This is a genomic window from Pricia mediterranea, assembly GCF_032248455.1.
In the GTDB taxonomy this organism is placed as follows: Bacteria; Bacteroidota; Bacteroidia; order Flavobacteriales; family Flavobacteriaceae; genus Pricia; species Pricia mediterranea.
The window spans coordinates 1,939,213-1,996,883 of the sequence record NZ_JAVTTP010000001.1 but is presented as its reverse complement, the minus strand read 5'-3'; the positions used below and the strand labels follow the sequence as shown (position 1 = coordinate 1,996,883).

Annotated in this window: 51 protein-coding genes and 1 tRNA gene (2 of these 52 only partly in view); 31 read left to right on the top strand and 21 right to left on the bottom strand. The window is 47.6% G+C overall.

Going from position 1 to position 57,671, the window contains the following annotated elements; genetic code table 11:
• A protein-coding gene (locus RQM65_RS08300) for a sialidase family protein (protein WP_314014093.1) crosses the window boundary here: on the bottom strand, positions 1-1,529 show its 5' portion. It extends 157 nt beyond the left edge of the window; 1,529 of the gene's 1,686 nt are visible here — the first part of the coding sequence; it begins with the start codon at positions 1,527-1,529; its stop codon lies off the left edge, out of view.
• Positions 1,530-1,875: 346 nt separating this feature from the next.
• Between RQM65_RS08300 and RQM65_RS08295 the strand changes: the two genes are divergently transcribed.
• Positions 1,876-2,610 (top strand): FadR/GntR family transcriptional regulator, encoded by a 735-nt coding sequence (locus RQM65_RS08295; protein ID WP_314014091.1) that lies wholly within the window; start codon positions 1,876-1,878, stop codon positions 2,608-2,610.
• Between the two features lie 88 nt (positions 2,611-2,698).
• Here RQM65_RS08295 and RQM65_RS08290 read toward each other — a convergent pair whose 3' ends face one another.
• The 7 genes from RQM65_RS08290 to RQM65_RS08260 all read right to left on the bottom strand — a co-directional run bounded on the left by RQM65_RS08290 (position 2,699) and on the right by RQM65_RS08260 (position 13,878).
• The gene (locus RQM65_RS08290; RefSeq protein WP_314014089.1) at positions 2,699-4,423 is read right to left on the bottom strand and encodes a SusD/RagB family nutrient-binding outer membrane lipoprotein; all 1,725 of its coding nucleotides are present in this window, start codon (positions 4,421-4,423) and stop codon (positions 2,699-2,701) included.
• Positions 4,424-4,432: 9 nt separating this feature from the next.
• Positions 4,433-7,531, bottom strand: coding sequence for a SusC/RagA family TonB-linked outer membrane protein (locus tag RQM65_RS08285; protein WP_314014087.1), 3,099 nt, complete (start codon positions 7,529-7,531; stop codon positions 4,433-4,435).
• A gap of 339 nt (positions 7,532-7,870) precedes the next feature.
• Positions 7,871-8,629 carry a glucosamine-6-phosphate deaminase gene (locus RQM65_RS08280; protein ID WP_314014086.1) on the bottom strand — a complete coding sequence of 253 codons (759 nt, stop codon included), beginning with the start codon at positions 8,627-8,629 and terminating at the stop codon, positions 7,871-7,873.
• A gap of 52 nt (positions 8,630-8,681) precedes the next feature.
• Positions 8,682-9,923 (bottom strand): Nramp family divalent metal transporter, encoded by a 1,242-nt coding sequence (locus RQM65_RS08275; RefSeq protein WP_314014084.1) that lies wholly within the window; start codon positions 9,921-9,923, stop codon positions 8,682-8,684.
• Between the two features lie 165 nt (positions 9,924-10,088).
• Entirely contained in the window at positions 10,089-11,297 is a 1,209-nt protein-coding gene (gene nagA, locus RQM65_RS08270; protein ID WP_314014082.1) for an N-acetylglucosamine-6-phosphate deacetylase, read from the bottom strand.
• Positions 11,298-11,306: 9 nt separating this feature from the next.
• Positions 11,307-12,299 (bottom strand): Gfo/Idh/MocA family protein, encoded by a 993-nt coding sequence (locus RQM65_RS08265; protein ID WP_314014080.1) that lies wholly within the window; start codon positions 12,297-12,299, stop codon positions 11,307-11,309.
• A 172-nt stretch (positions 12,300-12,471) separates the two neighbouring features.
• Complete coding sequence (locus RQM65_RS08260; protein WP_314014079.1) at positions 12,472-13,878, bottom strand: Gfo/Idh/MocA family protein; 1,407 nt, start codon at positions 13,876-13,878, stop codon at positions 12,472-12,474.
• A 533-nt stretch (positions 13,879-14,411) separates the two neighbouring features.
• Here RQM65_RS08260 and RQM65_RS08255 point away from each other — a divergent pair.
• The 8 genes from RQM65_RS08255 (at position 14,412) to RQM65_RS08220 (ending at position 23,407) form a co-directional block, all read left to right on the top strand.
• Positions 14,412-16,199, top strand: coding sequence for a PQQ-dependent sugar dehydrogenase (locus RQM65_RS08255; protein ID WP_314014077.1), 1,788 nt, complete (start codon positions 14,412-14,414; stop codon positions 16,197-16,199).
• A 46-nt stretch (positions 16,200-16,245) separates the two neighbouring features.
• Complete coding sequence (locus RQM65_RS08250) at positions 16,246-17,505, top strand: aminotransferase class V-fold PLP-dependent enzyme (protein WP_314014075.1); 1,260 nt, start codon at positions 16,246-16,248, stop codon at positions 17,503-17,505.
• Between the two features lie 81 nt (positions 17,506-17,586).
• On the top strand, positions 17,587-18,840 hold the full coding sequence (locus RQM65_RS08245; protein ID WP_314014073.1) for an amidohydrolase/deacetylase family metallohydrolase: 1,254 nt from the start codon (positions 17,587-17,589) through the stop codon (positions 18,838-18,840).
• Between the two features lie 39 nt (positions 18,841-18,879).
• Positions 18,880-20,124 (top strand): amidohydrolase/deacetylase family metallohydrolase, encoded by a 1,245-nt coding sequence (locus RQM65_RS08240; protein ID WP_314014071.1) that lies wholly within the window; start codon positions 18,880-18,882, stop codon positions 20,122-20,124.
• A gap of 183 nt (positions 20,125-20,307) precedes the next feature.
• The gene (locus RQM65_RS08235; protein WP_314014070.1) at positions 20,308-20,784 is read left to right on the top strand and encodes a RidA family protein; all 477 of its coding nucleotides are present in this window, start codon (positions 20,308-20,310) and stop codon (positions 20,782-20,784) included.
• A gap of 39 nt (positions 20,785-20,823) precedes the next feature.
• Positions 20,824-21,756 (top strand): RraA family protein, encoded by a 933-nt coding sequence (locus RQM65_RS08230; RefSeq protein WP_314014068.1) that lies wholly within the window; start codon positions 20,824-20,826, stop codon positions 21,754-21,756.
• Between the two features lie 45 nt (positions 21,757-21,801).
• On the top strand, positions 21,802-22,281 hold the full coding sequence (locus RQM65_RS08225) for a nuclear transport factor 2 family protein (RefSeq protein WP_314014067.1): 480 nt from the start codon (positions 21,802-21,804) through the stop codon (positions 22,279-22,281).
• A 31-nt stretch (positions 22,282-22,312) separates the two neighbouring features.
• Complete coding sequence (locus tag RQM65_RS08220) at positions 22,313-23,407, top strand: bile acid:sodium symporter family protein (protein ID WP_314014065.1); 1,095 nt, start codon at positions 22,313-22,315, stop codon at positions 23,405-23,407.
• 15 nt (positions 23,408-23,422) lie between these two features.
• Here RQM65_RS08220 and RQM65_RS08215 read toward each other — a convergent pair whose 3' ends face one another.
• The 4 genes from RQM65_RS08215 to RQM65_RS08200 all read right to left on the bottom strand — a co-directional run bounded on the left by RQM65_RS08215 (position 23,423) and on the right by RQM65_RS08200 (position 27,346).
• A complete protein-coding gene (locus tag RQM65_RS08215; protein WP_314014064.1) occupies positions 23,423-23,992 on the bottom strand; it encodes a RidA family protein in 570 nt (189 codons plus the stop codon).
• A 26-nt stretch (positions 23,993-24,018) separates the two neighbouring features.
• Positions 24,019-25,230, bottom strand: coding sequence for an aminotransferase class V-fold PLP-dependent enzyme (locus RQM65_RS08210; protein WP_314014063.1), 1,212 nt, complete (start codon positions 25,228-25,230; stop codon positions 24,019-24,021).
• A gap of 70 nt (positions 25,231-25,300) precedes the next feature.
• Positions 25,301-25,561: a hypothetical protein gene (locus RQM65_RS08205; protein ID WP_314014061.1), complete on the bottom strand. Its 261-nt coding sequence runs from the start codon at positions 25,559-25,561 to the stop codon at positions 25,301-25,303.
• A 21-nt stretch (positions 25,562-25,582) separates the two neighbouring features.
• The gene (locus RQM65_RS08200; RefSeq protein WP_314014059.1) at positions 25,583-27,346 is read right to left on the bottom strand and encodes a PQQ-dependent sugar dehydrogenase; all 1,764 of its coding nucleotides are present in this window, start codon (positions 27,344-27,346) and stop codon (positions 25,583-25,585) included.
• A gap of 297 nt (positions 27,347-27,643) precedes the next feature.
• Between RQM65_RS08200 and RQM65_RS08195 the strand changes: the two genes are divergently transcribed.
• Positions 27,644-27,715, top strand: a tRNA-Arg gene (locus RQM65_RS08195).
• A 63-nt stretch (positions 27,716-27,778) separates the two neighbouring features.
• Positions 27,779-30,460, top strand: coding sequence for an MGH1-like glycoside hydrolase domain-containing protein (locus RQM65_RS08190; RefSeq protein WP_314014058.1), 2,682 nt, complete (start codon positions 27,779-27,781; stop codon positions 30,458-30,460).
• A 192-nt stretch (positions 30,461-30,652) separates the two neighbouring features.
• Here RQM65_RS08190 and RQM65_RS08185 read toward each other — a convergent pair whose 3' ends face one another.
• On the bottom strand, positions 30,653-31,747 hold the full coding sequence (locus tag RQM65_RS08185; protein ID WP_314014057.1) for a LytR/AlgR family response regulator transcription factor: 1,095 nt from the start codon (positions 31,745-31,747) through the stop codon (positions 30,653-30,655).
• A gap of 216 nt (positions 31,748-31,963) precedes the next feature.
• Here RQM65_RS08185 and RQM65_RS08180 point away from each other — a divergent pair, with 216 nt between their 5' ends.
• From RQM65_RS08180 to RQM65_RS08145, 8 genes are all read left to right on the top strand, one after another.
• Positions 31,964-32,323, top strand: coding sequence for a hypothetical protein (locus RQM65_RS08180; RefSeq protein WP_314014055.1), 360 nt, complete (start codon positions 31,964-31,966; stop codon positions 32,321-32,323).
• Positions 32,324-32,339: 16 nt separating this feature from the next.
• On the top strand, positions 32,340-32,918 hold the full coding sequence (locus tag RQM65_RS08175; protein ID WP_314014053.1) for a YceI family protein: 579 nt from the start codon (positions 32,340-32,342) through the stop codon (positions 32,916-32,918).
• On the top strand, positions 32,905-33,300 hold the full coding sequence (locus RQM65_RS08170; protein WP_314014051.1) for a hypothetical protein: 396 nt from the start codon (positions 32,905-32,907) through the stop codon (positions 33,298-33,300). The genes RQM65_RS08175 and RQM65_RS08170 overlap by 14 nt, the downstream gene beginning before the upstream one ends.
• Positions 33,301-33,323: 23 nt before the next feature.
• Entirely contained in the window at positions 33,324-34,172 is an 849-nt protein-coding gene (locus tag RQM65_RS08165) for a DUF5777 family beta-barrel protein (protein WP_314014050.1), read from the top strand.
• A 258-nt stretch (positions 34,173-34,430) separates the two neighbouring features.
• Positions 34,431-35,651 (top strand): hypothetical protein, encoded by a 1,221-nt coding sequence (locus tag RQM65_RS08160; protein WP_314014048.1) that lies wholly within the window; start codon positions 34,431-34,433, stop codon positions 35,649-35,651.
• A 121-nt stretch (positions 35,652-35,772) separates the two neighbouring features.
• Positions 35,773-36,210 carry an OB-fold protein gene (locus RQM65_RS08155; protein WP_314014047.1) on the top strand — a complete coding sequence of 146 codons (438 nt, stop codon included), beginning with the start codon at positions 35,773-35,775 and terminating at the stop codon, positions 36,208-36,210.
• The gene (locus tag RQM65_RS08150) at positions 36,203-36,745 is read left to right on the top strand and encodes a YceI family protein (protein ID WP_314014045.1); all 543 of its coding nucleotides are present in this window, start codon (positions 36,203-36,205) and stop codon (positions 36,743-36,745) included. The genes RQM65_RS08155 and RQM65_RS08150 overlap by 8 nt, the downstream gene beginning before the upstream one ends.
• Entirely contained in the window at positions 36,726-37,628 is a 903-nt protein-coding gene (locus RQM65_RS08145) for a DUF5777 family beta-barrel protein (RefSeq protein ID WP_314014043.1), read from the top strand. Before RQM65_RS08150 ends, RQM65_RS08145 begins: the two co-directional genes overlap by 20 nt.
• Before the next feature lie 127 nt (positions 37,629-37,755).
• Here RQM65_RS08145 and RQM65_RS08140 read toward each other — a convergent pair whose 3' ends face one another.
• Positions 37,756-38,466 (bottom strand): hypothetical protein, encoded by a 711-nt coding sequence (locus RQM65_RS08140; protein ID WP_314014041.1) that lies wholly within the window; start codon positions 38,464-38,466, stop codon positions 37,756-37,758.
• Positions 38,467-38,868: 402 nt separating this feature from the next.
• Here RQM65_RS08140 and RQM65_RS08135 point away from each other — a divergent pair, with 402 nt between their 5' ends.
• The 6 genes from RQM65_RS08135 (at position 38,869) to RQM65_RS08110 (ending at position 45,027) form a co-directional block, all read left to right on the top strand.
• Positions 38,869-40,341, top strand: a complete 1,473-nt coding sequence (locus RQM65_RS08135) for an arginine decarboxylase (RefSeq protein ID WP_314014039.1) — start codon at positions 38,869-38,871, stop codon at positions 40,339-40,341.
• A 61-nt stretch (positions 40,342-40,402) separates the two neighbouring features.
• On the top strand, positions 40,403-41,344 hold the full coding sequence (speB, locus tag RQM65_RS08130) for an agmatinase (RefSeq protein ID WP_314014038.1): 942 nt from the start codon (positions 40,403-40,405) through the stop codon (positions 41,342-41,344).
• A complete protein-coding gene (locus tag RQM65_RS08125) occupies positions 41,331-42,308 on the top strand; it encodes a deoxyhypusine synthase family protein (protein WP_314016815.1) in 978 nt (325 codons plus the stop codon). The genes speB and RQM65_RS08125 overlap by 14 nt, the downstream gene beginning before the upstream one ends.
• A gap of 199 nt (positions 42,309-42,507) precedes the next feature.
• Positions 42,508-42,834, top strand: coding sequence for a hypothetical protein (locus tag RQM65_RS08120; RefSeq protein WP_314014037.1), 327 nt, complete (start codon positions 42,508-42,510; stop codon positions 42,832-42,834).
• A gap of 124 nt (positions 42,835-42,958) precedes the next feature.
• Positions 42,959-44,485 (top strand): bifunctional GNAT family N-acetyltransferase/carbon-nitrogen hydrolase family protein, encoded by a 1,527-nt coding sequence (locus tag RQM65_RS08115; protein WP_314014035.1) that lies wholly within the window; start codon positions 42,959-42,961, stop codon positions 44,483-44,485.
• Between the two features lie 23 nt (positions 44,486-44,508).
• Positions 44,509-45,027, top strand: a complete 519-nt coding sequence (locus RQM65_RS08110) for an ATP-dependent zinc protease family protein (protein WP_314014033.1) — start codon at positions 44,509-44,511, stop codon at positions 45,025-45,027.
• Positions 45,028-45,033: 6 nt separating this feature from the next.
• On the opposite strand, the gene RQM65_RS08105 is transcribed toward RQM65_RS08110, so the two are convergent.
• A complete protein-coding gene (locus RQM65_RS08105) occupies positions 45,034-45,984 on the bottom strand; it encodes an NAD-dependent epimerase/dehydratase family protein (protein ID WP_314014031.1) in 951 nt (316 codons plus the stop codon).
• 83 nt (positions 45,985-46,067) lie between these two features.
• Between RQM65_RS08105 and RQM65_RS08100 the strand changes: the two genes are divergently transcribed.
• Together RQM65_RS08100 and RQM65_RS08095 are read left to right on the top strand one after the other, a co-directional pair.
• Positions 46,068-46,562 (top strand): hypothetical protein, encoded by a 495-nt coding sequence (locus RQM65_RS08100; RefSeq protein WP_314014030.1) that lies wholly within the window; start codon positions 46,068-46,070, stop codon positions 46,560-46,562.
• Positions 46,563-46,638: 76 nt separating this feature from the next.
• Entirely contained in the window at positions 46,639-47,790 is a 1,152-nt protein-coding gene (locus RQM65_RS08095) for a glycoside hydrolase family 130 protein (protein WP_314014028.1), read from the top strand.
• A 176-nt stretch (positions 47,791-47,966) separates the two neighbouring features.
• Here RQM65_RS08095 and RQM65_RS08090 read toward each other — a convergent pair whose 3' ends face one another.
• From RQM65_RS08090 to RQM65_RS08075, 4 genes are all read right to left on the bottom strand, one after another.
• Positions 47,967-48,746: a tetratricopeptide repeat protein gene (locus RQM65_RS08090; protein ID WP_314014027.1), complete on the bottom strand. Its 780-nt coding sequence runs from the start codon at positions 48,744-48,746 to the stop codon at positions 47,967-47,969.
• A gap of 415 nt (positions 48,747-49,161) precedes the next feature.
• A complete protein-coding gene (locus tag RQM65_RS08085; protein ID WP_314014025.1) occupies positions 49,162-49,962 on the bottom strand; it encodes an SDR family oxidoreductase in 801 nt (266 codons plus the stop codon).
• 164 nt (positions 49,963-50,126) lie between these two features.
• On the bottom strand, positions 50,127-50,633 hold the full coding sequence (locus RQM65_RS08080) for a hypothetical protein (protein WP_314014024.1): 507 nt from the start codon (positions 50,631-50,633) through the stop codon (positions 50,127-50,129).
• A 211-nt stretch (positions 50,634-50,844) separates the two neighbouring features.
• Entirely contained in the window at positions 50,845-53,127 is a 2,283-nt protein-coding gene (locus RQM65_RS08075; RefSeq protein ID WP_314014022.1) for a M28 family peptidase, read from the bottom strand.
• 130 nt (positions 53,128-53,257) lie between these two features.
• Here RQM65_RS08075 and RQM65_RS08070 point away from each other — a divergent pair, with 130 nt between their 5' ends.
• Positions 53,258-53,725, top strand: coding sequence for a CBS domain-containing protein (locus tag RQM65_RS08070; protein WP_314014021.1), 468 nt, complete (start codon positions 53,258-53,260; stop codon positions 53,723-53,725).
• 139 nt (positions 53,726-53,864) lie between these two features.
• On the opposite strand, the gene RQM65_RS08065 is transcribed toward RQM65_RS08070, so the two are convergent.
• Positions 53,865-54,215, bottom strand: coding sequence for a hypothetical protein (locus RQM65_RS08065; protein ID WP_314014020.1), 351 nt, complete (start codon positions 54,213-54,215; stop codon positions 53,865-53,867).
• Positions 54,216-54,438: 223 nt separating this feature from the next.
• Positions 54,439-55,995: a M20/M25/M40 family metallo-hydrolase gene (locus RQM65_RS08060; protein WP_314014019.1), complete on the bottom strand. Its 1,557-nt coding sequence runs from the start codon at positions 55,993-55,995 to the stop codon at positions 54,439-54,441.
• 343 nt (positions 55,996-56,338) lie between these two features.
• On the opposite strand from RQM65_RS08060, the gene RQM65_RS08055 reads away from it, so the two are divergent.
• The 3 genes from RQM65_RS08055 to recQ form a co-directional block, all read left to right on the top strand.
• Positions 56,339-56,671, top strand: a complete 333-nt coding sequence (locus RQM65_RS08055) for a single-stranded DNA-binding protein (RefSeq protein WP_314014018.1) — start codon at positions 56,339-56,341, stop codon at positions 56,669-56,671.
• A 105-nt stretch (positions 56,672-56,776) separates the two neighbouring features.
• Positions 56,777-57,241 (top strand): ORF6N domain-containing protein, encoded by a 465-nt coding sequence (locus RQM65_RS08050; RefSeq protein WP_314014017.1) that lies wholly within the window; start codon positions 56,777-56,779, stop codon positions 57,239-57,241.
• Positions 57,242-57,404: 163 nt separating this feature from the next.
• A protein-coding gene (gene recQ, locus RQM65_RS08045; RefSeq protein WP_314014016.1) for a DNA helicase RecQ crosses the window boundary here: on the top strand, positions 57,405-57,671 show its 5' end (the start). 1,512 nt of this gene lie beyond the right edge of the window; the window shows 267 of its 1,779 coding nt (coding positions 1-267); its start codon is at positions 57,405-57,407; its stop codon lies beyond the right edge, outside the window.

Sequence of the window (57,671 nt, the reverse complement as noted above, 5' to 3'; positions counted from 1 at the left end):
GGGTTCTGGTCTGTAAGGTTATATTCAAAAATTAGGGTATGCCATTTGCTTTTCCGCAGTTGCGATACCTGAAAATTGTACATTGCAAACTTGTATGCCGTCGTGTCGGATGGGTTGAACCAGCGGTCCGTAAGACTTATTCTTCCGCCTTTACTGTCCTCGGGAATATAGACCGAAGTTTCAAAACGGCCTTTTTGCAGCGCTGGAAAATTCCAGACCGCTCCCTGGTTTGCTATCTCAAGCTCCTTATTGTCCGTCCTGGCAATCTTCAATACCTGCTCGTCAGGGGCGATTGGATTCGGAACCAGTTCAGCGCCCTTTTCCCTGTTGTAGGCACAATGGCCGACGATTCCTTTTTTATACAGAAAGGTGCTCCAGTGAACGAGCCCGGATGAAAAATCATCCTCCCTTGAGGTTTCGGATAGCCAGTCTGGGTCGAAAATCAATAATTTACGATGTTCTTTATGCTGGCCAAGGGAAACCAGGACCTTTCCGTCCGGCAATTCTACCGATTGATTCTGGTGGACGCTCATGTCCAGGCTCAAGCGCTGATCAGCCTCCGCGTAATCGCTATCGTTCCGATTTGGGTTTAAGATCAACTCCCTGAAACCCTTCCAGGTTCTTCCATCGTCATTCGAAATGGCGGCATGCAAGACATCACGATTGGTAAAAACATCTTCCCACTCCCCATCGGCGTCCTCTTTTTCAGGCAAAGGGGTTGTGTTGTTCCAAATAAAAAGCAATCGTCCATCTTGCAGGCGATTGATCGTAGGCATGGTAATGGTTCCATAAAAAGGCGATGGTTTCAATTGGCTCCACGTCTCTCCCCCATCCTCGGAGAAGCTCTCGAAATGTTCATCTTGTGCGGTGCGGGCGATCATCCATATTCTACCGTCCTTCAGTTCGATCAGGGTCGGTTCTACGGCGCCATGGTTCCATCGATACCCCTTGTGAACCCCGCCCTGACGATGGTCCGGTGCCTGCACAAACTGCGAACGTTTCCAGGTTAGTCCATCATCATCGGAATAGAAGACCCCACATCCGAAGCGGGCGCTACTATGGGCACCTACGAGAACGCGTTTGCCCTCCCTGATAAAAACAGGAGGCTTCAACATGATATAGCTGCCCTCATCCTCGCTCGCCCGATACACTGTTTTCTTGCTCCAACTACCATCAATGCCCCCTTGTGACCGGGCACAAATGACTCCTTCGTCACCCGTGATCAAACGAATGTATTCTCCTGTGACCGGACTTTTTACATCTGCCCCTTCCCATCTACTGCCAACAGGTACCGTATCCCATGTAAACCCGTTATCTACGCTCCGGATATAGTAGGGATTCCCTTCTACATTCCCCTGACCGTAATTGTAATGGCGAAGCTCTCCACTGTCTAATCGCACCAATCCAACAAAGGCATTGGAAGGAGGCGACCCGACGATAACGGGACCGTATATATTGGTCAATGGGTTTTTGCACCCGATAAGCAGCGTCAAAGAAATCAAGAGTGCGAAGAGGTGATTGAAAAACATAAATTTGCTGCTAAAGGTTTACATTTACGAACCGGCTGGTAGTTGGGCTGGGCCCGTTAATTTTTTTTTGCGTCGGCTTCTGGGATTCTTCCTGAGAAGAGCCGGGCCTGCCGAGTCTGCAACCAAACGAACTTATCTGTATCACAAACCTTTCGGGTCCGATTGAGGCAGGTAAAATAGCCTCCTATCAGCAGGTTCAAGGAGCTTTCTGCCAAAAAAGGTAGTTAGCGCGTTTTTATAGTGTGCGACGTAATCCATGGAATATGAAAGTCATGCTACTAATTTAAGCTAAATCTTGCTATTTTCGTAAGTTGAAAGATAGTCAAATTTATATCCGATCAAGACCATGAAGACGAAGCTAAAAAATCTAAAACCGGTAGATACAGGTTCCCTTGTCGATAAGGTGGAAGTTCGACTACTGTCTTTTTTTAAGGACAATGGCCTGGAACCAGGTGATTCGATCCCCAAGGAGCTAGAGTTTGCCGAATCTTTAGGGGTTAGTCGGACTGTTGTGCGCGAGGCGCTCCTACGATTACGGACACTGGGACTTATCGATTCCAAAAAACATAAGGGTATGACGCTCAAGCGGCCCGATATTATTAATAATTTTGCACGTATCATGGATCCTACGCTATTGGGGGAGGAAACCTTGAGACAGTTGTTCGAGTTCCGATTGATTTTGGAGATGGGTATGGCGGATTTCCTTTTCGAATACAAAACTCAAAAAGATATCGATGAGCTGGAGGAAATCGTCGATGCCGAGGAAGCCGCCGATAGCGGTAAGATACGCTTCACGTTGGACAGAGAGTTTGCGTTTCACGGTAAGCTGTACCAAATGTCGAACAACACGACGTTGCAGAAATTTCAGGATTTATTACTGCCTGTATTTAACTATGTGCACTTAGAAGAAACCAAGCATATCGATCTTGACGAATACCATTTCACCAAAGGTGGTTTTGTAAGCCACCGCCATCTGTGGGAAAACCTGAAAATCGGCACGCCCGAAACTTTCCGAAAAGCCATGCGACGGCATTTGGAGCCCCATTTTGACTATACATTTTGTAAGAACAACACCAAATAAAAAAGGCCTTGGATGACGAGTTCAAGACCTTTTTCGCAAAAAACTAACTACTAACTCAAAAATTAAATTATCACGGCAACTTTTTACCTTATTGCTGTTTGGCCCACCATAATGTAGTGCCTTGGACATCGGGTCCCTGTTGCTGGACAGCGGCCGAGGTGTTATCTCCATTTGTGTTATAAGCTCCGTTCCCGTAGCGCATTCTTTGGGGATAGGCACCGTTCAAGGTCGTACCGACCTCAAAGATGTCAAAATCGGAAACTCCATTATACAATTCGGAAGGATAGCCCGTGTCTCGGACAACGGCCCAAGCTTGGAATCCATCGGTGTAGGAAGCCAACCAGAGTTGAACGGCTATTTTTTCCAAATTCTCCTCTGAGGTTCCGTTCAAAAGAGCGATATCTTCTGTAGCCAAAAAAGTATCGATTTCCCCATCGGGGACCTCCCACATTTTCATCGCCTGGCGGATGCCTTCTTGGTACAGGGCCTGTGCGTCGCCGGCTCCCATACCTTTAACAATTGCCTCAGCTTGCAAAAAGTTGCCTTCCGCAGCGGACATCACTATTTCTGGGAAAATAGGCTTGCCTTGGTTCTTGGGGTTGATTACAATGTCGGCCGGTCGAGAAAAAAATTCCTCCTTAACTTGATTATAAATAAACCCGTTCAGCCTTGTAGGTTGGCCGACATAATATTCGCCAGGGGCAATGGACACCCCTACGGTATCCACGGAAACCCCATCCACGGTTTTACTTCCCGAGGTGGTGGTAAATGGTACTTCTGCATCTTCAAGTTGCTGCAGTATAAATTCGGCGTGCTTGGCAAACATGTCCCTTGCCTCACCTTCGGCGGCCTGGGTCAAGACCACCTCGCCCCCGTCGATGGGTTGGGCGTATCGGGTCAATCTAGGATCGTCGTTTTCCCTTAGATAATCGATAAGCGTTCTTCCCACGGTCCAGTTCGAGCCCAGTCCGAAATTCCACCAAACATCACCATAGGCGGCATTGGCCCACTGACTTATCTCCACATCTTTCTCCATCAGTGCATTTTCATCCTCCGTGGTCAGAAGGGGAGCTGCCATAGCCTCTGCAATAGCGTTTTCGGCAAAACTGGCACCTTCGGCCCCCTCTGCGCGCAAAGCCATCCTTAACTTAAGGGTATTCGCCAGTTTTTTCCATTTTTGCATGTCTCCGTTAAAAAAAAGGTCGTTGTTGGTCAAAAGCTCTATGCCGTCTCCAGTGACGCTTGCGTCACCGATTATCGACATTGCCTCATCCAATTCTGAGATAACGCCCTCGTAGATGATAGCCAGTTCATCGTATTTCGGGGTCAGGTTTTCTGGATCGAAAGCTTCGCTATAGGGGGCCATCCCAAACGTGTCTACATACATTTGATAGTAAAGTCCCTTCATGATAAGTCCTATAGCGTAGAACTGTTCGTTTTCAAGGTCCCCCCCATCTTGGACGAAATTTATAAAGCCGCTTAGTTTACCGAGGTAGCCGGCCATGTAATCATATGCTGCGTCGGTGTAACCAGAATTGTAATCGTATCCCAAGCCATCGTTCCACCAACTGCCATTGAACCCGAAGGTAAAATGACCGGCGTAACGGTCTGCATGGATCAGCTGTGCCCGCCAGTAAGGGAATCGATTAGGTGCATATAATTGAATCTGCAATTCGGTCATAAAGAATTTGGCACTGACTTCATCTGATGTAAACCGATTGGGATTCTCGTTTATCTCATCGAAGTCGGAGCATCCGAAGAATCCGAAAAGAACAAACAGGACCGGAATTCCTTTTTTGAATATATTTTTCATGATTTTTTTTTAAAAGTTAAGAATAAAATTCATACCGACACTCCGTATCGTGGGTACATTGTTCAGCGAAATGCCCTGACCGCTTAGTCCAGTACCCAAAACGGCCTCCGGATCGATATCGGGCGCATCTTTGTGGATAAAAAATAGGTTTCTTCCGATTACCCCCAGAGAGGCGGAATTGACCCCGATGGATTCCGAGAACTTGCTGGGCAGGCTATAGGTTAACGAAAACTCCCTCAGGCGAATATTTGTCTGGTCATAGATGTAGTTCTCTGCAATCGATGAAAACTCTTGCCAATAGCGTTGACCCGATATCCTTTCGGTATTTTGTTCCCCGGTCTCGCTGTTGACCGCATCAAGTACGATGCCTTCTTCGCGATATTGTAAACTTCTCTCGGATACCCCAGCGGCATCCAATGCAGCCGATGTGGCCGAATATACCTTTCCGCCAAACCTGCCATCTACCAAGAAACGCATAGATAGATTTTTATAGTTGAAAGTATTAGTGATTCCTCCCTGCCAATCCGGCTGAGAATTTCCGATCAACACAGGTTCGGATGAGGCTATAGGGAGGCCTTCCGCGTTGACCAAAAAGTTACCTTGGTCGTCGGTGTCCCATACCGTACCGTAGATATCGCCGATACCCCCATCAATTTGAGCTCTTATCGATACATTGCCGCTATTAGTGGTGTTCAAGACGACCGTTTCCAACTCCTCGATCATTTCGTTGACCGTGTTATCGTTTTTGGAATAGTTGAGATCCACTTCCCAAGTGAAGCTATCGTTTCTGATGGGAGCGCCCCCGAGCTGAAATTCAAAACCTTTGTTCTGCACCTCGCCAAAGTTGTCCAAAAAGAAACTGTATCCTGTAGCGGGATTGACCGGGGTCCTAAAAATCATGTCTTCCGTAAGGATGTCGTAATAGGAAAAATCGGCATGTAGTCTATTCTGGAACAACCGTGCCTCGAACCCGATTTCGGAAGAGGTTACGCTTTCGGGCTTTAAGTCCGGATTAAACTTAACATCGGGAAAGCCCAATACGGTCAGTCCTAGATATCCGATGGTACTCACTGGGTACGTCTGCAAGAGCTGATAGGCACCTGTGTCGTTACCCACTTGGGCCCAACTGCCCCGAATTTTGAGCAGGTCGAGCACCTTCCTTTCGGGATCGATGAAACGATGTGTTAAAAGGGAAACGTTTACTGAAGGATAGAAAAAAGACCTGTTTTGTTCTGGCAGGGTCGACGACCAGTCGTTTCTTCCCGTTAAGTCCAAATAAAGAAAATCGTCATAAGCAAAATTAAGGGTGGCATAGAGCGAATTTACTTTTTTAATGGCATTAGGTTCGTGTCTTGTGGTCTGTTCCTGAGTATTGGCCAGAATGTGTCTGTTCGGTATTTTGAACCTAGACCCGGTGATTTCCATTTCCCTCTTAACCGTCTTCAAAAGATTTCCGCCCAAGTTGGCCGCCACATTCAGTTTTTCGGTTATATCGCGGTTGGCACTGAAAAGAAAATCGGAGTTCAGTTCGGTAATTTTCGTCTCGGAGAAACCGAGTCCGCCGAACCTCGAGAAATGATTTCCTTCGGCTGTTATCCGCGATGTACCGATGTTGGTAACATCGCCACTCATCCGAACGAATACAGATAACCAATCGTTGAACTTATAGTCGAGTTTCGCCAACCCAAGAAAACGGTCCCTGTTTTCTTTATTGCTATCTTCCCCTAATATCCAGTAGGGGTTGCCCGTGCTCTTGCCTTGTCCGGTATAACTGATGACGTCGTAATCACTAATGTTGTTATCGGGGTCGTATAGGGTAGGGTTTTCCACCTGATACCTTTTAAGATCTGACGTTCTAACATTTCGAGGCATGGCGTATACATAGGCCAATACACCTTCAGAGCCGAGGGAGACCCTGTTATTCAAGTTTTGAGTAAAATAGGTCACTTTTGCATCAAAACTGAGCTTGTCCGAAAGATCGGTCATTGCCCTAAGATTAAAATTATGGCTTTCGAGACCGGAATTGGGCAAAATTGTAGAGGTATTGTTATTGGTATAGGAAAGCCGGGCATTATAGGTTTCTCCACCCCCGGTCAGGGCAATGGAATTGATATTTTGAACCCCTGTCTCAAAAAAGTTGGAAACGTTGTTACCTTGCGCAGTATATGGCTTTTGCGAACCATCAAAGTATAGTTGTGACGCTCCGTTCAGTACTGAACCCCAAGACGAACCACCCAAACCTTCTAGATCGGGATAGACCGTACCGTTGGTACCTTGACCGTAAGTGTTCTGATAGTCGGGCAGAAACATGGGCCGCTCGGTGGTAATGTTCGAATTTAGTGAAACTCCAAGTCCTGTAGATCGCGCACCGCTTTTAGTGGTGATGACGATGGCACCTGCGGCAGCTCGTGATCCATACAATGCAGCTGCATTCGGACCCTTGAGTACCGAAACACTTTCAATATCCTCTGGGTTGATGTCTGTAATACCGCCTCCGGAAACAGAGCTATTGTAGACGCTACCGCCGGATTCGTTTCCCGAATCGTTGATAGGAATGCCATCGACCACAATTAATGCCTGATTTCTGCCGGTAATGGAATTGTTGCCCCTGATCACAATACGTGAACCAGAACCTGCCCCACCGGATTGACTAACCGTTAGTCCGGCCACTTTACCTACTAGGGAATTTGCGACGTTGGCATCCTTGATAGTGTTTATGTCATCAGATTGGAGTTCGGTAATAGCATATCCCAAGGATTTCTTTTCCCTTGTAATCCCCAAGGCCGTGACCACGACCTCGTCCAATTGCTGTGAATCTTCGGAAAGAGTAACGTTAATGGTCTCTTGACCCGCTACCGCTACTTCCTGCGAGCCGAAGCCCATAGAAGAAAAGACCAGGGTGGCCCCTTCGCCGACATCGATGGTGTAATTTCCGTCGAAATCGGTGGAGGTGCCGTTCGTAGTTCCTTTTTCAACCACGTTTACGGCGGGTATCGGTATTCCCTCTGCGTCGGAAACAACCCCTGTGACCGTGGTTTCTTGAGCTGTTGCCACTTGCATGAACAGCAAGGTCACAAACGTCAAGGCATACTGAATTTTTTGAGTCATGTTAGTCTAATTAAGTTAGTGTATTTATAGGTATTCGCAACTCGGCCCGTTAACGAGCTTTTAACATATATCGGTAAATCTTCCCAAAGATATCAAAAGTTTTTCATTATGTCCGACATAATATTTGCCAAATCTACGTCGTAAAGGCTGAGCGTACTTGTCAGCACAACGGGGGGCTTCCATTTCTGGAAACGGCATCCCACGTAGCGCTGAGATGCCAAAAAAAATCAGGGGGTGGTGATTATTCTACATTGAAATTCCCGTGGTCTCTGAAAGAGCGGAGGACTGGGTATGATGGAACTTTCGTTCAGGTATGTCGGCAGACTGGTGCCGGAAAATCTATAAATTCGTCGCCGAGGCCGTATCCAAAAACATTCGGGTCTGTTCGTGCCGCCTTAGGATAGTGGCCGGAACATCTGTATTGATTTCGTTGTTGAGGGTATTGTACACGGCTTCCGCCTTGCGCTCATCGGGCACTACGCAACTGATGGCTTTGCAAGCCATTATAGCGGGTATAGTTAAGGTAAGGGCGCGCTCGGGCACTTCGTCAAGGCTGGGGAACCAACCCTCGCCCAATTGCTGTTTTCTACAAGCCTCGTCCAAGATGACCGACTTGACCAATTTTTGGTCTTTGAAATCCGCTACTGGTGGGTCGTTGAATGCGATATGTGCGTTTTCGCCGATCCCGATACAGGCTATATCTATCGGATGTTTTTGCAATATCTCGGCATACCGGTCCATCTCGGTCTCTAAATCATCGGCATCCCCGTTAAGGAAGTGGACTTCCTTCGGCTGAACCGCATCGAGGATCCTATCCTTTAAATACTTACGGAAGCTGGCGGGATGCGTATCGGAAATCCCCTGATATTCATCCAAATGGAAAACCGTGATCTTGTGCCAATCGATAACCCTTTCCTTTAGGGCCTTGAGGAACTTGAACTGTGAGGCGCCCGTGGCCAAGATTATGTTGGCACTGCCTTTTTCTTCGATGGCCGCGGATAATTTTTCTTGTACAAAGTCCGCCGCGGCCATGCCCATGGCATCAGAGGTTTCATAGACTTCTACTTTCAGGTTATCTATTTGTAAGGACTCTTTCATCAATAATAAAATTAATTGTTAAGGCTTTCTGGCATTTTCTTCTCACTGCTGGTTACAAGAACTCCGCGATCGCGAAGTAGGAAGTGAGCAGGGAGAAGAGGATGACGGCAATAATTCCGATGTTCCATCTGGTCTTGGCGGTGTGCTCCCGCATTAATTTTTTCTTGTTGATCAGTATGAATATCGGGATGGCCACCGCTGGAAGGATACAGGCCTGAAAAGCCTGTGAAAATACCATGAGGGCCGGCGGGCGTTCTTCCAGAAAAACACTGCCAAAGGTAAATAGTAGCGCTATGAAAATAAGAACACGCGATAAGGTCGAGTGGATGTTCCGCGGTGTGCCACGATAATCGGATACCAGCCATGGTGCGATCAGAACGATTGGGAATACAGTTGACAATCCCGCGCCTGCAATCCCGATGATCAGGATAAAGGCGGCCACCTTTCCACCAATAGGCTCAAAAAGATATATCATTTCGACTGTATCTTCAAGGGTCTGGCCCGAAACGTACAAGGTGCCCGCGGCAACGGCCATGATGGCGCCGCTCAGTAAGAGCATCATGGATGCCGATACCCCCGCATCTTTCTTCTCCTGTTTCAAATTTTTGATTCCCCATCCCTTTTCGGCCACCACGGTACTACGCATGATGAATACGGCAGCGGAGCAGGTGGTGCCCGTTATGGCGGCAATAAGGCCCAAGGCTCCCGGCGTATCGGGGATACTGGGCACCATCCCCTCGGCTATTACGGACATACTCGGCTTTACCATAAAGAAAACGACTACAAACGATAATCCCATTAAAATCACGAGTATGGTAAGTGCCTTTTCAAAGGTCTGATAGCGTCCGTACCAAAGAAAGAAGGCAAGGACGGTTACAAAGGCCAGAATGATGTAAAATGTATTGACGATGAGACCGTCGAAGGCAAGCCGAATACCTTCCTGCACCAAATCGGCGACGATGCCCATCACCCCAATAAGGGCCAGTAGCTCGCCGATGATCAGGGCGATTATAATGTAAAGGGACAAAACCCAACCGTATTTGAATTCCGATTTGAAATTGAACAGGGCGGTCTTACCTGAAACCAAGGTCACTTTTCCGTAGGCTACCATCAAAATATAGGTGAAAATACAGGAGAGAATAAGGGCCCAAAACAGTCCCATGCCATGTTCCGCCCCGGTTTTGGCCATGGTGGTCACGCTGCCCGTACCAATGTTATAGCCGATTAGGAACAGACCTGGTCCTACAGCACTTAAGGCTAGGAGAATTTTTTTTGATACTGTTTTATTTTTCATAAGCTGGCCGGTACGTGGCTTTGCCATGTGTTTGACTTACGACGGTAAGACGTAAGACCTTTAACGTTTGATAATAGTAGGTCGCCTATTTTTATCGTAGTTCCTATGTCATTTTGTTTACTGTCATTTCATCGGTACCGATGAAACATGAACTTAATCGCAAAATCATTCTCGGGCAAAGACCAATTCTCCTTTAACATAAGTCTGCTCAATGGTCATTTCGTTGTCTTTCATAGTGAACAGGATTAAGTCGGCGCGTTTGCCCGTTTCGATAGTTCCGCGTTCGTTCAGGTCGAAGAATTCCGCAGGGTTGGTGCTGGCCATTTGAATGGCATCCTTCAAAGAGCAACCGGTATATTCCATGACCTGGCCCACACATTTACTAATGGGGGATGCAGCTCCCGCCAATACGTTTTCCTTGGGGAGTTTGACTACGTCCGGGGTCAATAAGAGGGTGCGCTCCCCGCGGGTATATTCCCCTGGGGGGAGTCCTGCCAGATCAAGGGCATCGGAGACCAAAATGGTCTTATCGACTCCTTTCGTTTTGTAAAAAGTACGGACTTCCTCCCGGGTCAGGTGATGGCCATCGGCAATAATACTTATGGTCAGCTCGTCGCTCGACAATTGCGGCCATAGTGGATTGTGGTGCCGGTTGATTTCGTTGGCACAACCGTTACCCAGATGGGTCGATAATCTGGCGCCAGCCTCCACGGCAAGCGCTACATCTTTGGCCGAACCGTTGTGATGGCCCAGGGATACGGTAACGCCGCTCTGGACAAGTTTGCGGATAAACGGGATGGCACCATCCAGCTCGGGGGCCAGGGTAATCAGTTCGATACCGCCGTCGGCCGCCTTTTGCAGTTCCTGAAATTCGTCCCAATCAGGCTTCTTGATGTATTTTTCCAAGTGGGCGCCCCGGAAGCCCGCAATCGGGGAAATATAAGGTCCCTCTAAATGGAAGCCGGGGATGGAGGATCCGATTTCCGGATCCTTACGTGCCTCGGCCAAGATGGCGAAATTGGACTTTATCCGCTCGATGTCACTAGTGATGACGGTAGGATAATAGCTTGTTACACCTGCCTTCCACAAGGCTTTGGTCGCTTTTTTAACGCCCTCGACCGTTAAATCAGGACCGGAAAAATCCACTCCAACATATCCGTTGATCTGTATATCGATCAATCCAGGGGCGATATAGATTTTGGAAGCTGCGGCATCATTTTTCAAGGGAGACACTATCGTTATTTTCCCGTTATCCGAAGTAATTGAAACCGGTTTGCCGTCGCTGTACAATATTCCTTCTATTTTTTGAGCTTGAATTGGCATCGGGAAGATTAAGATGAGAACAAAAAGAATATGGATGTTCGGTAATTTCACAATGAAATTTTAAAGTTCGCCGTATTTCTTTACTTCTTCCCATTGTTCGTTGGCTACCGATTTTTCAAGGGCTTCGAGCACGGCAACGCAATGGATGATACTTTCTTTGCTTCGCGAAGTCTCGCCGGTTTTGAACATGTGTACCATGTCGACGTAATTTTTACCGGGGTTCGGCTTTTCCTCCAATCGGGAATTCAGTTCCGTTATGCCCTCGCTGTTTTCTACGTAGGTGCGCCAACCGCGCGTTGTGGTAAAGACCATGGTGGCCATCATACCATCTTCGAATACGAGACTTGCCGTGCTGTTTTTTCCGTTATTTTGGATGCGGACGCGCTCCACGGTGTCGCCAAAAAGATAGAGTAGGGGCTGTAGGGTGTGCACCCCGTAAAAGAAAATTCCGCCGTATTCCGAATCCAGTTCGACTGGACCGTAGCGTACTACCTGATTGATTTCCCCCATGGTTTTAAGCTGTTCTTTGATGTCAAAGGTGTCGTAGCTATTGGCGATAGAACTGAACGAGGTCACCGGAGTGCCAAGTTTTTCGGCAAGCTCCAGAAAGGCCTTGCCTTCCTTGGCGCGATAACAGAAAGGCTTATCGATAAAAGTTGGTATGCCGGCCTCGATAAAGGGAACGGCCGGATCTAGATGGTACTTAGCGTGCCGGTGGTCCACGATGAGTCCGTCGATCTTTCCGAGCATATCGTTCGGATTATCGACGCGATTGGGAATTTGACCTTGTTCCATCGCCTTCTCCGCAAAGGCCTTGGTCTCCCCCCAAACATATTTAACCTCCATTCCGGGGTAAGCTTTTTCGATATTGAAAAGCTTACCGAAACCGGCGGTATGGGAGTTCTCGGCTCCGATAATCCCGATTCTAAACACTTTTTTTGCTTTGTTCCGGGAGAGCCACTGCGCGTTGGCCCCGAAAGGTGTATTCAATGCCAAGGAGGAGAAAGCGGCGCCCTTGCCCAATCTTTCTATAAATGTTCTTCTGGAATTCATAGGATGTAATCAATTAATTCATCTTTTGTGGTCTCTATTTGATAGTTTGTCCGTTCGAGCGCAGTCGAGAACTTAAAGCTCCTGGCGGCCGATGAGGTCTCGACTGCGCCTGTCTTGAACGGAGTCGAAAAGCTCGGTCTGACTGTCTTGACCGCACAAAATCGATAAATTTTCACAACTTCATTTCCCATCCCTTTTCATACTCCCTACTCCACAATTTTTGCGCATCCTTATCTTTTATAATGTGTCCGTCTTTAGGGTCGATATCCAAAGAACGGCCCACCCGTTGGGAAATATTGCCCAACTGCACCAAAAGCGTGCTTTTGTGTCCGGAATCGACATCGGAATGCAAAGTCCCGCCATTTTTTATGGCATCGAACATATTTTGGATATGCAGGGCATCCAGTTTTTCCGCCGGGTTGCTTCTGTTCAGGGCATCTATAACTTCGGTGTTCTTGACTTCCTTGACCACCTCGCCCTTAAGGTCGAACTGGGTATAGCTGTTTCCTGATGGAATTAGGAGGCTTCCGTTCTCCCCGTAAAAAACGACTCCCACGGAAGTTCCTTCGATTGGTTTGCCATTGCAGCTACGGCCTTCCCAAGACATGGTTTTTTCACCGTCAAAATCGAGGTTGATAATCTGGGTGTCGGGCGTCTCCCAATCATCGTCATAACGGTACCGGCCCCCGTTGGAGCTTACTTTGGTCGGATAATCGGCCTCCATGCCCCAGCGCAAGAGGTCAACCATATGGGTGCCGTTATTCAGGGCCTCTCCAGTGCCCCAGTGCCAACGCCAGTGCCAGTCGTAGTGTACAATATTATCTTTATACTCTTTTCTCGGGGCCGGCCCTTGCCATAGGTCCCAATCGAGCCATTCCGGAACGGCTACCTCCTTGCCGACACCTATCGGGCCGCGGTTATTGGTGTACCATCCCTTTCCGTAATAGACCCTGCCGATCACCCCGTCTTTTAATGCCTGTATCGCTTCGATCACGTTCGGCCACGATCGGCGCTGATTGCCCATTTGCACGACCTTCCCGTATTTTTTGGCCGCTTCGACCAAGATTTCGCCCTCGTGCGGGTTGTGGCTAACGGGTTTTTCAACGTACACATGTTTGCCGGTCTCTAACGCGATCAGCGATGCGGGGGCGTGCCAATGGTCCGGAGCCGCAATGACAAGGGCATCCACATCTTTGCTTTCCAATGATTTTCGGAAATCGGTAAAGGATTCCACTTTCCCGTTCTGGCGCTCTTTTAACGCGGCGATACACTTTGTAATCGCGCGACTATCAACATCACAAACGTGGATTACCTTCGAATTCTTTTGGGACGCGAAATTCTGCGCCAAGGCGTTGCCCCGGCTATTGACACCCATCACAGAAACATTGATAGTCTCGTTAGCGCCTATGATGTTCGCGTAGCTTTTAGCGCTAAAAGCAGGTAGGATGCCGCCGGCCATGAAAGCCATAGCGCCCTTTTTTACAAAGTTTCTCCTGGAGTCCGACTTCGGACCATGTGGATTCTTCTCGTCATCGCCTACATCGGATCGGTGGGTAATCGGTTTTTTTTCCTGACTCATGATTCTGGGATTTTAACATTGACAAGATAGGAATTTAAGATCTTTTGGGTTGGTATGAATATTCTTTTCTCTGTACGATTACTTCTCGGTGAATTTATTGATTTGGATTCTAATATTAATATCGCCTATATTTATGATTTATTTAATTTTATTCTTAATTAGTTCATAGAAGGGATGCTCAAAAGGATTTTTTTATGGGAGGCCCGATGATTTTGCCTCCTGGTCCGAGCTGCACTCAGAGACTATTTTGGCCTGTGATTCCCCAAAGCGGATATTGACGAATGCAGAAATGAATCTGCTATTGGCGGAGGCGGTCATGTGGTGAATATCCCGGGGACCTTACCGGCCGAAAAATCGGTACCCGTTTTGTACTGCCCGATTCAGTAGGTGCCATCAACGCGGTCAACTTTTTTAAGGAAGCCGAGGACAGACAGGAGAAGGGAATTCATTCACCCGTAAAGTCTGGTGGGATAAATTAACCGAAACCACAGCGCCAGACGTCCAGAATATTAAATAATACAGGTCTATCGCAAATGAAATTTAATTCGAGTGCTTTTTATATCAAAATAATATCGGGTGAAAGTTGGAGCATATTTACTTTTTCCTTTCTTATCTGTATTATCTTTTCTCAATGTACCGCAAATTTGCCCATCGGCGACGAGGACAATGGGGGACTTTTTTTACCGGAGGGCTTTGAAGCACTGGTAGTGGTCGATAGTCTTGAAGGCCGTGCCAGACATCTAGCCGTAAAGGACAACGGCGACATCTACGTAAAATTGAGGTTTCCCGATTCCGTAGGGGGTAACGCCGCCCTTCGCGATACCGACAACGATGGTAAGGCCGATATTATTGAGACTTTCGGCGATTATCTCGATAAAAGCAGTTATGGAACGGCGATGCGCATTCATAACAACTATCTCTATTTTAGTTCCGTCACCCGCATATTCCGTCAGAAATTGACCGATAAATTGGTGCCGGACTCCGAAATGGAACTGATCGTTAGAGACACCCAGCCTCCCCGGCAACACGATACCAAACCGATAGCTTTCGATAAAAAGGGAAATTTATATACGCCCTTCGGGGCACCCTCCGATGCCTGTCAAGTGGATGATAGAGTTTTTATGTCCCCTGGAATGGATCCCTGTCCCATTCTCGAACACAGGGGGGGCATATGGAAGTTCGATGCCAATAAAAAAGGGCAGCTCCAAAAAGATGGGGAAAAATTTGCAACCGGCCTAAGAAGTGTCGTGGCCTTGGAATGGAACGACCAAGCCGATAACCTGTTTACCGTTGTTCATGGCAGGGACCATATGCACAATACATGGCCGGAACAATTTACGGTATGGGAGGGTGCCATGCTGCCTTCCGAAGTTTTTCTAAAGCTCGAGGAGGGTTCCGATGCGGGTTGGCCATACTATTATTACGATCAAATGAAGGAAGACTATTTTCTCAGTCCCGAGTATGGAGGGGACGGAAAAAAGCAGGGTGAAAAGGTCAATACGCTGGAGAGACCCTTGGTGGGTTTCCCGGGACATTTTGCCCCTAACGATCTTTTGTTCTATACGGGAGATCAATTCCCCGAGCGTTATAAAAATGGAGCTTTTATGGCCTTTCACGGCTCTACAAGCAGAGCCCCCTATCCGCAAGCGGGCTATTTTGTCGCCTTTGTGCCCATGGAAAACGGAACGCCTTCGGGATCATGGGAAGTATTTGCCGATGGTTTTGCCGGGGTCGATACCATACTCAATACCAGTGACGCCAAACATCGCCCAATGGGTCTTGCGATGGGCCCGGATGGTTCGATATACATATCCGATTCGGTAAAAGGAAAGATATGGCGCGTTATGTACAAAGGCGATAAAGAAGGTTTTGGCAAGGCACAATTGGCAAAAATGGATGAACGAAAAAAACAGGCCCCGAATATAAAAACTCCTGATGAGGTAAAAGACATCGTGGCAACGGAAGCGGATGGTTTTTTCCCAAAGGAGGGAAACATGGCGGAAGGTGCTAGACTATACAATTCCCATTGCGCGCTATGCCACCAAAAGAACGGGCGGGGCAACGACCGCTTTCCACCTTTGAACTATTCCGATTGGGTCATAGGTGACAAGGAAAAGTTGATCGACGTCATCCTGAACGGTCTTGAGGGAGAAATTATGGTACGTGGAAAATCGTATAACAATGTGATGCCCAAACTTGACCACCTAAAGAATGAAGAAATTGCCCTTATTTTAACGTACATCAGACAGAATTTTGGTAATCGTTCGAGTGGAATAAACCCGGATGAAGTGGCCAAAGTCAGAAAAGCGACCGCCAAATAAATAGATGGTTTTGATGTTAAGGAACCGAGCAAAGAAACGACAACAGATGAAAACCGAAAGAAGATCGGCAATTAAAAAAATAGTGGCCTCTACCACCGCCTTGGTCGGGCTTGGGCCTATGGCCATGGCAAGAAGCGAGAAATCGAAAGAAAATCCGCTAGGTTTACCCCCAAAACATGATTATTTTAGGGAACTGGGAGTCACCCGTGTGATCAATGCAGGTGCGACCATGACCTTTTTGTCCGGATCGTTAATGATGCCCGAGACCCTGGCGGCCATCAATGCCACAGCGCATGACTTCGCCGATATGTACGAACTACAGGACAAGGTCGGGGCCAAGATTGCCGAAATGCTTCATTGCGAGGCGGCCATGGTTACCTCCGGGGCCGCTGCCGCATTGGTGTTGGGTACGGCGGGTATCATTACCGGCACCGATGCCGATAAAAGAAAACAGCTGCCCAATCTTGCTGGAGACCGCCCCGAGGTCATCATGCAGAAAAGCCATCGTTATGTATTCGATCAGGCAATAACCACAACCGGAGCAAAAATTATAGAGGTAGAGGGGCCGGATGAAATGGAAAAGGCCATTAACAAGAATACGATAATGGCCCTGTTCTTTAACGGTGCCATATCATGGTACGGCATTAAGGATTCTATAGATCATGAAGAATTTGTAGCCGTTTGCAAACGACACAAAATTCCGTCATTTATAGATGCGGCGGCCGATGTCCCCCCGGTGGAAAACCTTTTCAAATATCAAAAAATGGGCTTTGACCTCGTCACCTTCTCGGGGGGCAAGATGATCCGAGGTCCCCAGAGTGCGGGATTGCTTTTCGGGAGAAAAGACCTTATTGAGGCTGCCAAACTGAACAATAGTCCGCATGAAGCTCCTATCGGCCGTCCGATGAAAGTGAACAAGGAGGAGATGTTCGGCATGTATGCCGCGCTCAAATCCTACCTGGAACGCGATCATAAGAAAGAATGGCAAGATTGGCTGTCCCGTGCCGAGAGCATTCGGTCGGAAATTGCAACCATACCAAGTGTAAAGGGAGAGACCCACGTGCCTGACGGCCCGGCCAATGTCGTCCCCAGCCTTCATGTCACTTGGGACCAAAAACGAGTTAAGACCACTCCCAAAGAAGTATATGATGCATTGAAAGGAGGAACGCCCAGTATCGTTTGTGGCGGTGTAGGGCAAAAGGATGGAAAAGAGTTATTGAGCGTGGGAGTTGTGCTGCTGAGACCGGAGCAGGTATCCATTGTAGCCAAACGACTCAAGGAGGTTTTGCGGCAGGCGGTCCGATGAAAGGCGGCGTCCCCACTCTTTTTAAGGGCGGGCGGGAGTTTATATAACGAAGAATCATTTTAAGGCCAAAATAATTAAACCATGAAAAGTCTCTACCTAATACTTGTTCTGATCATGTCATTCTTTGGAAACCGCGTTGCCGCCCAGGAATATGACATTGTAATCAAAGGCGGCCATGTCATTGATGCCAAAAACAACATCGATGCCCTACTGGATGTGGCCATCAAGGAAGGTAAAATCGCCAAAGTGACAAAAAATATTGATGCAGAAAAAGCCGTTCAGGTTGTCGATGGCGAAGGTTTTTATGTAACTCCCGGCCTTATCGATATCCATACGCACGTCTTTGCGGGAACCCTTCCCGACCACTATCTCGCCAATAGCTTTAGTGCCCTTCCTCCCGATGGTTTTACATTTCGGGTAGGCGTAACCACAGTGGTAGATTGTGGTGATCCCGGATGGAAAACGTTTCCTGTTTTTAAGGAAAATATCATCGATAGGTCCAAGACCCGGGTGCTTGCCTTCCTGAACATCGTAGGCGAGGGGATGAGGGGCGGCGCCTACGAACAGGACACCAGTGATATGGACCCCAAACTAAGTGCCAACGTGGCCAAGCGTTTTAAGGACGATATCGTGGGGTTCAAGGTGGCCCATTTTGAGGACCCAAGCTGGATTCCCGTCGACCGAGCGGTAAAAGCCGGGGAACTGGCTGGGGGGATTCCGGTCATCGTTGATTTCGGGGGCGATGATAGACATCCCCCGTTGTCCATAGAAGAATTATTTTTTGACCATCTCCGTCCCGGGGACATCTACACTCATACCTACACCGAACTCGACAGAAGAGATCCGATAGTCGATACAAAATCCCGACAATTGAAGCCTTTTGTTACCAAAGCTAGGGAGAGGGGCATCATTTTCGACGTTGGATATGGCGGCGCCAGTTTTGATTACGGGCAGGCCATACCTGCGACGGAAGCGGGACTTTTCCCTACTACGATCAGTACCGATCTCCATACCGGAAGCATGAACAGCGCGATGAAGGATATGCTCAATGTGATGGGTACGTTTTTGGCCTTGGGCATGCCTCTTCCCGAAGTAATCAAGGCCAGTACCTGGGCGCCCGCACAGGCCATAAAGCGTGAAGAACTGGGTAATCTTTCGGAAGGTTCCCCAGCCGATGTGGCCGTTTTCAATTTGAGGCAAGGCGACTTTGGTTTTTGGGACAGAAAAGGCAAAAAGTTGATGGGTAAACAAAAGTTCGAATGCGAAATGACCATAAGGGACGGAAAAATCGTTTACGATCTTAACGGGATTGCAGAGCCCATAGTCGTTCGCTAATCTTATTTTTATCAACTGGACTCATTTAATTCTAAGACCATGAAAAGTTACTGTTTATTGCTCGCGATGATTTTATCCTCCATCGGTAATTCCGCTATCGCCCAAGAATATGACATCCTTATCAAGGGAGGCCATGTCATTGATGCCAAGAACGAAATCGATGCCGTAATGGACGTGGCCATCAATGACGGGAAGATTGCCGAGGTGGCAAAAAACATCGGTGCGGAACAGGCCGTGCAGGTAGTCGATGCCAAAGGATTGATTGTGACCCCCGGACTTATCGATATTCACGGGCATGTTTTTGCGGGTACCGAGCCGCGACATGCCTACAGCAACGGTTTTAACGCACTGCCCCCGGACGGTTTTACCTTTCGGGTAGGCGTAACGACGATAGTGGACTGTGGCGGTCCCGGTTGGAAAACGTTCCCCACCTTCAAGGCGAATATCGTCGATAGGTCCAAGACCAGGGTGCTTGCCTTTTTGAACATCGTGGGCGAAGGGATGCGGGGCGGCGTCTATGAACAGGATACCCATGATATGGATCCAAAAATGAGTGCCATGGTCGCCAGACAATATCCCCAGGATATCGTTGGGTTCAAGGTCGCCCATTACAACGGACCCGAGTGGACACCTGTAGACCGTGCGGTAGAAGCGGGCAATATGGCCGATATCCCTGTCGTCATCGATTTTGGAGGAAGTAACCCCCCGTTATCCATCGAAGAACTGTATATGGAACACCTTCGGCCCGGAGATATCTTTACGCATGCTTTCGGGCAGTTGGCCAGCAGGGAAGCGATTGTAGATGTGCAAACCAAAAAGGTAAAGCCCTTCGTTTATAAGGCCCAGGAAAGGGGTATTATCTTCGACGTGGGCTATGGAGGCATCAGCTTTGCCTATTCCCAGGCCATTCCCGCAGTGAAAGAAGGTTTTTATCCCAATACCATCAGCACAGATCTGCATACGGGCAGTATGAACAACGCCATGAAGGATATGCTGAACGTCATGTCAAAGTTTATGTTGATGGGCATGAATCTCAAGGAGGTAATCGCGGCGAGCACCTGGAATCCCGCGAAAGCCATCAAACGCGAAGATTTGGGGAACTTATCCGTTGGTGCGCCTGCGGATGTCACCTTGTTAGGGATGAGGGAAGGTCATTTCGGTTTTTTTGATTATACGGGCCATAAAATGGAGGGGGATAAAAAATTGGAATGTGAAGTCACCATACGTGACGGAAAAATCGTGTACGATCTTAATGGAATCGCAGACCCCATTGTTATACGGTGAAAAGCTGTAAATTGAGCTGTTAAAAAACGATGGTGAAATCCCTGCCCCCATTTCCAAGTACAGGTTCCGACTCAAGAGACGCAACGGCCGTTTACAGCGGGAAGGTCGGGAATGGTACGATCTGAAACATCCAATATAAATTTTAAGACCAAGAATAGAATTCCTAATCTAAAATCAGTAAAAATGAAGGACAAGACAAGTAGAAGAGCATCATTTAAAAAAATGGGAATGGGCCTGGCGGCGATTTTCGGCGTGGGAACCGTCAATGCCATGGGCAAGAGACCGGTCAGGGCACAGAAAGAGGTCGTTGGTGAGATTACCTACGATCAGGATATACCATTATTCTCGGGAGGCGTAAAACACGGGAACACGCTATATATCGCCGGCAAGGGCGCCCATGTAGAACCTTATGAAATTAAGGCCCATACGGAAATCGTTTTGCAAGAACTTCAAAAAGAGTTGGAAAAGCACGGCTCCTCAATGGAAAAAGTATTGAAGGTCAATGTATATCTGGCCGATCTGGCGGATTACAAGGGAATGAACGAGGTGTTTAGGGGACGTTTTGGCAAGAATCCTCCCGTTAGGACTACTGTTGCCACCTACGGGGGGGTACCGGGAGATTCCTTGGTGGAAATGGATTGTATAGCTTCCTTGGACTAACCCAGTATAATTCTTTAACCGGTTCAACTCTTGATCATAATGAGGTATAGATTCAATTTTTTGGCATTTTTTATATTCATCTTTTTTCTGCTTCAAAACCTATCGGCACAAACAATCCCAAAGGAAGAACTGATATTTCTTACCTCGGAATGGAAGGGGGAGCGCTTCGATGACGGTAGGCCCAAACTGCCGGACGATCTGTTGGAACGTGCCAAAAAGATCGGTATCGACGACGCATGGACCGTATTGAAGAACCAGGGGTACACCAACCAGTTCGAGGGCAATTGGAAAATGGTGCACGACGATGTGCCCGTGGTCGGTCGGGCCCTTACCGCCCTTTTCATGCCCAGCCGCCCCGATGTCGAGAAAAATATCAAGGAGAGAGGTATAAATTCCCAGGGGAGAAAGGGCAACACCAACTCCTGGCCCATAGAAGAGCTCACCACCGGCGATGTGTACGTGGCCGACAGCTTTGGCAAGATCAAGGCGGGCACGCTGATGGGCGCCACCCTGGCGACGTCGATTTTCAGCAAATCCGGGAACGGGGTGGTCTTCAACGGGAGTGCAAGAGACCTTGAGGCCATCGCCGAGATCGAGGGCTTCAATGCCTTTGTACGGGACTTCCACCCCTCCTTTCTTGAGGAAGAAGTGCTTATGGGCCTCAATACACCGATCCGCATCGGGGAGGCCATGGTATTGCCCGGCGACCTGGTACTGGCCAAAAGGGAAGGCGTCCTGTTCATTCCCGCCCATCTGGCCGAGCAGGTGGTCGGTACGGCGGAGTTCGTATCCCTAAAGGATGTCTTTGGTTTTGAAATGATCAGATCCAACCAATATACTACCGGCGAGATAGACAGCAAGTGGACGGACAAGATCAAGGACGATTTTATCCAGTGGCTCGAAAAGAACCCCGAACTCGGGAAGATGACCAGGGAACAGGTCGATAGAATATTGAGCGAACGAACGTGGTAGATGTCCGCAGAACAGTAACAGGTCCTATTTAAAAACAACAGATCCATGAAAAATTTAAGTCTCTTGTTCTTTGCGCTCGTTCTCTTCTCTTTCCTGGCCTGCAAAGATGGGAACAGACCTGCCGGACCGGCTTCGACCGAGACCAATGTTGAAAACCCCGCACTGGAAAGGGGCGAAGTCGAAGATGCCGTTGCGGCCCTGAACGCCGCGTTGGTGGATCCCGAAAGGACCGTTTTAAAAGGTATGGCCGCGGATGACCTGTCCTACGGGCATTCGAGCGGAAACATCCAGGATGGGGAAACGTTTATCGACGACCTGATGAACGGCCCCTTCGATTTTCTGTCCATCGACACTTCCGACGAAAGCATCCATATTTCAGGGAGTACCGCCATAGCAAGGCACGTACTTTCTGCTAAGGGAACGAACGAGGGCGAACCCGCAGAGGTACACATCGGGATCATGCTCGTCTTTCAGAAGAAGAATGGCAAACTCCGGCTTCTGGCAAGACAGGCGTACAAATTATAACCGACCGCACAACCACCAACTACTACATATAATGAAGAAGATCAACCTATATTCCATAAGCCTGGGCATCGCCCTGCTATTGTTACTTGTCGTGCTCGGCATGGTCCTTACCGGGAATATTGGGAGTGCCGGACCCTATATGCTGTTATTCTTTACGACCCTGGCGCTGGGGTTCAGCGGTTATAAATCCCTGAACGGCATGGTGTTCACCACGATGATCTTTGCGGGGGTATCGGCGGCACTGTACTATCCGGGACTATTTACCGAAATAGGGAATGTCAAGCTGACGATCTTGATCATCCCGCTGATCCAGATCATCATGTTCGGCATGGGCACCCAGATGGGCCTGAAGGATTTCGCGGCGGTATTCAAGACCCCTAGGGGGGTTCTGATAGGCGTTGCCGCACAGTTGATGATCATGCCGTTTGTGGGCTACGGGCTGGCCAAGGTCAGTAATTTTCCGCCCGAGATCGCGGCCGGCATCGTATTGATCGGATGCTCCCCCAGCGGGGTCGCCTCGAACGTGATGGCCTATCTAGCCAATGCGAACCTGGCACTCTCGATCACCATAACCTCTATAGCTACCTTGTTGGCACCCTTCCTGACCCCCCTGTTGATGAAGCTTTTGGCGGGGGAGTTCGTACAGATCGACGTTCTCGATATGATGTGGAGCATTACCAAGATGATCATTATCCCCATCGGTGCGGGACTGTTGTTCAACCGGCTCTTCAAGACCAAATGGCTCGATAGGGCGATGCCCGTGGTATCGATGTTGGCCATCGGCATTATAATAATGATCATTACCGCCGCCGGAAGGGACAGCCTTCTCGATATCGGAGGCATCCTAATGCTGCTCGTACTGGTGCATAACCTGTTCGGGTATGGTCTGGGCTATGGCTTTGCCAAGGTCTTCAACATGCCGGAACAGGACGCACGCACCATTGCCCTCGAAGTAGGGATGCAGAACGGCGGACTTGCCTCGGGCATCGCGAATTCCCTGGGAAAGATAGCTACCATGGGTCTTGCGCCGGCCGTTTTCGGGCCGTTGATGAACATCACGGGATCCATTCTGGCCTCCTACTGGCACAAAAAACCTCCTAAGTCTCAAAATCCGGAAACATCCTAAAATGATTCACCCTTCTTAGTCTTCGACCTCCACGATCATTTCGACCTCTACCGCGATGTTTCCTGGCAAAGAACCCATGCCTACCGCGGCACGGGCATGCTTTCCGCGCTCTCCGAACACCTCGACCATCAGATCGGAATATCCGTTTACGACCTTGGGCTGATCAGGGAAATCAGGGGTGCAGTTGACCATGCCCAACACTTTAACGACACGTATAACTTTATTGAGGTTGCCGAGTTCGTGCTTCAATACCGATAGCTGATTGATTCCGGTGATACGTGCCGCTTCGTAGCCCTGTTCGATGCTCAGGTCGTCACCCAATTTTCCGGTAATATTTTCGCCATTCGCTTTTTTTGGGCCTTTGCCCGATAAGAAAATCAGGTTTCCGGTACGTACCGCATTAACAAAGTTCGCTATCGGCGGGGATGCGGGGCTGAGCTCGATGCCCAATTCGGCCAATTTGGCTTCGGGATCATAGTTCGGATCCGCCGTTTGTACGGGCTCTTCGCTCTGTTGCTCGTTTTCCTGTGCTGTATTGCACGAAATTAGACCTAAAAAGGCAATAGTAACTAATAAGGTTTTCATCATTTAATTTTTTTGGAGTTGTGAAACTAAGCATTTTCGAGTACTTCTTTAACTCGTTTTGCCACGATACGTTCTTGCCCTGGTTCCATCATCCAGGTAGTGATACCGACTTCGTCATTGTTGCCCACCGTTTCAATGGATGGATGCCCATCGCGCAGCTGCTCTCGCATCGCATCTTTGGTAATTTTGACCACATTTTCGTCCCATCGGATTTTTAGGCTGGGAACATGGTTGGCATGGGGAGGTACGTGGATTTCGGTTTCCACTCCTTTTATGGATTTCGCGCTGTCGCTAATCATTTGGATCTGGTTTTCCCAAAGTTCCCATTCCTTTTCATGATCTCGGGCCAAATAGAGCTCCAAAGCGACCAACATGCCCAATACCTCTTCTTTGTTGACTTTCATGCCTCTGGCAATGGTCGTTCCGCGCGGTGGGGTGTGCATACGAGCCGCTTTGATCAGATCTTTTCTACCTAAAAGCAAGCCGGCGCTTTGTGGCCCTCGAAGTCCTTTACCCCCGGAAAAAGCAACCAGATCAAATCCCATTTTGGTAAATTTGAACAGATTGTCGACAGGCGGCACGTCAGCCGCAGCATCGATAAAAGTCGGGACGTTGTGCTTTTTTCCCAAGGCTACAAATTCCTCCCTGGTTATCGCGCCCTGATCGGTATTGGCATTTAAAAACCATAATAGGGCCGTATTTTTGTTAATGGCCTTTTCGAGTTCCTTGGCGTTCGCTACCCGTATCAATTTTGCCCCTGTATTGGTCAGGGCGTGCGTGTACCCGATATTGTGGGCTTCTTGAAGGATCACCTCATTTCTGACTCCGCTCGTATCGGGCAGTTGTTTTACCTTTTCCTCGTCCGCACCGCACATTACTCCCGCCAACCCTATCGTCATGGCTCCGAAAGCACCGGAGGATACTGTGGCATACTCACATTTCAATAACTGGGCGATACGCTCCCCGACCTTGTCATTTAGTTCGTCAAGATTTACGTATTCGGTGGTTCCGAAATTGATGGCATCGGTCACAGGCTTTGACATCAACGATCCCGTCATGGAGGTATAAGTGCCTGCGGCGTTAATAAATGTTCGGACTCCCAGCTCCTTAAAAAAATTTCGGGCTTCGGGGATGGCCACCGCTTCTACGGTTTTCGCGGATAGGACACTTGGTCCCAACATTCCGCCTATAACGGGTAAGGTAGATAAGGCTTTCAGTGCTTTTCTTCTGCTTAACATGACGCTTTATTTAAATTATGACTATATGAACTCATTTAAACTTTTTCTTATTACCTACGAATCTCGAATTTTAATCGACCCATTCCGCTGCTGCGAGCCCGTTTAGGTGATAGGCCAAGCCGTCCCAACCGGCGCCACCTGCATCGATCACTGCAGTTTCGCCATATTCAAAGACGAACCCATCGGACGGCAAGGCCGAAAATCCTCTCAGATGCGAATCGGGCTGTGTGCCGTAAGAGTTGCGGTCGATCGGTCTAAGAGTCGCTACCGCTAAAAATAGAAAGAAAACGATACTAAATCGGAACGACCTGATGACCGATGTTTTTTTCATTTGGATGATTTTTAGTTTGCTTTACATTTCGGCCTCTGCTTTGATCGGAACGATTTTCCCACCGCTTTCCTGCTGGGTCAACTTTACTTTCTGTACCTCGCTCATTTTCACTTCACTTGCCTCATTCCCAAAACTCGACCGGATGTACGTCAACACCTCGGCAATTTCTCTATCGCTCAAAAAGCTGTGTTGGGGCATTACCCCGTTGTAAACCTCTCCATCGATAACTAAACTGCCCTCCATACCGTTGAGTACGATTTTTATCAGTCTTTCCTTATCCCCGGCCACCCAATCGGTATTTGTTAGAGGGGGGAATCTGCCCGATGCGCCCCTACCGTTCATTTGATGGCAGGCACTGCAATACTTTTGATATAACTGCGCTCCGCCCACTAAATTTTTGGGCATGAGATTGTCCTTTTCCTTATCCGGAGTGCGAATGTGGGACATTTGCTTCCGTTTTTCCATGACCAAGAGCTCTTCTTTCCCGAAATTTTCCGTATCCCCGTTGTAGGTTATTTTCCAAATCTTTCCCTTTACGGAATCCGAAATATAAAGCGATCCATCGGGGCCGACCGCTATGCCCATAGGCCTATGATGGGCATCCTTGGTATTTACGATAGGATCCACCTCCGCAAACCCATCCGCAAATACTTCCCACTCGCCTTTGGCTTCGCCGTCTTCAAATGGCACAAAACCCACAAAATATCCCGATTGCGGATAGGGTGCACGATTCGTGGAACCGTGAAAGGCGACAAACGCCCCATTTTTATAACGATTAGGAAACTGGTCGCCGGTATAGAAGACCAGGTCGTTGGGTGCCCAGTGGCCCGGAAAGCCCATGAAGGGGTTCTCAAAATCAGCGCATCTGCCAATTACTTCACCATCCCCTCCATATTCGGGTGCCAGTACTTTTTCCTCCCTTATTTGATCGTAATAACAATACGGCCATCCGAAGTCCGAACCCTCGGTTACTCTCATAAATTCCTCCGATGGCAAAAGGGCACTTTCCCAAGGCGAATACTTATCGGGCCATAGTCGTAACAAGTCATCGCGACCGTGCATAACCACATACAATTCCCCATCCACCGAGTTCCAATCCATCGCTACGACACTTCTGATGCCCGTGGCATATTTGAACCCATCTTTTTGGGTCTGATTTAATTTGTTGGCATCGAACCGCCAGATGCCGCCATGGTCTTCCAATTGCGGACAGGGGTCAAGACCTGGAGCGCCGGGCGTACGTTTCGGCTCTTGACACGCACTGGAGGGGGCACCGAACGGGACATACATATATCCCTTATCATCAAATGCTAGCGGCTTGCCAATATGTTCGTGAGATCCGTGGGGGTGATCATCGGTCAGTACCGTTTCCATTTTACCTTCTGGCACCAGGGTATCAGGGTTCAATTTATAACGGTAGACTACGAGCTCGGTGCTAAAATAGAGATACCCGTTATAGATTCGGGCCGCCGTGGAATAGCCCCATTTCTTTTGGTCTTCGGACGAAATCCCGAATTTCCTCATCCTATCTGCCCTACCATCGTTATCTTTGTCGCGCAAAGCGGCCAAGGACCCTTCGGGACCGGCAGATTTGAAATTCACGTAGATATCGCCGTTGGTATTTACGGCCAAATGCCTTGCCGTTTCGGAAATGCTATCCACCACCACCGAAGATTCAAATCCCACTGGAAGTTGGAGGCCGCCATCGGCAACGGACCGATCGCAGCTAGTTATTAAGGCGGAACAAAGTCCGACAAGCATATATAGCTTGAATCGGTTTAACATTGGTTTGGCCAGGTTTGGTGGCTACGCATCCCTCAATAGTGTTGGATGCTGGATAGGAGGTCCTAAGATACAACTTATGTTAAATATGGAGGGCGAAATAATTTCTGACAGCAAAGTGGATTATGTTTTTGGTTATCAACTTTCTAATTCCATCAGCACGTACATGGTGGATCTATTTTTAACCCTCTCAGTACGAAAGACAAATAGTTTATGAGGATTTTACGACTTACGAAAAAACCTTTATTTTTGCCGTCCCGATAAAACCGCCGTTAGCGATGATCTGGAATCGGCATTCTCGGCCCCGTAGTTCAATGGATAGAATAGAAGTTTCCTAAACTTTAGATGCAAGTTCGATTCTTGCCGGGGCTACATTATCGTTAAATTTTTGTTGCCCGTTCCCAACCAAACTTGCTAAAACGAACCAGTACAAAGATGACCAATAAAAATACCGAGGCCGAACGTCTGGCCGCTCCCGACCATTTTCAAAACTGGAAAAAATGGGGGCCTTACCTGGCCGAAAGACAATGGGGCACCGTTCGCGAAGATTATAGTGCCCATGGACAGGCCTGGAATTTTATCGACCACGAAAAAGCGCGTAGCAATGCCTATCGCTGGGGAGAAGAAGGTATCGGCGGATTTTGTGATTCGCGCGAGATACTCTGTCTGGCACCGGCCTTTTGGAACGGGAAGGACAGGATTTTAAAAGAACGTCTGTTCGGACTCACCAATGAGCAGGGCAACCACGGGGAAGACGTCAAGGAGCTCTATTTTCACCAAGTCTCCACGCCCACACATTCCTACTGCAAGTATCTCTATAAGTATCCGCATAAAAAATTTCCGTACGCCAAATTGGTCAAGAAAAACAGACGGAGCCGGGAAGAACCGGAATTCGAGCTCTTGGACACCGATGCGTTCAGGAATAACGCTTATTTTGATTGTTTTATCGAATACGCCAAGGCCGGGGTAGAAGACATCCTGATGAAGGTGACCGTGGTGAACAGGGGGGCTCGAAAGGCAAAGCTACACGTGCTGCCCCAGCTGTGGTTCCGTAATTTTTGGAAGCACAACGAAAAATACGAACGGCCCCACATGAAATCCATGGCCGACGATTGTGTGCGTTCACGAAGTGTCCGCAACGGCAGGTATTACTTCTACCACGAGAACGGCGAACAGCTTTTTTGTGAGAACGAGACCAACAACCAACGTATCTATGGCGCGCTGAACGAGGTCGATTACGTAAAGGACGGCATCAACGACCATGTGGTAAACGGAAAAGCCACCGTAAATCCGGATAAGAAAGGATCGAAGCTGGCCATTTGGCACAGCCTGAGCCTAAGGGCCGGGGAAGAAAAAACGATACGGGTACGCCTTCGAAAAAAGAAGATGAAGCATCCCTTTGCCGATTTTGACGCCATTTTCGACAGGCGGATACGGGAATGTGACGCATTCTACGGCAATATTATCCAAAAAGATCTGCCCCCGGCACATCAGGAAATTGCTAAAAAAGCCTTCTCGGGGCTGCTATGGACCAAGCAGTTCTATTATTATGATGTCTTCAAATGGCTGTTCGGTGGGCCCGGGGAAGCGCAACCCTACCGGGTAAATCCTCGAAATGCGGGCTGGCAGCACCTCACCAACCGGCATGTCATTTCGATGCCCGACAAGTGGGAATACCCGTGGTATGCCGCTTGGGATTTGGCTTTTCACATGGTCTCTTTCGTAGATATCGACCCGTGCTTTGCCAAAGAGCAGCTGTTGTTGGTGCTTCGCGAGAGCTATATGCACCCCAACGGACAGATTCCCGCCTATGAGTGGAATTTTAGTGACGTGAACCCGCCTGTGCATTCCTGGGCGGTATGGACGGTCTTTGAAAAGGACAAGGCACGTACTGGAACGGGCGATACCGATTTTTTGGAAAAGACCTTTCAAAAACTGATGATCAACTTTACCTGGTGGGTCAACCAAAAGGATAAGCACGGCACCCACCTGTTCGATGGCGGCTTTTTGGGTCTCGATAACATTGGGGTGTTCGACCGCAACCACATGCCCCCGGGCATCACTAGGATGCAGCAGGCCGATGCGACCAGTTGGATGGCCATGTTCACCCTGAATATGCTACGGATGGCACTGGAGTTGGCGAAGACGAACAAAAACTATGAAGATATTGCGGCCAAATTCTTCAGACATTTTTTGAATATTGCCTGGGCCATGCACCACATCGGTAAAGAGCATATATCGCTTTGGGACCATACTGATAATTTCTATTACGACGTGGTCGAGATGTCCAACGGGATGACCGATAGACTGAGAGTGCGGTCACTAGTGGGGATCATACCGCTGTTCGCGGTGGAGATAATTCCTAAAAACCTGTATGCGGAGTTAAAGGACTTTAAGGTGCGGGCAGCGGAAATTATAAAGAGCAGACCGTCGCTGGCCTCCTTGATTTCCCGGATCGAAGAAACCAATAGCAAGGGGGACCATCTTTTTTCGGTAATGCGTGCCTTTCGCCTGGAACATGTGCTCAAAAGACTTTTGGATGAAGAGGAGTTTCTATCCGATTACGGCATTCGCTCCCTCTCCAAATACCACGAAAAACATCCTTTTGTGTTCCGGCACCATGGGCACCATCAAATACAATACGAACCTGGCGAAAGCCATTCGAACATGTTCGGCGGCAATTCGAACTGGCGCGGCCCTATCTGGATGCCCCTGAACTATATGATCGTTCAGTCCCTACGCAAGTATTACACCTACTACGGACCGGAATATGTCTATGAATTCCCCACTGGATCTGGCATCAAGATGAACCTTCGCGAAATTGCCAATGCGTTGACAAAGCGTTTGATGGGGCTTTTTGAAAGGGATAAAAAAGGGAAGTTCCATTACCATGCCGATACCAAGGGCAAAAATTTCTCAGAGGATGCAGATTTCAAAAACGAGCATCTCTTCTATGAGTTCTTTGACGGGGACACTGGCAAAGGACTGGGAGCCTCGCACCAGACCGGATGGACGGCCCTGATCGCAAACCTGATCATGGATATGGAAGGGGATAAAAACCACGGGGCCGAGGATGGTGCCTTGATCGAGAGTATCTTGGACAGCAAGGAACAATAATGTGCTACGCTATCGTTGAACCTCAAGAAAGTTGTCGTCCCAATACTGCGACTTAGCCCTAGCACCATGCCCAAAACGTACCGTACGGATGTTCGACATCAGAATTACCGAAATCACGTAAACGTCTTTCAAAATCCTTCCGGAGCTTTTGGTTAGATTTCTAATGGGCTACTTTTTGATTTTAATTGAAATTCAGAGATTCAACCAATTTTTGAATTCAGCAGCTCGATTTTTACTTATCAAAATGGAGGTTTTGGTTTCTGGGAAAGTCAAGAGTTTAAGCTGGTTGTTTCCGTACTTCACAATTTTTTCAATACTAGATATTGCGATGATGTATTGACGGTTGGCCCTAAAAAAATAATTTTCATCCAACTGGGAATACAATTCATCAAGACTTGCATTGGTCGTTGACCGTGAACTATCGAAGCAAACCACATAGGTAACGGTGTTTTCAGTATAAATATGGGCAATATCTTCTGTAGGAATGGATAACAACTCGTTATGGCGGTGGGTCAGAATTCTCTTTTTCGCTTCCGAGACCGCGGCATCTTCGTTCACCTTTTGCTGGTATTCGTCCAAGGCGCGGTTCAGTTTTGAAAAATTGAGTACTTCATCTTCCAGCTTTTGTTTTTGTAGTTCAAGTCGATTCTCATATTTACTGCCAATAAACCGAACGGTAATCACAAAGGCGGGAATGATGATAAGCCCTAAAACAGCAAATATGACATAGAAACGATCTCGTAGCCTATTTAACTGCGAAATCAGGCGCTTTAAGTTCGCATTTGAGGCCACTATCCAATCCGAACCCTGAACCGGAAACATAAAAAAGACATCGGAACTTACAGCGGCCTGCCCACCGGTATTTTCGGGCCGGTTGTTCTTTCGCTGCATCAGTAGATTATAGAATTCATCGGCACTTAGGTCATCGGCCACCGATGATACGAAAGACTCGTTTGAGCCTATCTTTTGCCCGACCTGTTTCACGTCGGGATGGCAGACGATCCGTCCTGACCAATCGAGGATACTGATAAAAATGGATTCCTGATCCGTATGGTCGATGCTGGCCTGAAAGTGGCTGATGACGGAATCCTTTACAACACCTCCACTCAACTCGTGCCCTACGAGGATAGCCATGGAGCGGGCTTCTTTTTTTCCGATTTCAAGCTGCGTAGTGACTAACTCCAGACTGCTTGATCGTAAGGCGAACCGGATGGCGATCAACGCGACAACAACGTAAATGATCGTCACGGAAATAAAGGTGAGAAAATAAAGCTTATCCTTACGCATAATGGGCAGGGCAATTTTTTCGAATATACTAATTTGAACGCTGCTACGAAACTTAAAGGTATTGGCTTCCTTTCCAATGCCCTGCTATCGAACCCCCTTCTTTTAATCCGCTATATTCCCTTTTGAGGCGTAAAATTCCCTCTTACTTAACTTTTGTTGTCATTGATAAACCCAGTTTGTTGTTTTGGGAAATAAGATCCAAAACACTACTGAATTATGAAAAAAGCGATTCCGTTGGTCATTCTCATTGGCGTCTTGTTTGTTTCCTGTAGCAATGACAGTGAATCCGACCTCATGGATCCCGATCCCGATGGACCCATTTCCTACGAAGCCAATATCAAACAAATTATCGGCAATAACTGCTTGGGCTGCCATAGTGCACCACCCGTAAACGGAGCCCCCTTTGCCTTGACCACCTATGATCAGGTAAGAAATAGCACGGAAAATGGAAATTTATTGGCTGCCATTAAACGACAGACCGGGGAGTCGGCCGCGATGCCGCCTGCGGGCAGATTGCCCCAGTCCACCATCGATTTGATAGAACAATGGGCCGACGAGGGATTTTTAGAACGATAGAAGAGGGGCAGATCTCATGAAAAACATATACCACCACTGCTATGTTATTTTGCTGCTAGCTTTCTTTATGCTGTACGGCCAGCTACTGAATGGCCAAAAGCGTTACCTCGATAAAAAGGGGACAATCGTTTTTGAAGCATCGGAGGAATTTTTTGAGGAGGTCAAGGCGAAAAGCGAATCGGTAACCGCCATTTTGGATCCTGCCAAAAACGAGATCGCTTCCTTGGCGCTCATTCGCGGGTTTCGGTTTAAGAATTCCTTGATGCAGGAGCACTTCAACGAAAACTATATCGAATCTGATCTCTATCCTAAGGCGATTTTCAGGGGAGAAATCCTTGATTTCGACATAAATGAACTCGGAAGTACCGGTAAGGAATACACCATCAAAGGAGTGCTTGAAATCAGGGAACGCAAAAAAACGATCGAGCCTATCGTACAGATACAAAAGATCGACAATGTGATTTCGTTACAGGGCAGATTTGAGGTGCGGCCTAAGGATTTTGACATTCAGATTCCAAAAATAGTGGAGAACAAGATCGCCAAGGTGGTTAACGTACGCTTCGACTTTAAGCTGGCAGCAAATGAAAACGAATAGAAAATACCTGTATCCCGGCCTTCTAGGACTACTGATTCTATTAATACTCGGTGGATACCTCTATTTAAATCGATCACATAGGAATATTGCCGAGGAAGAAGCCCGTTTTACGGTTACTACGGCTGAACTGGTAGATAGTTTTGGAAGGTCCGGAGCGACGTCGAAAATAGCCGACCAGGTCATCGAGACCAAAGGAAAGATTACGGCACTGGACGAAAAATCGGTTACTCTCGACAAAAAGGTCGAGGTAAGCTTTGCGCAAAAGTTGCCCCCTAGTATTGATATCGGCATGGAAGTCACGGTAAAGGGTCGCTGTGTGGGTTATGACGATCTGCTGCAGCGGGTGAAGGTAGATCAGGCGATGTTGATAGAACCCCTTTGAATCGAAAGTAAATCGTATCGAATATGAATAAAATAATTGGTATTCTGCTGTTATGGCCCCTGTTGACCTGGAGTCAAGACGACCTTCTTGCCGAAATAGATACTGATGCTGTTTCCGAGAGCTATGAAATTGCAGCGTTCAAGGGGTTGAAACTCATAAATATAGAAACGACCAAAATGGTGCCGCAAAAGCAGTTCTTTTTTGTGGTTTCCCACCGTTTTGGCTCGGTCAAGACCGGTATTGAAGATTTTTTCGGCCTAGACCAGGCAGTCACTCGGTTAAATTTTATCTACGGTATATCCGACCGTATAAACATTGGGGTGTCAAGAAGTTCATTTCAAAAAACCTATGAAGCGTCCCTGAAACTTCGATTGGTACGCCAGGCCACTACGGGGTCTCCGGTGACCCTGGTGTGGTTCAACAGTGTACAGTTCAACGGACTGCTGGACGATGAAGAGCTGCCGGGCCTTGAATTCAAGCACCGCTTGGGGTATGCCAGTCAACTGCTGGTTTCGCGAAAAATATCCAGAAATATATCCCTTGAACTGGCACCCACCTATTTTCACGATAACCTGGTGCCGTTGGCAGGACAGGATAATTCACAATTGGCGCTCGGGCTAGGAGGGCGATTTAAATTTTCAAAACGCTGCGCGATCAACCTGGATTATGGACTGCATCTGAACCGCGCCGAAAATTCCCCCTTTGTAAACCCGTTTTCGGTCGGATTGGATATAGAGACCGGAGGCCACGTATTTCAATTGCATTTTACCAATGCGCAGCCCATGAACATCAATAACTTTTTGGGGGAAGCTACCGGTGATTGGGGAAGCGGGGATATTTATTTCGGCTTCAATATTATAAGGGTTTTCTAAGGGTCACTTTTCTTAAGTCCCGAATTTCCCTTTCAACGGACGATATTCCTTTTGAGGAAAATTAATTTTAACATGAACTGTATTTGAACTTCATTTGATGTTGACGACCTAAAAATTAAGAATATGAAATGAGCATAAACTTTTTTGAGCATACCTTACCGATACGATTAAAATAAGTTTATGCGAAAACGAAGTGGTTACATCTGTTTATAATTTTGTGATTACTTCTTTTTTAACCGATTATAAAATGTTAAACAGATGAAAAAGCCATTGATTGTATTGTTTTCTACCTTGTTTTTGTTGAACTGTTCGACCGATGACGGGATTGCGCCCACCCCTCCTGATACGGATCCCGATACCGAAGAACCTGAACCTGAACCTGAGCCGGAACCGGAAGCCAATGCGGTGCGTTTGCGCGACGACGGTACGTTTGGCAACATGCTGACGGATTCCGAAGGGATGTCGCTTTATTATTTCTCCCCCGACGCCAAAGGAAATTCGAACTGTACCGATGGTTGTCTCGATAATTGGCCCGTTTTTTACCAAGCCGACCTCACTTTGGATGAAGGTCTCGATGCCGATAACTTTGGGTCGATAACCCGAAACGACGGCGATATGCAGACTACCTATAAGGGGTGGCCGCTGTACTATTATGCCAACGACAGTGCCGAAGGCGATGTTACCGGAGACGGGGTAGGCTCGGTCTGGTTCGTCGCCAAACCGGATTATTCGGTGATGATGGCACGGGCGCAACTGGTAGGCCGAGACCCCGATGGTGTGGAGACCAACCTTACCGAAGAGTATGAGCCCGGGGATGGCGATACGTTCTATATGACCGATGCGTTCGGCAATACCTTATACGCTTTTATCAATGATACCAATGGGGTCAACAACTATACGGATGAAGATTTTTCCAACAATGCCCTATGGCCCATTTTCGAGGAGGAGCTGGAAGCCGTTCCGAGCGTATTGGATGCTGCCGATTTTGGCAGTATCGATGTGTTCGGCAGACAGCAATTGACCTTCAAGGGATGGCCCCTGTACCACTTCGGCCAGGATGAGTCGCGAGGTGATAACTATGGCGTCGGCTTTCCGGCACCGGGAATTTGGCCGATCGTGAATCCAAATACCGAAACGGCACCCGAGCCTGAATCTGAGAACGTGGTCTATAGCATAACCAATGATGGGGCGGTATCCTATATTTTTAATGGAAATGGACTGACGGATGCCGTGAATCCGGACTTCACCCTTACCCGGGGGCAAACGTACGAGTTCGATGTGAATGCGCCCGGGCACCCCTTCCTTATTAAGTCCGTGCAAAGTACCGGTACTGACGAAACCTATGAAGATGGAGTCGACGATAACGGTGCAACTGACGGGAAGGTGACCTTTACTGTGCCCATGGATGCGCCGGATACCTTATACTACGCATGCGAGTTTCATAGTCCTATGACGGGAACGCTCAACATCGTAGATTGAAATTGAAAAAGAGGATTGTACTTAAATTGCTACTTTTAAGATCAGGGTACCCAATGGGCATCCTGGTTTTTTTTATTGATCGTCAACTAAACGACGATTCGATGAACTGGCAGACCGATTCGTGAAAAAGATAACAACAAGATACGGAATTGGGGTACTCTTGGCCGGCGTGGCGGGGCTATTCGTTTGGTGGTATGTCGACAGGCCCGATGATTATGGATATAGCAATGACCGCCCTTTTCTATCAATCAGCATCGATAGTATTGGAAACTATTTCAAACCAAATACCGAAATCGGTCCCCTAGAACCCGAACATCTGGTCGAAATAGAGGGGCGCATCAAGGAAATCAATGCCCATAACCATAGAAATACCATTCTGCTCAAAGGCAGTGAAGACGCTTCGCCCTATGCTATTTGCGATATGCAAACAGGGCAGGAAAAAGAATTGGAACAGCTCAGGGAAAACGACACCGTAAAGGTTAAAGGTGTTTTCAAGGGATATTTAAAAGATGCCGTTTTCTTACATTGCAAGATAACCCACTATAACCTCCATGAATAGGTTCATTGTTTTAACGTGCTTTATTCTAGCGACAGGTGGGCATCTCGCGGCGCAAAATGTGATTGCCCGGCAGGGACGCGTCGCCTTTTTTTCCTATACCCCTGTCGAGAACATCAAGGCCGAGAACAACCAGGTGCTGAGCATTGTCGATCTTTCCGACGGGCGTATCGCAGTGAGCATGCTCATGAATGCCTTCGTCTTTGAAAAAGCCTTGATGCGCGAACATTTTAACGAAAGTTATGTAGAATCCGATATCTATCCTGAAGCAACATTCGAAGGGACGATTGTGGATTTTGACCCTCTAGAGGGGGAGCGGACCCGGATAATCGAAGGAGACTTCACCATGCGCGGGGTTACGAAAGCTCTCGAAATAAAGGCCAAAATCAACAAAATTGATGGCAATTATGTGCTGAGCGGCAGTTTTGAGGCCATGGTCGAAGATTACGAAATTAAGATTCCACCGCTTTTGGCAGGAAATATCGCTAAAGTTATATCAGTAGATTTTAGATTTGAATATGAGCCCTATAAAGAATAATATTGTACTGGTCTTTTTGCTGCTGTGTGCAGGTGTATCGGGCAGTGCCCAAGATCTACTTCAGTTATTGAACGAGGAGCGTCCCGAGCGGCAAAGCTATGTTGAAGCCACGTTCAAGACCACGCGTATCGCCTATGGGCATTCGATAGAGACCCGAAAAAAGGGTATTCTCGAAATCTTTACCGCCAACCGATTTTGGGACAGTCCCGCTCCACGGTCACAGAGTTTTGTGGCCGATCGGTTGAGTACCCGATTCGCCCTGGAATACGCCATTTCCGATCGGATTTCTACAGGAGTCGGGGGCACCACTTGGGATGGTCTATTCGACGCTTACCTGAAATATCGCCTAATCCGGCAAACAGCGGGCAAACAAGGCTCGCCGGTCAGTGTTACCCTCTTACAAAATGCCAGCTATTACAGTGGGGGAAATGTTTATTCCACCGTTGCCGATACCTTTGACGACCGGCTCTCCTTCACGACCCAAGCCCTGATCGCATCAAAGGTGAGCCGTAATTTTTCGATACAACTGGCCCCTACCTATGTACACAAGGGTTTGTCGTACTACGGTTCGCCCAACCAGGATCATTTTGCAGTGGGCGTCGGGGGACGCTATAAGCTGGGCAATCATGTTTCCGTCGTATCGGAGTATTACTGGTTGCTCAATCCCCCTGAATCGCCTAAGACCTATGGTCCTTTCGCCGTGGGGGTCAACTGGGAGCTGGGCGATGTGATGCTGCAGTTTATGCTGACCAATGCGGTCAATATGGTAGAAGAAGCGTTTATCACCGGGACCCGTAACAATTTCAATTTCCGTAGCCCCAACCTGAATTTTGGATTTAACTTTACTTATGTGATTCATTTCAAACGGAACCCTGTGAAATGATATTCTACTTTTGGATAATAGTTTAAAAATAGATATAGGGAACTTGCAGCCAGGTGTTCACTACTGAATACGGATTGCCGACTACAGGGCACTGCCAACTGTCACTGCCACTGCCTACAGTCACCGCCTACTTCCTCGGCGCCCAAATCTCGTACAACGGCTCGCCCTTGCTGTTCTTGCCCGAATGGTGCCAATCGCCGTTTTTCAGTTCATAATCAAAATCCAAGGTCGCTCCGACGCGGGAGTCGTCCCTGGAGAAATAGTCGATATTCTCGACGTACTTTCCGTTGTCCGAAGTATAGGAGCCCCCTCCCGTTCCAAAGAACTCCCTGGTATCGGTATTGTAGGCAATCCATTGAAAACGGCCGTCCTGTAGCCATTTCAACGTCTTTCTGGGGTTCTCGTCGCCCCGGCGTTCCTGGCCTTTGTCCGGACCACGGGTGGCAAACAGCCAAGCCCCGTCAAGGGCCTGGTTTACGGGCTCCTGCTTTACGAACTCCAGTTCCCCGTCCATTGGCAAGACCAACTTCTTGTTCTTGACCAAGATAGGGATTGCCAACTCGGTAAGACCGTTCTCGTCATGGTTCGAGTTGAATTCCAAATCTACTTTTAGGAGGTCGTCGCCCAGGGTGTGGAATCCACCTACGGTCTTGATGAACTTTGGGGGCGAGGTACCATAAGCCGAGTGTATGAAATAGTCCTTCCCGATCTTGAGTTCGTGGCGTACACCGTCCTCATTCGAAATATAGACTCCGGGCTCTATTTGGGCAGTTAGGGCAGTGCTGCTTCCTAAAAGCAAACCGGCTACTGCATGGGCAAAAAATTTCCTGAAATTCATGGGCTGTTATTTTATCCTTCAAAAGATATCCTAAAGATAGGAAATTAATAAACTCAAGACGAGTTCAATAGCCTATTCGTGAAAGCCTATGCCACCCTTTTAATTAATCCATCCAAAAAAAACCATCCAATAAAAGAATTAGTCCCAATAGAAGTATTCCGTCCCCGGAAAAACCGCGGGCCACACTTTTCCGAAACTTCCAAAAATATATTCAATTCCTTGTCGTTTGCAATTTTTTGTTTTCATTTGTCACGTTGTAAGAGGGCAGCATGGCATTTCGTCGAAAACTTCGCCCAATTAAATCTTTATGTATCGGGACAGTTATTTTAGCAATCGAATTACCTATTGTTAAATGGATGCCCCTATTTTATACTTTTTAAAAATCGTCGCTATAAACACCCCATGAATACAAAATACCTTGACCTGATCGATCAGACCTATTATTTTCCGCAGGAGGAATTCAGCCTTGATGGCGAACACCTTCGATTTCACGACATCCCGTTAAATGAACTGGTCGAGAAATATGGCAGTCCCCTGAAATTCAACTATCTACCCAAGATATCCGAGAATATCGGCCGCGCTAAAAGCTGGTTCGCCAGAGCTATGGAAAAACACGGATACAAAGGCAGGTATCACTATTGTTACTGTACCAAAAGCTCCCATTTTCAACATGTGCTGCAAGAGGCGTTGAAGAACGACATCCATATTGAGACTTCGTCCGCCATTGATATCAATATCGTAGAAAACCTAAAAGAGCAAGGGAAAATAAAAAACGACACCTATGTGATCTGTAACGGGTTTAAACGGGAAAAATATGTCGAGAATATCGCAAATTTAATTAACGGTGGGCATCAGAATTGCGTCCCCATCATCGACAATTATGAGGAAATCGACCTGTTGTCCGAGGCTATTGACGGCGATTTTCAGGTGGGGATACGTATTGCGTCCGAAGAGGAGCCAAAATTCGAGTTCTATACTTCGCGTTTAGGCATCGGTTATAAAAATATTGTGCCGTTCTATGAAAACCAGATCAAGGATAACGATAAAGTGGAGCTTAAAATGCTGCATTTTTTCATCAACACGGGTATTCGCGACAATGCCTATTATTGGAACGAACTCGTTAAGTGCCTAAAGGTGTACGTACGCCTGAAAAAGATATGTCCGACGTTGGATAGTCTGAACATCGGTGGGGGATTTCCCATTAAAAATTCACTGCATTTTGAATACGACTACCAGTACATGGTCGACGAGATCATCAACCAGATCAATAGCACCTGCGGGGAAGCCGAGGTTCCGGTACCCCATATCTTTACCGAATTCGGAAGCTTTACGGTCGGGGAAAGCGGCGGTGCCATTTATGAGATTTTATATCAAAAGCAACAGAACGACCGGGAAAAATGGAATATGATCGATTCGTCTTTCATCACTACCTTGCCCGACACTTGGGCCATTAACAAGCGTTTTATCATGCTGCCGATAAACCGTTGGCACGATGAATATGAGCGGGTATTGCTGGGCGGACTTACTTGTGACAGCGACGATTATTACAACAGCGAGCAACATATGAATGCCATTTACTTGCCGAAATATAAACGGGACAAACCTTTGTATATCGGGTTTTTTAATACGGGCGCCTATCAAGAGACCATCGGGGGTTACGGTGGGTTGCAGCACTGCCTGATTCCACAGCCCAAGCATGTTCTAATCGGTAAGGATGAAAATGGGAACTTTATTTATGAACTATTCAGTCCACAACAGAACGCCGAGGATTTTTTAGGGATTTTAGGATATAGCGATAGGAGGGATAAAAAGTCCGAAGAGGATGTAAATGAAACCCGCAAGGCGGACACGCATTTGAAGGACACAACGGCATGAATGCGCACACGGCAGATCAGTATTTACTTATGGAATATCAACAGATACTAATTACGTACATATGAGCACATCAAGGAATTATGCGGGTATCCCCGACGAATTCGCACATCCGGAAACGGCAAAGATAGTCTTGGTTCCCGTGCCCTACGACGGCACCAGCACTTGGGGCAAAGGGGCCGATAAAGGGCCGCAGGCATTTTTGGAGGCTTCCGAAAACATGGAACTTTACGATATCGAGACCGACACCGAGGTCTACGAACAGGGCATTTATTTGACCGAGACCATTACGGGGAACACGTCGCCCGAAGCCGTGGTCAATGCCGTGCATAAGACCGTGAAGGAGCACATCAAGCGCAAAAAATTCGTCACTGTTTTCGGGGGCGAGCATTCCATATCCATCGGTACTATTCGCGCCTTTAATGAATGTTTTGACAATCTGACCGTATTGCAGATCGATGCCCATGCCGATCTGCGGGAATCGTATGAAGGCACGAAATACAATCACGCTTGCGCTGTACACGAGGCCAGTCAGACCACGAACCTCATACAGGTTGGCATTCGTTCCATGGATGCCATAGAAAAAACGTTCATGGACGCGGATAAAACTTTCTTCGCCCACGAGACCGTCAACGACGAGTTTTGGATGGATAAGGTAATCGAGGCCATGACCGACAATGTCTTGATTACCTTCGACCTCGATGCGTTGGACCCCTCGATCATGCCGTCGACGGGAACGCCCGAGCCGGGCGGACTTTTCTGGTACGAAACCTTAGAGTTCTTAAAACGGGTTTTCGAGGAGAAGAATGTGGTCGGTTTCGATATTGTAGAGCTTTGTCCCAATCCGAACGACAGGTCCTCCGATTTTTTGGCGGCAAAATTGTATTACAAGATGTTAAGCTATAAATTTATGGACGAGGCCGTGGACGAGGAATACGATAGTACATATGACGTGGACTATCGTTCGGGCAATAACCTTTCAAAATTCGATGATGACGAAGACTAAGGGAGACATTTCAAAATTTATTGAAAAATATTATTTGCATTTCAATGCCGCCTCGTTGGTGGATGCCGCAAAAGGCTATGAAGCGCAGCTCGATAACGGGGGCAAGATGCTGGTATCGCTCGCGGGCGCCATGTCAACCGCCGAACTGGGCAAGATTTTTGCGGAAATCATCCGGCAAGATAAGGTGCATATCATTTCCTGTACCGGTGCCAATCTAGAGGAGGATATTATGAACCTAGTGGCGCACTCCCATTACAAACGCGTCCCGAATTATCGCGACCTGACCCCCCAAGATGAGTGGGAGCTGTTGGAAAAAGGACTCAACAGGGTCACGGATACCTGCATTCCCGAAGAGGAAGCTTTCCGTAGAATCCAAGAGCACATCGTCAAGATTTGGAAGGATGCCGAAGAAAACGGTGAACGTTATCTGCCGCATGAGTACATGTATAAATTGCTTTTGTCCGGTGTCCTGGAAGAACACTATGAGATCGACCTCAAAGATTCCTGGATGTACGCCGCGGCCGAAAAAAACCTTCCTATTATTTGTCCCGGTTGGGAAGATAGTACCATGGGCAATATTTTTGCCTCCTATGTGGTAAAGGGAGAGCTGAAGGCCAGCACCATGAAATCCGGAATCGAATACATGACCTTTTTGGCCAACTGGTACACAAACAATTCTGGGAACGGGATAGGATTTTTTCAGATCGGGGGCGGTATCGCCGGGGATTTTCCCATCTGTGTCGTTCCTATGCTCTACCAAGATCTGGAGCGTACCGATACACCCTTTTGGAACTATTTTTGCCAGATCAGTGATTCCACCACCAGTTATGGCTCTTATTCGGGGGCAGTGCCCAACGAAAAAATTACTTGGGGTAAACTGGATATCAATACCCCTAAATTTATAATAGAAAGTGATGCCACCATTGTTGCACCCTTAATTTTTGCCTATCTTTTGGGACTGTGATCGATTTCCGTTCAAAAAAAATGGCATCCGAAAAAATGGCATCCGAAAACCTAGGGGTCTTATAAGAACAGAATACGGAGAAGAGCGATTGATGAGTTAAGTGCATTGAGTATTTTGTGAGTTGTTTCCGAGTGGTGCCTCTCCTCTTTCTACTCCCTCAATCCGAAAAACAATAACTGAAGCATATAAACTTAGCAGAGTGAACAAAAAGAATAATCCAAATCTAAAACGCGTAATCGTCGATTTCAAAAAACTGACGCCCGAAGTGCTTAAACTTTTGGTGGAAAGCTATCCCGATGGTTACGATGACCGAAATATTATCACCTTTAAAAATGCCCAGGGAGAACGGGTCGAGGCCGTTGAGGTCCTTACCGAGGATACCAAGTACTTGATAAAAATCAGTGCCAAACTCGAGTACACCATGGAGAACTACGATGAAGACGACTACGAAGAGTTTGAAGACGACGATCCCGATGCCGTCATGGAACCCGATCCCGAGGCCATGGAGGACGATGATATGGATTGAAATTTTTCGTAAAAAAAACTGTAATAAACAAAAGTAAAAAAGCTAGTAGGTCCATAGGTGTACACGTTGAAAAGCTCGGATGGTTCTGGGTCTTAAACGACCAGTCCACTAACCCAGAAAAACAATGATCGTAAAGGATATAGAAAATGTAGAATTGAAGTTTTTGGACCTGAAAGATTATCAGGAGCTGAAATCGACGATGAAGGAGGTCTACAAGAATATTCCCGATAACTATTGGGAAGAACGGCAGATCAAGTCATTGATCAAAAAATTTCCTGAAGGTCAGGTAGTCATTAAGGTCAACGGACATCTGGCCGGCTGTTCGCTCTCTATCATCGTAGATTACGATCGGTTTGAGGACAACCATACCTTTCAAGAAATCACGGGAAGGGAAACTTTCAACACCCATACCGAAGACGGCGACGTGCTCTACGGCATCGATATTTTTATCAAGCCGGAATATCGGGGGTTGCGGCTGGGGCGTCGCCTCTATGACTATCGCAAGGAACTTTGCGAGAAACTGAACCTGAAGAGTATTGCCTTTGGCGGCCGTATTCCCAATTACCACAACTACGCTGATACGCTTACCCCCAAAAAGTATATCGAAAAGGTCAAACGCAAGGAGATTCACGATCCGGTGCTGAGTTTTCAGATCAACAACGATTTCCATCCCGCCAAAATTCTTAAAGGCTACCTCGATGGAGACAAAGCCTCCAAGGAATTTGCGGTGCTGATGGAATGGGATAATATTTACTACGAGAAACCATCAAAAAAAGCGGCGGCCAAGAAAAAGGTGGTACGGTTAGGGTTGATCCAATGGCAGATGCGGCCCTACAAAAATCTCGACGAGCTATTGCACCAAGCGGAGTTCTTTATCGATTCCGTCTCCGGGTACCGGTCCGATTTCGCGCTGTTTCCCGAATTCTTCAACGCCCCGCTGATGGCGGAGAACAACCATCTACCCGAAGCCGAAGCCATTCGGGAACTGGCCAAGCACACGGATGCCATTGTGCAGAAATTCTCCGAATTTTCGGTTTCCTACAATATCAATATCATCACAGGAAGCATGCCCGAGATGAAGGGCGATCGGCTTTACAACGTAGGGCATATCTGCAAGAGGGATGGTTCTGTAGAACGTTTTGAAAAGCTACATGTTACCCCTGACGAGGCCAAGATTTGGGGGATGCAGGGCGGTAGCGGGTTGCGGACCTTCGATACGGATTGCGGAAAGATCGGCATGCTCATCTGCTACGATGTGGAGTTTCCGGAACTGAGTCGACTTTTGGCGGACGAGGGAATGGATATTCTTTTCGTGCCCTTTTTGACCGATACCCAAAACGGATTTTCCAGGGTGCGTCACTGTGCGCAGGCCCGTGCAATCGAAAATGAATGTTATGTAGCCATCGCCGGCAGCGTTGGCAACCTGCCCAAGGTGCATAATATGGACATACAATTTGCACAGTCAATGGTTTTTACGCCCTGCGATTTTTCGTTTCCGACAAACGGGGTCAAGGCCGAGGCCACCCCCAATGCCGAAATGATCCTGATCGCCGACCTCGACCTCGACCTGCTGCGCGAACTGAACCAATTCGGGTCCGTTCGGAACCTGAAGGATAGACGCAAGGATATCTTTGAATTGCGACGGAAGTAGAATGGAAAGAAAAAAAACTAAATTTGAAGATACAGGTGGACGGGAATACTTCTAAGACCACAAAGCGATTGAACGATTTAAAGATCATTGGCGCCGATGAATGGTGCGCCTTTAAGAGGTTGGGCATTCCCGCCATCAGGGCGCGGGTCGATTCCGGGGCAAAGACCTCTTCCATCCATGCCACCAATATCGAGATTTTTGACAAAAATGGCGTGGAATGGGTCCGTTTCGAAGTGGATCCCATTCAAGACAACCCCGATATTATCGTTAAATGCGAGGCCAAGCTGTTGCGAAGTAAAAAGGTGAAAAGCAGTATGGGCACTTCGGAAGAACGATTGATGATACGCACGCCGCTGACTCTGGGGAAAAATACTTTCAGCGTCAAATTGACCCTCGCCAGCAGGGACACCATGAACTACAGGATGCTCTTGGGACGAGAGGCCTTAAACGGACGCTATCTAATAGATCCTTCGCAGCATTGTCTTCTTGGCGAGTTTTCCGAGGAAACGATCTTGGAAAAATATACCAAGGAAAAGAGGTAAGGCGACTCAGATTTTTTCACCACCTAAATTTTCCAGCATCGTTTCGGTAGTCCGTTTTAAATCGAATCGTGCCTTCCATCCCCAGTCGGACCGGGCACGGGAGTCGTCGATGCTGCTCGGCCAAGAGGCGGCGATTTCCTGTCGAAAGTCCGGATCGTAAGAAATCTTAAAATCACTGATGTACTGTTTGATGCTTTCGGTCATTTCGGCCGGGGTAAAACTCATGGCGGAAAGGTTATAGGAGGATCGGATCTGGATTTTGTCGCCGTCGGCATCCATAAGCTGCAGGGTCGCGCGGATGGCATCGTCCATAAACATCATGGGCAGGGCGGTATCGGCCTTTAAAAAGCAAGTATATTTCTTTTCGGACAAGGCCTTATGGTAAATTTCCACGGCGTAGTCCGTAGTGCCACCACCGGGCATGGTTTTCCAGCTAATAAGTCCCGGATAGCGGATGCTCCGTACATCGACCCCGAATTTATGGTGATAGTAATCGCACCAGCGTTCGCCTGACTGCTTGCTGATGCCGTAGACGGTGCCCGGTTCCATGATGGTGCTTTGGGGGGTATCCGATTTCGGGGTGTTCGTCCCGAATACCGCAATGCTCGAAGGCCAGAATATCTTTTCTATTTTCTTCTCCTTGCCCAAGGTCAGCACATTGAAAAGGGAGTTCATGTTGAGGTTCCAGGCCCGCATGGGGAATTTTTCCGCGGTGGCGCTCAACATAGCGGCCATTAGATAGACCTCGTGAATCTCATAGTAGGCAATTACCTCTTCCAGCGCATCGTAATCGGTGGCATCCAGGATTTCAAAGGGGCCGGAGGCCATCAGCTCTTCGCTGCCTTCGCGGATGTCGCTGGCGATGACGTTTTCGTTGCCGTGTTTTGAGCGTAGCGCGTAGGTCAGCTCGGTGCCTATCTGTCCGCAGGCACCCAGGATTAAAATAGATTTTTGCATAATTTCGCGTTAAATGAACACAGGACCCGAGATAAGTCCAAAAGTGCAAAGATACCGTTTCCTGAAATTCATATCTTTGATTTATGGTAAGAATCATCCTATTGGTTTTTCTATGTGTAGGGATGGCGTCCTGTAAGGAAAAAGAGCCCGAGCTGCTTTCGAGCGAAACGTCCACCTATTACATATCCACCGAAAATTGGCCTAAAAAAACAACTGTAAATACCAAGGCCCAGGAAATCTTAGCGGATTGGAGCGAATATCAAGAATTCGATACGAATTTCGATGCCCTCTATAACGTGGCGAACCGTGACGATCTGAGCCTGACCGTCGAAGACCTCATTGAAAAGCAAATTGCCCTGGAAGCTTCCGAATATCCCGAGACTTTCAATAAACCACAGGTGAAGAGCAGGCAACGCGTGTTCAAGACCTATATGTTGAAAGTCAAAGGCGACCTGTTCTACCGTACCGACCCCCGAGAATCGGTTGTAGAGATGATCGAAGCTTATAATGCTTTTCGTAACCAGTTCAATGTCATCACGAACAATCCGCTGGATACCGATTTAATATTGGAGGAGTAACGGGATGTCGGCACCGATTTTTGGTGTCGGTATTACCGACCCGGAACTCAAACATTTTAATACAGACCCGTAAACTATGAAGCGATGTAAGGTGATAGTGACGGGTTTGTGTTTTCTGCTCCTTTCCATCGCCTGCCGTGAAGTCCCCCAAGGGCCCGCCGCAATCGGGAAGTCGGAGAATCTTATCGAAAAACCATGGATGCTGGGCCCGTTCGAGCGCCCCAAAAGTTCGAAGCCGATTATCCAAAGTGATTCGATTGCCGTCTTTGACGACCCGATGAGCGGTAGGGAAGTGGCCTGGCGGTCCAAGGCCACCTTTAACCCGGCGGCCTTGGTCAGAGACGGTGAGATACATGTTTTTTACAGGGCCGAGCAAGACCTTCACACCGATTCGATCGGGGGGCATACTTCCAGAATCGGTCTGGCCGTTTCCGAAGACGGGGTGCATTACCAACTTGAAAAAAAACCTGTTTTCTATCCCGACGACGATGATCAAAAGCAATACGAGTGGATTGGCGGTACCGAAGATCCACGTATCGTAGAGGATGAACAGGGAAGATACATCCTTACCTATACCCAATGGAACGGTGATGTGCCGCGATTGGCGCTTGCGACATCCGAAGATCTTCGAAATTGGACAAAACATGGCCCTATATTCGAGGAATATGAAGGGGGGAAGTACCATCATAGGGAAACCAAGTCGGGAGCCATCGTTACCGAATTAAAAAATGGGAAGCTGGTCGCGGCAAAAATCAATGGTACATACTATATGTATTTCGGGGTGCCGCACATTTGGTTGGCAACCTCTACAGATTTGATCGACTGGACTCCCGTCGAGGATTATCAAGGCAAGCTCGCGCCGGTGCTAAACCCGCGACCCGGATATTTCGATTCTTGGCTGGTGGAGGCCGGTCCGCCCCCGGTGCTGACGGACGATGGCATCGTAGTACTTTACAATGCGGGCAACTCGGCGAACATCGGAGTCAAAGATTTGGGCAACCGCGTCTATACCAGCGGGCAGGCCTTGTTTTCTGCCGAAGAACCCTGGAAATTGCTCGACCGAAGCGATACCCCTTACCTGAAACCCGAACTGCCCTTTGAAAAATCGGGTCAATACAAAGACGGGACCACCTTTGTGGAAGGCTTGGTCTATTTTGATAATAAATGGTATTTATACTATGGTACGGCCGATAGTATGGTCGGGGTAGCGGTGGCCGATGCCCGTTAAAGCACTTGCCCAAAAGCCATCGTTGAATTCTTAAAGTAAAACTGGCTAGGTTCGACCCGTGTGAAAATGTAAATCTAGATTTTCACTCCGAAAGGTTTGATGCCTACGCTTTCCTTGGCGGATTTTTAAGCGCCTTCCAGTCTCACTTGTCCTCGGGAATTTTTAGGTGGCTTTCCTCAATCCTTGTTCTTCTTCTTGCCTTTTTTCTTGGTCTTTTCTTCCGGCATGATGGCCTCTTCGGTCTTTGTTTCGACGGAATCCGGTGCAGGGGTAGCGGCCGGCGGATTTTTACGGGATTCCAAGGCCTGCTTGCTGAGACTGGCAAGGTTGAAGTTGGGATCGATGGCGAGCGCCTCATCGATCAGGGCGATGGCCGCATCGACATTGTCTTTGTCCCTGTTGTACTGTGTTAACGCCTTCAAATGTAGAAAAGCGGCTTTCAAGGGCACCTCGTAAGGTTGCTGCCGTTCGTAGAAGGCATATTTCATATCGTCTTTAGCGTTGCCGATACCGTATTCAATATTGGTTACGGCCCCGGTGTTATCGCCTGTCTGTATTTTCAGGTCGGCAAGTTCATAGGCCAGGTAAGGGTTGGGATTTCTCTTAAAAAGTTCTTCGAACTGTTCGAGGGCACGTTTGGGCTGGTTCAGGGCTTTCAGGGAAATTGCCTTGACTTGGACCGCCATATCGGAATCGGCCGCGTCTTTTTCTATACCGATAGTGTTCAGTGCCTGTAAGTGCTGGTTGTTGTTGGCATAGACATAGGCCAAGGTGTCCTTCCGTTCCTTTGACGGCGATAGCACGTTTAAATGGGTAAGGGCGTTGATGACCCCATCGACATCGCCCTGCTGGCGCATCTCTTGATAAAATGCCTCGTAGTGCTCCTGAAGATTGTTGGTTTGTGCAGTAGCGGCTAGGCCAATACACAAAAGAAGTGCGGTGGTCAATTGTTTCATTTGCTCTCGTTTAGGATAATCTTTTCGTTGGAGAGCGAAAATATCAAAATATTAAATAGGAACCTGTTAATGAAGTCTATAAAAAGTGGGTTCTGTCACTACGAAAACACTTGCCGGAACACCAAAAAGTGCTGGCCAATGTCTAAAAACTCTCTTTTACGTTCAGACACTCCCGTTCCATTTCCCTTTCGTCTTTTAATCAATCTCAACGTTACCCCTAATTTTAGGGTAAAGCCGGAAGCAGAAACTTAAAAAGGCATGCCATAAAAAAAAGGACGCCCGAAGGTGTCCTTTTCCAAGGTTGGTTTGGTTGTTACGCTATCAAAGTTAGGGTTAAATCGGTAAAAAACGGGCGCGGACAACAATTATTATCGGGTTTTGTTGTGAAACCGCGAATATGTGTGGGGAACGATAGTTAAATCGCGGTAGTAAACTCAAAACCCCTTGTTTTGAGATGGTAGGAAGATACAGTTTTTCCTTTTTTTGAGGCTGTGGTATCAAAATGTGGAACTTGTAATCCTTTTTCGATTGCTTTTGAGGTGTAGTATTCCCGCTTTGTAGGATGGTTTGGATAAACTCCATTGAAGGTTTCGTTCCACCAGTTTTTAATTAGGATTTTCCTGATGATCTCGATACAATCATTTTTGTGGATAAGGTTGACGGGGGCGTTTCCCTTTGCAATATCCGTTCTTCCGGAAAGCATTCGTACTGGGTGACGGTCGGGGCCGATCAATCCCCCGAAGCGGATAATTGTTGCCTTGAGATTGTTATTGTTGCGAAAAATATCCTCTGAGACGACGAGCTGTTTGCCCGATTCCGTGACCGGTTCGGGAACGGTCTTTTCGGTCACTTCCCCGCCCATATCGCCGTACACCGAAGTACTGCTTACAAAGATGATTTTTTTAACTGTGGATGTCTCGATGGAATCATGCAGCAGCTGCATCTTTTTGACGTAGTTTTCCCGGTTTCCACCGCGCAGTTTCGGGGGAACATTGATAATTAGGGCATCCACATCGGTGAGGAAGGGCTGCACTTCTCCTTCGATCCCCTCCTCGGACAACCGTATCAAAAAAGGTTGGATTCCCGCCGTTTCCAGCTTTTTAAGCTTTTCTTCCGATGTCGTACTGCCGTTGATGTTACATCCATCTGCTATCAAGGTCCGCGCCAACGGAAATCCCAACCAACCGCAGCCGAGGATTGCTATTTTGTTTTTCATAGTGCTTGTTAAGGGTACAAGGTAATTAGTACTGATTATTGAGTTCAGGCTGTTGGCTCTGGGTTACCCTCGATTTCCCGCTTAGCCGCAAATTCCGGATCAGTCAACGAATTATGTAGCGTTGGCCTAGCGGTCGTCATATACTTAGTTATTGTGCAAAGCTTTTATCCCTTTATTTTACTTTTAAAAAAGCTTTTCACTTCTGGCATGTCTTTATAATCTTCAGCCATTATTTTTATCATTTCATCTCTTATTTCAGCGATTTTAGAATAGTTTTTTACACCAAACTTGGAAATATTATATGTTTCTGAATTTTCCTCAGATAGATCAAAGTCATATAAAAGTCGATTTAAGTCAATTATTTTTTTGTACAATCTTGAGGAAATCCAGTTTCTTTTCCAGCTAACTGTTGCAATCTCAGTTTGAGCACTATTAAATGTGTCCAAATTTAGGAAAGCTAAATGGCAAGGATGTTTGTCGACAAAGTGAGTCGATTGAAAATAGGTCAATACTTTTTCTATCATATCATATGTTTCCAACCTTTTACCAATTGTTATTTTCCAATATTCTTGACTATACTTTCTTTTCTCTATATAGTATGTAATTAATCCTGAAGTTATTGCAGAAACTATAGCACTCGATAGAATTATGGTAATCCAGTTTTCAATCATTAGATAGTTTGATTTTTACTGCTGTTTCTCAAATCTTGACTAACTTCAATTTAATGATAGTCAGTCGATTTTGAAAACCGAAGTCTTCGGGCTTAAGGTCAAATTTATTGATTTGTTTTTTGATTCTTTGGCCAGTCTCACTTTTCTTTTCTGTTCAAGGAAGAGATAGGGCCTTGACGCGACTGTAGGATGGAGAGTAGGTAAGAACCTCCTAAAATCCTATTGTCCGAACCGTAACGATTGCATCGTTCAGCACAAACGGCATCGGAATACTGTTCTCCGGCCGCTTGGGAACCTGAAAAAGCGGGCTTTCCAAAAGGTCGTTGGATGCCTCGTAAAACGTAAGCTTCAATCGTTCGTTTTTTGGGAGGGTCAGTTGCAGCTTCGTCGAATCGTTGTCGCTGATGTAGTGGGTGACCAGTCTATCGGTTGTCCGCTCGGCCAGGAAATAGGGGGAGAGGGGTATGCCGTTCACCGTGGCGGACACGATATCTGCCGCGTTGGTAAATATTTCGAGCCGATTGACATGGCGTTGTGGGACAATCTCTATTTCAAGCAGCCGCTTGTTTCCGATTATGGTGTCGCTGGTCTTTTTTATGGATGGGCCTTTTATTTCCCTGATCGGCGCCCCGGCCACATAGCTGAAGCCCAATCCATACTTGCTGTTCAGGATAGGATAGTTTCCTGCTTCGACAGCCAGTTTCTCCGAGGCCAAAAAAGTTTCGTTCCAATCGATCAGTACATGGTCGTAAGTCGCCCATTGGGCGGAGTTTTTATCCTCATCCAGCACATAGACCAAACTGCTGGGTTTGGCATTATCGGCATCGAAACCCGAGTCGAAGTGGGCGGAAACCATACATCCGAAGAAAAGAACCAAAGCCAGATAAGCGAGGGACTTCTTGTTTCCGTAAAAGCCAAAAACCGGAAGCAGAAGAAAAAAAGTAAGCGTGGTCAATAGGGTAGAGGCCACCAGCATTTTTAGTCCCAATCCCACTACAAATCCCTCGGTTAACGGACTGAACAGCCAAATGGCCGGAAGTGCTAAAAACACCATCAAGTACGGGTTCGGTCGCTCCTGGTTCAAGGCAACGTACCAAGCAGCCAGCAAAGCGAATACGGGTACGATAACGAAACTCGCCCCCTGAAGGTAGGCCGCCAACACACCGCACAATAATAGCCAAAGGGCTAGGGGGGCGAACAGCAGGTCGGCCACTGCGACTTTTCGAAATTTATAGTATATGCCGAAACAGACCGCCACGGCAAACAGTACAAAAGCGATAATGTAGGTGTGCCCGTTATAGGGAAAGCCGTGCAGCATGTCTTGATACCCGGGATAGAGCCACTTCAACCCGGGCCAGGCGTAGAAACCGACCAGTCCGTTGATGGCAAGGCTGAGCGGCAAGGGAAGAAAACCGACCGCAATCCCGCGAAATCGTAAGCGCTTTCGACGGAAGCCATAGATGGTCAGCGCTATAAAGAGAACGACGGCAATGACGGTCATCGGCCAGATCCACTCGAAGGGATAAGAGACCATTCCAAAAAAAGGGATGTTGAAATACACGAAATCGTTCAGACTTTTAAGATGGTCCAGGCCGGCATCGCTAAAATGGTGGAGCAGCGGCATTAGGTAGCTGCCCTGATGCGCCAAGGTATTTCGGTCTAGCCGTTCATAGGTGTCCTGGGCCGTATGGTAATCGAAGTGGTCATCGATAAAGGCAAAGTTGAAGCCGTCGATATCCCGATCCTTTCTAAAAACGGTCAGGTCGGTATCGTTCGGCAACATCTTGTAGATACTGTAATACAGTGAATTGGCCATCGGGTACTCGGGATTCGCCGCTATAAACTCCCTCAACAAATTTTGGTTGCCCCGGTTCGTTTCAATGAAAGCGTAACTGGGCCCGCCGCTTCCCCGGGCCTCAAAATTCAGTACGAGTCCGACTTCCTCTGCCCATTGGTGTTCATCGACGAAGAGCTGCGCACCGTTGAGTCCCAATTCCTCCGCATCGGAAATAAGGATGATAATATCGTTCTTCGATTTTTTGCCCGTTGAAAGAAACGCCCGAACACTTTCCAAGATAGTAGCGACCCCGCTGCCGGCATCACTGGCGCCCAAGGATGAATGTGGATTGCTGTCGTAATGCGAAAGTAAAAGTAGGGCCTTGCCATCGCCGCTTCCCTCGATTCTGGCCAAAATATTCTCCACCTTGCTCAAATTGGCCCAGTCGCCGGCCGTATATCCCTTTTGTACGCGGATTTTCAGTCCCATTTTCTCTAATTCGGAAACAATGTAGTCCCGCACCTGTTCGTGGGCCGGAAAGCCCACCGCATGGGGCTTTTGGGATATCATTTTCACATGTGTCAAGGCCCTGTCCGTAGAAAATAGGGTATCGGCAACGTCCGCGTCGCTGTTGTAAACGGGCATGGCGGAATGAAAACTCCAGAAAACGGCCGATACAATAAGGAGAAGCGATACAACGGAAGCGAATTTTTTCATCGGAGATGATACGTCTTGGTTGGTTACAATAGAAAGGTAGGTTAACAAATTTACAATAGGGAAATGGTTTTTTACCAAACCTGTCGAAATTTTACCTATCTTTAGTGATTAACGCAAAAACCAAATCGATATGGGAATCAAGAGCTTTATGGGGCCGAGGGCCAAGACAACCACGAAGAAAGAGTACAAGGCCCCGATTTTGGTAACCGATTACATGACCCGAAACCTGGTAACCTTTAGACCGGATCAGTGTATTCTGGAGGTCATGGAACTCTTTTTGAAACATAACATTTCCGGAGGTCCGGTATTGGACGATAGCGGATTCTTGGTGGGTATCATCTCGGAAGCCGATTGTATGAAGACCATTTCCGAAAGCCGGTATTTCAATCAGCCTATTTTGGATTCGGAAGTAAAAAAATTTATGACCAAGGAAGTGGAGACCATCCCGCATGATATGAGCATATTCGATGCGGCCAATGTATTTGACGCACACAATCGAAGAAGACTTCCCGTTATGCAAGACGGACTCATAATTGGCCAAATCAGTAGAAAAGATGTCGTGATTGCAGCACTCAAGCTAAGCGGACAAAATTGGTAATTGACTTGCTTTCAAATTGTGAATTGCGTCATAAACCATAAAAAAATGCTTTCCGCACGGAAAGCATTTTTTTATGGGTGAAGGGGATTTTATTTTCTGGACGAATATGATTCTTTTTTGTGGCGGTTGTGGCGAGGCATTACTCCCGTTTTACAATCATATAATAATCGTTGTCCAACGGCAGATAGCCCAAATCATAGACGAAATAATAGATTGTTCCTTTCTTTGTGGTGTAAAGGTTGGTGACGAACTCGAAGTCGAAGCCTTTGTCCCAGAGTTTTTTACGCGTGGTCCGGGTCTTGCCGTCCCTTAGCGAAAAACCGTCCAAGATACGATAGTTCTTGCGAAGCTTGTTGTTAACGTTACGGATTAAATTCTTGCTGTTTTTGTTGACCTTGTTGTGGTAGGCGTTACGGCAATGATCGGAGCAGAACTTCTTGTCCGCCCGGCCCCGGATTTCAATACCGCATTCCTCGCACTTTTTTTTCACGGGTATACTATTTGGTAGGTTTTGCACTGATGGTCGCCGTCGCCTTGGGCCTCTCTAGAACGACCCGCTCGTTTTGGTCACATCCCGACAGACCGGCAGCGGGGTAAAGCCTTTGGTCATGACATTTTTCTCCCAGGTTTCCCCCAAAGTACTGCCTAAACGTTTATAAACGGAATTTTACTCGATAAGGGGTCGGTTTTGACCGTTTAGCATCCACCTTGAACTAGTCTTCCAGCATCCCTGCCCGTTCGGGCGACCTTACTTCGGGCCAAGTTTGTTGCTCGCCTGTTCTGGAATCCACGCCTAGAACGGCTTTTTCCCGCGATGTCCTTTCGGGGTCTTCGCTCGCCTGATAGGCCAAAATAGCGGTTAAGATGGCGTTGTTGCGCACATCGTCAAAAACAATCTTGTCGTAGGTGTCCAAATTCGTGTGCCAAGTATAGTTCCAATAATCCCAGCTTAACGAACTCAGGGAGAACGCCGGTGCGCCGGCTGCTACAAAGGAGGCGTAATCCGAACCTCCACGGGCGGGAGACCCCGGGAACGAGCTTTCGATATGCTGGGTGATGTCTTCGGGAACGGTTTGAAGCCAACGTCCGATATAGTCGTAAGCGTTCAAAAAGCCTTGACCGGTGATACTGACGACCCTTCCGGTACCGTTGTCCTGATTAAAAAGCGCTTGCAGATTGTCCACCACTTCGGGATGGTCTTCGACATAGGCCCGGGAGCCGTTGAGCCCCTGTTCCTCACTGCCCCAGAGTCCCACTATGATGGTCCGCTTCGGATTGGGATATACCTTTTTCAGGATGCGTGCCGCTTCGAGCATGGTGATTGCTCCGGTGCCGTTATCGGTCGCCCCGGTGGCCCCGTCCCAGGAGTCGAAATGCGCCGAAAGGATGATGTACTCATCGGGAAGCTCCGTTCCGGGGATGGTGGCGATGGTGTTGAAGGTCGGCACCTCGCCCAGTTCCTCTGATTCTGCGACCACTTTTAGTTTAGGGTCCGTCCCGTGTTCCACCATTCGATAAAGCATCCCGTAATCTTCGAGGGACAGGTCAATAACGGGAATCTTTTTGGTATTGGCGCCAAATATCTTGTTCGCCCCGAAGCCTTCGGACCAGCGGGATTGGATTATCCCGACCGCGCCGGCCTCTTCTAAAGCCTTGTTGATGTTTCTGGGAGTATAGCCCATGTTCCTATAATTCTGCCGCCATGCATCCACCTTTTCTTGACGCTGCTCCTTCATTTTTTCAAAGGATTCCTCTGTGGCGTATTCTTTCCAGTTTTCGTCGGGTCTTCCCGTTGGCTGTTCCATTGAGACCATCACAAATTTTCCTTTTACGGAGGGCATCCACTTAACGAATTCCAACGAATCGGACACCGAGGGCAGGGTCACCAGGTTTGCCGTAACCCCTTTTTTACCGGTACTGGGGCTCCACGCCAATTGCATGCCGTCTAGTGTGACCAGCCGGGGTTCGAGCATATCGATGTGGCTAATGCCTCTTTTCCAGCCGCGCCATTTGCCCCACTCCTCATTTTCGGCTTCAATGCCCCATTTCTGGAACGTTTCTACGGCCCATTCATGGGCATGGTCCATTTGCGGGGTGCCCACCAATCGCGGTCCGATAACATCCATCAACTCATGGGCGAGCCGTTCCAATTGGGAATTTTCGGTGGCTTCTTTTTGGATGGCCGCCACTACCTCGTCGGAGGTTTGGGCGGATAGAAAAGAGGTGCAGATAAAAAGCGTTAAGAGGCAGTGGAAAAGATGTTTTTTCATGATAGTATATTCATTGGAAAATTAAAAATGAAGATGGATGGTCGCTTGTTTGAACCCTATTTTGCGTCATCAAAGAATTGTGAACTAAGATAGGAATAAATAAATTTTCGACAGATTGGTTTTCTTTTATTTCATCCCGACCAATACTGTATTATGATAGATAATTGATAATTAGATATATAAACGTTTTCAAACACATACAAACATTTACAAACGAAAGTAATTATTTCTCGACCGAATAAAAGTTGGAGGGGGTTCTATGTTTGTCCTGTCGAACGAAAGACGTTTGATAGCTTGAATGTCTAACCCGTCTGCTGCATGGCAGATATAAAAGCAGTTTATTATGAACGCAATTAAGAACAGAGTACAGTTGATCGGCAACCTGGGCCAGGACCCGGAAATCATGGACCTGGAAAATGGCAGCAAGCTGGCCAAGTTTTCCATCGCTACAAGTGACTACTACAAAAACGCGAAAGGCGAAAAAGTAGAGGATACCCAATGGCACAACATTGTCGCTTGGGGCAAGACCGCCGAAATCGTCGAAAGCTATCTCACCAAGGGCAAGCAGGTGGCGATCGAGGGAAAATTGATGCATCGCACCTACGAGACCAAGGAAGGTGAAAAGAGATACTTCACAGAAATCAAATGCAACGAACTTTTGATGTTGGGGAAGTAGGATGAATGTAGTTTTGCGGCCACCTCCAATTTCGAGGTGGCCCGCAATCTATGTATTCAATACTGTAAGAACTGGTGCCGCTGCTACATAGCTATTCTCTATAAAATGAAAGAGGACCTTGAAATTCCTGTGAAAGTCATTTTGGGTAAAATTTATTGGATTCGAGGACAAAAAATTATGCTGGACAAAGACCTTGCTGAACTATACGGCGTAGAAATCAAACAATTAAAGCGACAGGTTCGTAGAAACCTAGAAAGGTTTTATCTAGACTTTATGTATGAAATGGAGAGTAATGAACATGAAATCTTGAGGAGCCAAATTGGCACCTCAAGATGGGGAGGAACACGACATGCACCTATGGCTTTTATGGAACAAGGCGTTGCCATGCTTTCGAGCGTACTTAATAGTCCAAAGGCTATCAAGGTGAATATCCAAATAATTGGAGTATTTACCAAAAATACGACAGATTTCAGAGGATACGCGAACAATAAAACTCGAAATCGAGGAAATCAAAAAGAGTCTCTCGGGTCAAGGCAAGGACATTGGACTAGTTTATCACTATCTGGATGAACTTCTCAAAAAGAACGAAAACCAAGTGCCAAGAAAACGAATGGGCTATAAATCGGAATGAAGCCATTTCCATTACCAAACGTAGTTGGGATAGGACTACGGAGGCGAAAAACTCCATGGACATCCGCATAGAAATTTTAGAGCAATCCTTATTTTTACGACTATGACAACTACCACGGCACAAGAAGAACTCCTTCCTTTATTAAAAGCCCATTTCGGTTACCATGCCTTTCGACCCAACCAGTTGGACGTAATGACGGATATCCTCTCCAAAAAAGATGTCATGGCCATTATGCCGACAGGCGGTGGAAAATCGCTCTGTTTTCAATTGCCCGCCCTGGCGACCGAAGGTACGGCGGTGGTGATTTCTCCCTTGATCGCCCTGATGAAAGATCAGGTCGATGCGCTCCGTGCTAACGGGGTGGCCGCG

Excerpts from the sequence above, each read along its gene's own strand:
- RQM65_RS08295 (WP_314014091.1), top strand. The coding sequence starts at position 1,876 with ATGAAGACGAAGCTAAAAAATCTAAAACCGGTAGATACAGGTTCCCTT.
- RQM65_RS08290 (WP_314014089.1), bottom strand. The coding sequence starts at position 4,423 with ATGAAAAATATATTCAAAAAAGGAATTCCGGTCCTGTTTGTTCTTTTC.
- RQM65_RS08285 (WP_314014087.1), bottom strand. The coding sequence starts at position 7,531 with ATGACTCAAAAAATTCAGTATGCCTTGACGTTTGTGACCTTGCTGTTC.
- RQM65_RS08280 (WP_314014086.1), bottom strand. The coding sequence starts at position 8,629 with ATGAAAGAGTCCTTACAAATAGATAACCTGAAAGTAGAAGTCTATGAA.
- RQM65_RS08275 (WP_314014084.1), bottom strand. The coding sequence starts at position 9,923 with ATGAAAAATAAAACAGTATCAAAAAAAATTCTCCTAGCCTTAAGTGCT.
- RQM65_RS08265 (WP_314014080.1), bottom strand. The coding sequence starts at position 12,299 with ATGAATTCCAGAAGAACATTTATAGAAAGATTGGGCAAGGGCGCCGCT.
- RQM65_RS08260 (WP_314014079.1), bottom strand. The coding sequence starts at position 13,878 with ATGAGTCAGGAAAAAAAACCGATTACCCACCGATCCGATGTAGGCGAT.
- RQM65_RS08255 (WP_314014077.1), top strand. The coding sequence starts at position 14,412 with ATGAAATTTAATTCGAGTGCTTTTTATATCAAAATAATATCGGGTGAA.
- RQM65_RS08250 (WP_314014075.1), top strand. The coding sequence starts at position 16,246 with ATGAAAACCGAAAGAAGATCGGCAATTAAAAAAATAGTGGCCTCTACC.
- RQM65_RS08245 (WP_314014073.1), top strand. The coding sequence starts at position 17,587 with ATGAAAAGTCTCTACCTAATACTTGTTCTGATCATGTCATTCTTTGGA.
- RQM65_RS08240 (WP_314014071.1), top strand. The coding sequence starts at position 18,880 with ATGAAAAGTTACTGTTTATTGCTCGCGATGATTTTATCCTCCATCGGT.
- RQM65_RS08235 (WP_314014070.1), top strand. The coding sequence starts at position 20,308 with ATGAAGGACAAGACAAGTAGAAGAGCATCATTTAAAAAAATGGGAATG.
- RQM65_RS08230 (WP_314014068.1), top strand. The coding sequence starts at position 20,824 with ATGAGGTATAGATTCAATTTTTTGGCATTTTTTATATTCATCTTTTTT.
- RQM65_RS08225 (WP_314014067.1), top strand. The coding sequence starts at position 21,802 with ATGAAAAATTTAAGTCTCTTGTTCTTTGCGCTCGTTCTCTTCTCTTTC.
- RQM65_RS08220 (WP_314014065.1), top strand. The coding sequence starts at position 22,313 with ATGAAGAAGATCAACCTATATTCCATAAGCCTGGGCATCGCCCTGCTA.
- RQM65_RS08215 (WP_314014064.1), bottom strand. The coding sequence starts at position 23,992 with ATGAAAACCTTATTAGTTACTATTGCCTTTTTAGGTCTAATTTCGTGC.
- RQM65_RS08210 (WP_314014063.1), bottom strand. The coding sequence starts at position 25,230 with ATGTTAAGCAGAAGAAAAGCACTGAAAGCCTTATCTACCTTACCCGTT.
- RQM65_RS08205 (WP_314014061.1), bottom strand. The coding sequence starts at position 25,561 with ATGAAAAAAACATCGGTCATCAGGTCGTTCCGATTTAGTATCGTTTTC.
- RQM65_RS08200 (WP_314014059.1), bottom strand. The coding sequence starts at position 27,346 with ATGTTAAACCGATTCAAGCTATATATGCTTGTCGGACTTTGTTCCGCC.
- RQM65_RS08190 (WP_314014058.1), top strand. The coding sequence starts at position 27,779 with ATGACCAATAAAAATACCGAGGCCGAACGTCTGGCCGCTCCCGACCAT.
- RQM65_RS08185 (WP_314014057.1), bottom strand. The coding sequence starts at position 31,747 with ATGCGTAAGGATAAGCTTTATTTTCTCACCTTTATTTCCGTGACGATC.
- RQM65_RS08180 (WP_314014055.1), top strand. The coding sequence starts at position 31,964 with ATGAAAAAAGCGATTCCGTTGGTCATTCTCATTGGCGTCTTGTTTGTT.
- RQM65_RS08175 (WP_314014053.1), top strand. The coding sequence starts at position 32,340 with ATGAAAAACATATACCACCACTGCTATGTTATTTTGCTGCTAGCTTTC.
- RQM65_RS08170 (WP_314014051.1), top strand. The coding sequence starts at position 32,905 with ATGAAAACGAATAGAAAATACCTGTATCCCGGCCTTCTAGGACTACTG.
- RQM65_RS08165 (WP_314014050.1), top strand. The coding sequence starts at position 33,324 with ATGAATAAAATAATTGGTATTCTGCTGTTATGGCCCCTGTTGACCTGG.
- RQM65_RS08160 (WP_314014048.1), top strand. The coding sequence starts at position 34,431 with ATGAAAAAGCCATTGATTGTATTGTTTTCTACCTTGTTTTTGTTGAAC.
- RQM65_RS08150 (WP_314014045.1), top strand. The coding sequence starts at position 36,203 with ATGAATAGGTTCATTGTTTTAACGTGCTTTATTCTAGCGACAGGTGGG.
- RQM65_RS08145 (WP_314014043.1), top strand. The coding sequence starts at position 36,726 with ATGAGCCCTATAAAGAATAATATTGTACTGGTCTTTTTGCTGCTGTGT.
- RQM65_RS08140 (WP_314014041.1), bottom strand. The coding sequence starts at position 38,466 with ATGAATTTCAGGAAATTTTTTGCCCATGCAGTAGCCGGTTTGCTTTTA.
- RQM65_RS08135 (WP_314014039.1), top strand. The coding sequence starts at position 38,869 with ATGAATACAAAATACCTTGACCTGATCGATCAGACCTATTATTTTCCG.
- speB (WP_314014038.1), top strand. The coding sequence starts at position 40,403 with ATGAGCACATCAAGGAATTATGCGGGTATCCCCGACGAATTCGCACAT.
- RQM65_RS08125 (WP_314016815.1), top strand. The coding sequence starts at position 41,331 with ATGACGAAGACTAAGGGAGACATTTCAAAATTTATTGAAAAATATTAT.
- RQM65_RS08115 (WP_314014035.1), top strand. The coding sequence starts at position 42,959 with ATGATCGTAAAGGATATAGAAAATGTAGAATTGAAGTTTTTGGACCTG.
- RQM65_RS08105 (WP_314014031.1), bottom strand. The coding sequence starts at position 45,984 with ATGCAAAAATCTATTTTAATCCTGGGTGCCTGCGGACAGATAGGCACC.
- RQM65_RS08100 (WP_314014030.1), top strand. The coding sequence starts at position 46,068 with ATGGTAAGAATCATCCTATTGGTTTTTCTATGTGTAGGGATGGCGTCC.
- RQM65_RS08095 (WP_314014028.1), top strand. The coding sequence starts at position 46,639 with ATGAAGCGATGTAAGGTGATAGTGACGGGTTTGTGTTTTCTGCTCCTT.
- RQM65_RS08090 (WP_314014027.1), bottom strand. The coding sequence starts at position 48,746 with ATGAAACAATTGACCACCGCACTTCTTTTGTGTATTGGCCTAGCCGCT.
- RQM65_RS08085 (WP_314014025.1), bottom strand. The coding sequence starts at position 49,962 with ATGAAAAACAAAATAGCAATCCTCGGCTGCGGTTGGTTGGGATTTCCG.
- RQM65_RS08080 (WP_314014024.1), bottom strand. The coding sequence starts at position 50,633 with ATGATTGAAAACTGGATTACCATAATTCTATCGAGTGCTATAGTTTCT.
- RQM65_RS08075 (WP_314014022.1), bottom strand. The coding sequence starts at position 53,127 with ATGAAAAAATTCGCTTCCGTTGTATCGCTTCTCCTTATTGTATCGGCC.
- RQM65_RS08070 (WP_314014021.1), top strand. The coding sequence starts at position 53,258 with ATGGGAATCAAGAGCTTTATGGGGCCGAGGGCCAAGACAACCACGAAG.
- RQM65_RS08060 (WP_314014019.1), bottom strand. The coding sequence starts at position 55,995 with ATGAAAAAACATCTTTTCCACTGCCTCTTAACGCTTTTTATCTGCACC.
- RQM65_RS08055 (WP_314014018.1), top strand. The coding sequence starts at position 56,339 with ATGAACGCAATTAAGAACAGAGTACAGTTGATCGGCAACCTGGGCCAG.
- RQM65_RS08050 (WP_314014017.1), top strand. The coding sequence starts at position 56,777 with ATGAAAGAGGACCTTGAAATTCCTGTGAAAGTCATTTTGGGTAAAATT.